The 57,671-nt window shown below is 41.0% G+C and carries 53 protein-coding genes (2 of these 53 running past the window's edge); 31 read left to right on the top strand and 22 right to left on the bottom strand.

The features are described from left to right. Both K7X70_RS06875 and K7X70_RS06880 read left to right on the top strand, forming a co-directional pair. On the top strand, position 1 holds a 1-nt sliver of the coding sequence (locus K7X70_RS06875) for a pirin family protein (protein WP_222536343.1). It extends 872 nt beyond the left edge of the window; only 1 of the gene's 873 nt is visible here; its start codon lies beyond the left edge, outside the window; only part of the stop codon is in view: it crosses the left edge, with 1 base visible at position 1. Between the two features lie 16 nt (positions 2 to 17). After that, positions 18 to 311 carry a GNAT family N-acetyltransferase gene (locus K7X70_RS06880; protein ID WP_222536344.1) on the top strand — a complete coding sequence of 98 codons (294 nt, stop codon included), beginning with the start codon at positions 18 to 20 and terminating at the stop codon, positions 309 to 311. Positions 312 to 413: 102 nt separating this feature from the next. Here K7X70_RS06880 and K7X70_RS06885 read toward each other — a convergent pair whose 3' ends face one another. Then, on the bottom strand, positions 414 to 950 hold the full coding sequence (locus K7X70_RS06885) for a GNAT family N-acetyltransferase (protein WP_222536345.1): 537 nt from the start codon (positions 948 to 950) through the stop codon (positions 414 to 416). A 154-nt stretch (positions 951 to 1,104) separates the two neighbouring features. On the opposite strand from K7X70_RS06885, the gene K7X70_RS06890 reads away from it, so the two are divergent. After that, positions 1,105 to 1,644 carry a GNAT family N-acetyltransferase gene (locus K7X70_RS06890; protein WP_222536346.1) on the top strand — a complete coding sequence of 180 codons (540 nt, stop codon included), beginning with the start codon at positions 1,105 to 1,107 and terminating at the stop codon, positions 1,642 to 1,644. 62 nt (positions 1,645 to 1,706) lie between these two features. Here K7X70_RS06890 and K7X70_RS06895 read toward each other — a convergent pair whose 3' ends face one another. After that, positions 1,707 to 3,233: a choice-of-anchor I family protein gene (locus K7X70_RS06895; protein ID WP_222536347.1), complete on the bottom strand. Its 1,527-nt coding sequence runs from the start codon at positions 3,231 to 3,233 to the stop codon at positions 1,707 to 1,709. Between the two features lie 215 nt (positions 3,234 to 3,448). Between K7X70_RS06895 and K7X70_RS06900 the strand changes: the two genes are divergently transcribed. Further along, on the top strand, positions 3,449 to 5,383 hold the full coding sequence (locus K7X70_RS06900; RefSeq protein WP_222536348.1) for an ATP-binding protein: 1,935 nt from the start codon (positions 3,449 to 3,451) through the stop codon (positions 5,381 to 5,383). 7 nt (positions 5,384 to 5,390) lie between these two features. Here K7X70_RS06900 and K7X70_RS06905 read toward each other — a convergent pair whose 3' ends face one another. Genes K7X70_RS06905 through K7X70_RS06915 form a run of 3 tightly spaced genes read right to left on the bottom strand, consistent with a single transcriptional unit; the run spans position 5,391 to position 8,114 of the window. Continuing rightward, on the bottom strand, positions 5,391 to 5,975 hold the full coding sequence (locus K7X70_RS06905; RefSeq protein WP_222536349.1) for a LutC/YkgG family protein: 585 nt from the start codon (positions 5,973 to 5,975) through the stop codon (positions 5,391 to 5,393). Then, complete coding sequence (locus tag K7X70_RS06910; RefSeq protein WP_222536350.1) at positions 5,968 to 7,344, bottom strand: LutB/LldF family L-lactate oxidation iron-sulfur protein; 1,377 nt, start codon at positions 7,342 to 7,344, stop codon at positions 5,968 to 5,970. The genes K7X70_RS06905 and K7X70_RS06910 overlap by 8 nt, the downstream gene beginning before the upstream one ends. A 29-nt stretch (positions 7,345 to 7,373) precedes the next feature. Further along, positions 7,374 to 8,114, bottom strand: coding sequence for a (Fe-S)-binding protein (locus tag K7X70_RS06915; protein WP_222536351.1), 741 nt, complete (start codon positions 8,112 to 8,114; stop codon positions 7,374 to 7,376). 196 nt (positions 8,115 to 8,310) lie between these two features. Here K7X70_RS06915 and K7X70_RS06920 point away from each other — a divergent pair, with 196 nt between their 5' ends. The 6 genes from K7X70_RS06920 (at position 8,311) to K7X70_RS06945 (ending at position 15,098) form a co-directional block, all read left to right on the top strand. Continuing rightward, entirely contained in the window at positions 8,311 to 9,345 is a 1,035-nt protein-coding gene (locus K7X70_RS06920; RefSeq protein WP_222536352.1) for a LacI family DNA-binding transcriptional regulator, read from the top strand. An 84-nt stretch (positions 9,346 to 9,429) separates the two neighbouring features. Next, a complete protein-coding gene (locus tag K7X70_RS06925; protein WP_222536353.1) occupies positions 9,430 to 10,626 on the top strand; it encodes a glycoside hydrolase family 88 protein in 1,197 nt (398 codons plus the stop codon). Between the two features lie 160 nt (positions 10,627 to 10,786). Continuing rightward, positions 10,787 to 11,629, top strand: coding sequence for a 5-dehydro-4-deoxy-D-glucuronate isomerase (gene kduI / locus K7X70_RS06930; RefSeq protein ID WP_222536354.1), 843 nt, complete (start codon positions 10,787 to 10,789; stop codon positions 11,627 to 11,629). 64 nt (positions 11,630 to 11,693) lie between these two features. Continuing rightward, positions 11,694 to 12,833 (top strand): BT3233 family polysaccharide utilization protein, encoded by a 1,140-nt coding sequence (locus K7X70_RS06935; RefSeq protein WP_222536355.1) that lies wholly within the window; start codon positions 11,694 to 11,696, stop codon positions 12,831 to 12,833. A 26-nt stretch (positions 12,834 to 12,859) separates the two neighbouring features. Then, positions 12,860 to 13,630, top strand: a complete 771-nt coding sequence (locus tag K7X70_RS06940; RefSeq protein WP_222536356.1) for an SDR family NAD(P)-dependent oxidoreductase — start codon at positions 12,860 to 12,862, stop codon at positions 13,628 to 13,630. Position 13,631: 1 nt separating this feature from the next. Continuing rightward, on the top strand, positions 13,632 to 15,098 hold the full coding sequence (locus tag K7X70_RS06945; protein ID WP_222536357.1) for a sulfatase family protein: 1,467 nt from the start codon (positions 13,632 to 13,634) through the stop codon (positions 15,096 to 15,098). An 88-nt stretch (positions 15,099 to 15,186) separates the two neighbouring features. Here the strand turns inward: K7X70_RS06945 and K7X70_RS06950 are convergent, their stop codons facing one another. Both K7X70_RS06950 and K7X70_RS06955 read right to left on the bottom strand, forming a co-directional pair. After that, positions 15,187 to 17,037 carry an alpha-L-fucosidase gene (locus K7X70_RS06950; protein ID WP_222536358.1) on the bottom strand — a complete coding sequence of 617 codons (1,851 nt, stop codon included), beginning with the start codon at positions 17,035 to 17,037 and terminating at the stop codon, positions 15,187 to 15,189. A gap of 124 nt (positions 17,038 to 17,161) precedes the next feature. Continuing rightward, positions 17,162 to 18,031: an AraC family transcriptional regulator gene (locus K7X70_RS06955; RefSeq protein WP_222536359.1), complete on the bottom strand. Its 870-nt coding sequence runs from the start codon at positions 18,029 to 18,031 to the stop codon at positions 17,162 to 17,164. 221 nt (positions 18,032 to 18,252) lie between these two features. On the opposite strand from K7X70_RS06955, the gene K7X70_RS06960 reads away from it, so the two are divergent. From K7X70_RS06960 to K7X70_RS06980, 5 genes are all read left to right on the top strand, one after another. Further along, positions 18,253 to 20,433, top strand: a complete 2,181-nt coding sequence (locus K7X70_RS06960) for a sulfatase-like hydrolase/transferase (protein WP_222536360.1) — start codon at positions 18,253 to 18,255, stop codon at positions 20,431 to 20,433. Between the two features lie 236 nt (positions 20,434 to 20,669). Further along, positions 20,670 to 21,236 (top strand): UbiX family flavin prenyltransferase, encoded by a 567-nt coding sequence (locus K7X70_RS06965; RefSeq protein WP_222536361.1) that lies wholly within the window; start codon positions 20,670 to 20,672, stop codon positions 21,234 to 21,236. A gap of 54 nt (positions 21,237 to 21,290) precedes the next feature. After that, positions 21,291 to 22,610, top strand: a complete 1,320-nt coding sequence (mtaB, locus tag K7X70_RS06970; protein WP_222536362.1) for a tRNA (N(6)-L-threonylcarbamoyladenosine(37)-C(2))-methylthiotransferase MtaB — start codon at positions 21,291 to 21,293, stop codon at positions 22,608 to 22,610. A gap of 32 nt (positions 22,611 to 22,642) precedes the next feature. Further along, a complete protein-coding gene (locus tag K7X70_RS06975) occupies positions 22,643 to 23,797 on the top strand; it encodes a prolipoprotein diacylglyceryl transferase (protein ID WP_222536363.1) in 1,155 nt (384 codons plus the stop codon). A 10-nt stretch (positions 23,798 to 23,807) separates the two neighbouring features. Continuing rightward, positions 23,808 to 24,596 (top strand): inositol monophosphatase family protein, encoded by a 789-nt coding sequence (locus tag K7X70_RS06980; RefSeq protein ID WP_222536364.1) that lies wholly within the window; start codon positions 23,808 to 23,810, stop codon positions 24,594 to 24,596. Between the two features lie 84 nt (positions 24,597 to 24,680). Here the strand turns inward: K7X70_RS06980 and K7X70_RS06985 are convergent, their stop codons facing one another. From K7X70_RS06985 to K7X70_RS07000, 4 genes are all read right to left on the bottom strand, one after another. Beyond that, positions 24,681 to 25,232 (bottom strand): NifU family protein, encoded by a 552-nt coding sequence (locus K7X70_RS06985; protein ID WP_062547486.1) that lies wholly within the window; start codon positions 25,230 to 25,232, stop codon positions 24,681 to 24,683. A gap of 77 nt (positions 25,233 to 25,309) precedes the next feature. Further along, entirely contained in the window at positions 25,310 to 26,656 is a 1,347-nt protein-coding gene (gene purB / locus K7X70_RS06990; RefSeq protein ID WP_222536365.1) for an adenylosuccinate lyase, read from the bottom strand. A 139-nt stretch (positions 26,657 to 26,795) separates the two neighbouring features. Continuing rightward, positions 26,796 to 27,119 (bottom strand): hypothetical protein, encoded by a 324-nt coding sequence (locus tag K7X70_RS06995; RefSeq protein WP_255606953.1) that lies wholly within the window; start codon positions 27,117 to 27,119, stop codon positions 26,796 to 26,798. Positions 27,120 to 27,459: 340 nt separating this feature from the next. Beyond that, entirely contained in the window at positions 27,460 to 27,675 is a 216-nt protein-coding gene (locus tag K7X70_RS07000) for a hypothetical protein (protein WP_062547488.1), read from the bottom strand. Positions 27,676 to 27,885: 210 nt separating this feature from the next. Between K7X70_RS07000 and K7X70_RS07005 the strand changes: the two genes are divergently transcribed. The 4 genes from K7X70_RS07005 (at position 27,886) to K7X70_RS07020 (ending at position 31,340) form a co-directional block, all read left to right on the top strand. After that, positions 27,886 to 28,452 carry an RNA polymerase sigma factor gene (locus K7X70_RS07005; protein WP_222536366.1) on the top strand — a complete coding sequence of 189 codons (567 nt, stop codon included), beginning with the start codon at positions 27,886 to 27,888 and terminating at the stop codon, positions 28,450 to 28,452. Positions 28,453 to 28,459: 7 nt separating this feature from the next. After that, positions 28,460 to 29,548: a S1C family serine protease gene (locus tag K7X70_RS07010; RefSeq protein WP_222536367.1), complete on the top strand. Its 1,089-nt coding sequence runs from the start codon at positions 28,460 to 28,462 to the stop codon at positions 29,546 to 29,548. A 155-nt stretch (positions 29,549 to 29,703) separates the two neighbouring features. Then, complete coding sequence (locus tag K7X70_RS07015; RefSeq protein ID WP_222536368.1) at positions 29,704 to 30,651, top strand: DUF72 domain-containing protein; 948 nt, start codon at positions 29,704 to 29,706, stop codon at positions 30,649 to 30,651. Positions 30,652 to 30,704: 53 nt separating this feature from the next. Beyond that, positions 30,705 to 31,340 carry a peroxiredoxin gene (locus K7X70_RS07020; protein ID WP_222536369.1) on the top strand — a complete coding sequence of 212 codons (636 nt, stop codon included), beginning with the start codon at positions 30,705 to 30,707 and terminating at the stop codon, positions 31,338 to 31,340. Between the two features lie 114 nt (positions 31,341 to 31,454). On the opposite strand, the gene K7X70_RS07025 is transcribed toward K7X70_RS07020, so the two are convergent. The 6 genes from K7X70_RS07025 to K7X70_RS07050 all read right to left on the bottom strand — a co-directional run bounded on the left by K7X70_RS07025 (position 31,455) and on the right by K7X70_RS07050 (position 39,286). Further along, a complete protein-coding gene (locus K7X70_RS07025) occupies positions 31,455 to 34,460 on the bottom strand; it encodes a glycosyltransferase family 117 protein (protein WP_222536370.1) in 3,006 nt (1,001 codons plus the stop codon). Between the two features lie 262 nt (positions 34,461 to 34,722). Continuing rightward, the gene (locus tag K7X70_RS07030) at positions 34,723 to 35,904 is read right to left on the bottom strand and encodes a THUMP-like domain-containing protein (protein ID WP_222536371.1); all 1,182 of its coding nucleotides are present in this window, start codon (positions 35,902 to 35,904) and stop codon (positions 34,723 to 34,725) included. Positions 35,905 to 35,914: 10 nt separating this feature from the next. After that, positions 35,915 to 37,192: an aspartate kinase gene (locus tag K7X70_RS07035; RefSeq protein ID WP_222536372.1), complete on the bottom strand. Its 1,278-nt coding sequence runs from the start codon at positions 37,190 to 37,192 to the stop codon at positions 35,915 to 35,917. Between the two features lie 2 nt (positions 37,193 to 37,194). After that, on the bottom strand, positions 37,195 to 38,010 hold the full coding sequence (locus K7X70_RS07040) for a DUF3298 and DUF4163 domain-containing protein (RefSeq protein ID WP_222536373.1): 816 nt from the start codon (positions 38,008 to 38,010) through the stop codon (positions 37,195 to 37,197). A gap of 119 nt (positions 38,011 to 38,129) precedes the next feature. Further along, on the bottom strand, positions 38,130 to 38,594 hold the full coding sequence (locus K7X70_RS07045) for a GNAT family N-acetyltransferase (RefSeq protein WP_222536374.1): 465 nt from the start codon (positions 38,592 to 38,594) through the stop codon (positions 38,130 to 38,132). After that, on the bottom strand, positions 38,594 to 39,286 hold the full coding sequence (locus K7X70_RS07050) for a YggS family pyridoxal phosphate-dependent enzyme (protein WP_222536375.1): 693 nt from the start codon (positions 39,284 to 39,286) through the stop codon (positions 38,594 to 38,596). The genes K7X70_RS07045 and K7X70_RS07050 overlap by 1 nt, the downstream gene beginning before the upstream one ends. Positions 39,287 to 39,357: 71 nt before the next feature. Here K7X70_RS07050 and K7X70_RS07055 point away from each other — a divergent pair, with 71 nt between their 5' ends. From K7X70_RS07055 to K7X70_RS07075, 5 genes are read left to right on the top strand one after another with little or no spacing between them, the layout of a single operon-like run. Beyond that, positions 39,358 to 39,876, top strand: a complete 519-nt coding sequence (locus tag K7X70_RS07055) for a DUF4296 domain-containing protein (protein WP_222536376.1) — start codon at positions 39,358 to 39,360, stop codon at positions 39,874 to 39,876. 10 nt (positions 39,877 to 39,886) lie between these two features. Further along, a complete protein-coding gene (locus K7X70_RS07060) occupies positions 39,887 to 42,259 on the top strand; it encodes an endonuclease MutS2 (protein ID WP_222536377.1) in 2,373 nt (790 codons plus the stop codon). 48 nt (positions 42,260 to 42,307) lie between these two features. Then, entirely contained in the window at positions 42,308 to 43,405 is a 1,098-nt protein-coding gene (locus tag K7X70_RS07065) for a PQQ-dependent sugar dehydrogenase (RefSeq protein WP_222536378.1), read from the top strand. A gap of 48 nt (positions 43,406 to 43,453) precedes the next feature. Continuing rightward, on the top strand, positions 43,454 to 44,155 hold the full coding sequence (locus tag K7X70_RS07070; protein ID WP_222536379.1) for a CoA transferase subunit A: 702 nt from the start codon (positions 43,454 to 43,456) through the stop codon (positions 44,153 to 44,155). An 8-nt stretch (positions 44,156 to 44,163) separates the two neighbouring features. After that, complete coding sequence (locus K7X70_RS07075; protein ID WP_222536380.1) at positions 44,164 to 44,823, top strand: CoA transferase subunit B; 660 nt, start codon at positions 44,164 to 44,166, stop codon at positions 44,821 to 44,823. 70 nt (positions 44,824 to 44,893) lie between these two features. Here K7X70_RS07075 and K7X70_RS07080 read toward each other — a convergent pair whose 3' ends face one another. Further along, the gene (locus tag K7X70_RS07080) at positions 44,894 to 45,541 is read right to left on the bottom strand and encodes a uridine kinase family protein (protein WP_222536381.1); all 648 of its coding nucleotides are present in this window, start codon (positions 45,539 to 45,541) and stop codon (positions 44,894 to 44,896) included. Next, entirely contained in the window at positions 45,531 to 46,784 is a 1,254-nt protein-coding gene (locus K7X70_RS07085) for a LysM peptidoglycan-binding domain-containing protein (RefSeq protein ID WP_222536382.1), read from the bottom strand. The genes K7X70_RS07080 and K7X70_RS07085 overlap by 11 nt, the downstream gene beginning before the upstream one ends. A gap of 185 nt (positions 46,785 to 46,969) precedes the next feature. On the opposite strand from K7X70_RS07085, the gene K7X70_RS07090 reads away from it, so the two are divergent. Continuing rightward, positions 46,970 to 47,449 carry a Dps family protein gene (locus tag K7X70_RS07090; RefSeq protein ID WP_222536383.1) on the top strand — a complete coding sequence of 160 codons (480 nt, stop codon included), beginning with the start codon at positions 46,970 to 46,972 and terminating at the stop codon, positions 47,447 to 47,449. 60 nt (positions 47,450 to 47,509) lie between these two features. Here the strand turns inward: K7X70_RS07090 and K7X70_RS07095 are convergent, their stop codons facing one another. Next, positions 47,510 to 48,487, bottom strand: a complete 978-nt coding sequence (locus K7X70_RS07095; protein ID WP_222536384.1) for a helix-turn-helix domain-containing protein — start codon at positions 48,485 to 48,487, stop codon at positions 47,510 to 47,512. Between the two features lie 357 nt (positions 48,488 to 48,844). Between K7X70_RS07095 and K7X70_RS07100 the strand changes: the two genes are divergently transcribed. Continuing rightward, on the top strand, positions 48,845 to 50,671 hold the full coding sequence (locus tag K7X70_RS07100; protein WP_222536385.1) for a UbiD family decarboxylase: 1,827 nt from the start codon (positions 48,845 to 48,847) through the stop codon (positions 50,669 to 50,671). Between the two features lie 117 nt (positions 50,672 to 50,788). Here K7X70_RS07100 and K7X70_RS07105 read toward each other — a convergent pair whose 3' ends face one another. Beyond that, entirely contained in the window at positions 50,789 to 52,300 is a 1,512-nt protein-coding gene (locus K7X70_RS07105) for an OmpP1/FadL family transporter (RefSeq protein WP_222536386.1), read from the bottom strand. Positions 52,301 to 52,333: 33 nt separating this feature from the next. After that, positions 52,334 to 53,230: a hypothetical protein gene (locus tag K7X70_RS07110; RefSeq protein WP_222536387.1), complete on the bottom strand. Its 897-nt coding sequence runs from the start codon at positions 53,228 to 53,230 to the stop codon at positions 52,334 to 52,336. Between the two features lie 107 nt (positions 53,231 to 53,337). On the opposite strand from K7X70_RS07110, the gene proS reads away from it, so the two are divergent. The 5 genes in view from proS to K7X70_RS07135 are tightly spaced (at most 53 nt apart) and all read left to right on the top strand, a layout consistent with a single transcriptional unit that may run on beyond the window. Then, on the top strand, positions 53,338 to 54,810 hold the full coding sequence (gene proS / locus K7X70_RS07115) for a proline--tRNA ligase (RefSeq protein WP_062547510.1): 1,473 nt from the start codon (positions 53,338 to 53,340) through the stop codon (positions 54,808 to 54,810). Positions 54,811 to 54,851: 41 nt separating this feature from the next. Next, entirely contained in the window at positions 54,852 to 55,547 is a 696-nt protein-coding gene (locus K7X70_RS07120) for a hypothetical protein (protein WP_222536388.1), read from the top strand. Continuing rightward, positions 55,544 to 56,683: a cystathionine gamma-synthase gene (locus K7X70_RS07125; RefSeq protein ID WP_222536389.1), complete on the top strand. Its 1,140-nt coding sequence runs from the start codon at positions 55,544 to 55,546 to the stop codon at positions 56,681 to 56,683. Before K7X70_RS07120 ends, K7X70_RS07125 begins: the two co-directional genes overlap by 4 nt. 16 nt (positions 56,684 to 56,699) lie before the next feature. Beyond that, positions 56,700 to 57,572 (top strand): TIGR02757 family protein, encoded by an 873-nt coding sequence (locus K7X70_RS07130; protein WP_222536390.1) that lies wholly within the window; start codon positions 56,700 to 56,702, stop codon positions 57,570 to 57,572. Positions 57,573 to 57,625: 53 nt separating this feature from the next. Further along, positions 57,626 to 57,671: the 5' end (the start) of a YdeI/OmpD-associated family protein gene (locus tag K7X70_RS07135; RefSeq protein ID WP_222536391.1), read on the top strand. The gene runs 467 nt beyond the window's last position; the window shows 46 of its 513 coding nt (coding positions 1–46); its start codon is at positions 57,626 to 57,628; its stop codon lies beyond the right edge, outside the window.

The raw sequence follows: 57,671 nt of genomic DNA on the forward strand, positions 1-57,671 counted from the left end.
ATCAAAATTTTAAGGTTATGAATGAGGAATATGTAAGTCTTCCCCTGGTTAAAAACCCGGAAGCAAACCGTTTTGAACTGAAAGTAGGGGAGTATACTGCATTTATCGAGTATAAAGAACGCGATAAGAAGATCTGGTTAATCCATACAGAATCCCCTGAAGCGCTACAGGGTAAAGGCGCTGCTACAGCAATAATTGAAAAGACTTTGGCTTATATAGAAGACCATGGTTATAAATTGATCCCGCTGTGTCTGATGGTTGCCGCCTATCTCAAACGGCATCCGGAATGGAATAGGGTGGTAGTTGCTTAATATATTCCTAAAATATGAATCATAAAGCAGCCCGGCAATCAAAATTGCCGGGCTGCTTTTTTTGTATCAATTTTTTTTATTAAGGATAAGTCTGTGAATTACTTATTGGCTTAACCAATCGGCTTTACTGATTTCAAACCAGTCACATTTTATTCCTTCATGGTCGAAATGACCAGTGATTTTTAATCCTGATTTTTGTAAAGCATGGCGCGATCCTGCATTCTCAGCATGTGCCATTGCATAGACCGTTTCCAGATTCATTTCTTCAAATGCGTATTTTAAGGATGCTTTAGCTGATTCGGTTGCATAACCCTTGCCCCAGTGTTCCTTTAAAAAGCGGTAGCCCACCTCATAAAAATGGTTGCGGTCATTTATCGGACTGGTGATCAATTTCAAACCTCCCCAACCTACAAATTCCTTACTTTCCTTGTCAACAACTGCCCACCGGCCAATGCCATTGGTTACATATTGTTCCCTGATGAAACGAATATTGTCTTCCGACTCACTGATGTCTTTAAAAGGTTTATTGCCCAGATACTTGTGCACTTCCGGATCGGAATCCATCTTGAACATCAAAGGCGCATCTGCCAGGGTAAGTGTTCTTAAAATAATACGGTCGGTTTCTACAAAAATCTTCATGTTGATATAAAATAATATCCTTTACCTAAAGCTTAGGTCTCAGCGTTTCCAAAATTGCTCAATACTTTAGAATTATAAAAGCTTTGAATTTATTTATAAATAATTGTTAAGAGTATAGTTTAAAGACTAAAATATTCTTATTATTGGTCTTTGTATGATCATGAAATCAAAAAAGATAACTACGCAACGTCTTTATTTACTTCCGTTTACACTTCAAATGGCCAGAGAGATCATGGATGGTCAATTTACTTCCTTATTGTCTCTTGGGATAAAACCTGGAGCAGGCTGGCCGGATGAAGAGCTGTTGGAATGTTTACCAAGAATCATCGAAAATCTGGAAAAAGTATCGGAACCTTCTGGTTTTGAATCCTGGATGATTATTGATAAAAGCAGTAAATCGTTGATTGGTGATGCTGGATTTAAAGGACTTCCGAATGCGGATGGAATCGTAGACCTTGGTTACGCCATTGTAGCTGCTGAAAGGCGTAAAGGCTATGCTGCTGAAGCTGCCGAAGCACTGATCAAATGGGCTTTTAAACAACCTGAAGTAAAAATGATTACTGCGTTATGCAAGCACGTCAATGAAGGCTCTACAAAAACACTGACCAATCTGGGATTCTACCAGAAGTTTGTCAAAGAGGAGATGATCCACTGGTTTTTACTTCGTGAGCCCAATAAAAAAGTATTAGGGTAAAAAAAACGGGATAGTCATCTGTAAATTGATCCACTACCCCGTCGAGAATTAGCATTAGGAAATTATAAAGTTTTAGGGGAATATACTTTGATTTGTCCATCGCCTTCACTGCTCAGCAGCAACAGGCTTTTTTTGGTCGGGCTATTTTTAGCGGCAATGAAAAGTACACCTTCAGGTGCATCCCCGGTTTTTAGCAGTTGAAGAAAGACAGGTTTTGAAGGACTGCTCACATCATATACTGCCACTGCATCCGCTCTTTCCATCCCCACAAATGCGATTTTCTTGCTGCCCACACTGCCAATTGCAATGCCTTCCGGCTCCACACTTTTATCGTCACTTCTGGTTTCGTCATAAAAACCTGCTGCAATGGTTTTTACGTCCAGTTCATTTTTACTGTCGTACACCTGCACTCCGCTGTTACCATTCCATGCGCTGAAAGATCTGGCGCCAAAAGAATACAGTTCGTCATAATCGCCATCCCCATCGGTATCGCCTAAGGTGGTCGTGATATTTAACCTGCCTAGCTGCTCATCTTTTTTCAGCAAACTGGCGTTAGGAAAGGCTGTCGGATCTAAAACAATGCTTTTGTCTTTGATTCGCTGTATCTCAGAAAAGCCGCCATACTCTCTGGCATCGCCTTCATTAGCGGTAAACAGGTAAGGTATTCCTCCAGATTCTACGAGGCCAATGGCATCAGGAAGGTACATGCCTTTCACTTTCCATTTTCCCAAAACGGTAGCATTGTCTTTATCGCTGGGATCAATTTCATTACCATCCAGGTTATAATCTTTAAAACCTAAAGGGAAAATATCGGTAATCGTCTTGCTGTCAATATTGATTTTGGCAATGGCATTATTTTCCTGTAAGGTCACCCAGGCTGTTTTTGAATCTTCAGAAACGGTGATGTATTCCGGTTCAATCCCTTTCAGGAAATCATTCCCAGGTCCAAATACGCGGAAACCTTTACTCATTAATGCGGCCTTCTGACCGGTAAATGCAGAGAAGTCAATGGTGTTTACGGCATAATTATTAGCCACTGAGATGATCGAAACTGTACCTGCCGGGTCGATGGTATAGGCATCATTAGGTTCTCCTTCATTGGCAGTTAAAATGTATTTGCCATCGGGTGTGAAGGTCACCATATCTGGTAAAGCACCAACGCTGACCACCTTAATCTCTGTATAGTCGCTGGTTTTGAAAACGACAACTTTCCCATTTTCCTGTTTATTGGTAGATTCTATCGCTGCGGCAAGCTTTCCGTCATGCACACTCACACTGTTTACCAATCCGCCATAAGCGGCCACAGGAATGCTACCAATGCTTTTCATGGCAGTAGGATCTTTAAAATCGATGACTTCAATTCTATTGTTGCCCTCAGTATTGTTCACTACAAACAAGCGATTGGTGCTCGGATCGAAAGCCGTAATTTCTGCCGCTCCTGCTCCTCCGACAGTATAACTACCGATTTCGGCAAAAGTACCGGCATCTTCATTAACGATCAGTTCGGGTATTTCTTCTGTTGCGGTATCCGCTTTTTTACAGCCCAGGGCTGCAACTAACAATAAACCAAATAGTAATTTTTTATTCATATCAAGCGTTCGTTGGTGATAGATTTCCTCAAAGGTATCCGCTGGATATAAGCAGGCTTTATATTTTACGTTATGATATTGTTAACCGTTTCATCTTGTAATACTCTGTTTTTGAGTGTAATTTTTAAAACTTAATCTCCGGGTTTTACGTTATCAAAATAATTTAAAAGCTTTATGTTCATTAATGGTAAATCCTTGATTAAATTTAGATAGATATGAACAATGCGCTTACTATTGATTCTGGCGATTGTTTCTACACAGGGACAGATTTTCAAAACTTCTTTAAAGTATCTTCACAGTCGGTGGTTTTCAAAGCAAACGCTCCTGATTTTACCATTTTAGCGGTAAGCGATCAATTTGTAGACCTTGTTTTAAAACCCCGTAAAGCCTTATTAGGTCAAAAATTCTTTGATGTTTTTCCGGCGAAGGCAAAAAATAATCACAGCAGAGTACTTGCTTTTAAAGCGTTGGAAGAGATGTTGCTGATCAAGAAAAGAGTAGATCTTCCAATTTATATATATGATGTGTATTCCAGTGAAACCGGTAAAATGGAGCCTTTATATTGGTCGAATTCCAATCAGCCAGTACTGGATGGGGATGGCAATGTAGCTTACATCATCAATACAACGGCCAATGTAACGGCACAGGTCATGCTGAAAGAAATGGCCAGCAACTCCGCAGAAAAACTGCTGGAAGAACAGCGGGAGCGTTTACATAAGATGTTTATGAAAGCGCCGATTGGTATGGCACTTTATACGAAAGATCATTTTGTGATAGAATATGCCAATGAGGCAATTTGTAAGATGTGGGGGAAAGGAGGGCCTTTAGAAGTGATGGGGCAGTCTATTTTTGAGTTGCTGCCTTCTATGCTGGATTTCGGTTACCAGGAAATTTTTGAACGTGTCATTTCCAGTGCTGAGTCTTACCAGGTCAGGGAATCGCCAGTTAAATTTGAGCGTGATGGCGTATTGGAGATTTTCTATTTTGACCTGAACCTGGAACCGGTTTTTGGGAAAGGACAGGAAGTCACCGGTTTGTTATCCGTGGTTAATAATGTGACAGGAAAGGTACTCGCCAGGAAAACAATTGAAAATGCGGAAGAGCGACTTCGCCTGGCTTCAGAAGCTACAGGGATTGCGAGCTGGGACCTGGATCTCCAAACTAAAGAGATCATTTATTCTCCGAGTCTGGCAGATTTATTCGGGATGCCAGGGAAAACCGATCTTAGTTTTACTGAGCTTCGGGCAATCATTCATCCTGAGGATAAAATGATCGTGGAGCAGGCTTTTGAAAATGCATTGCTTTCCGGAAAATATAATTATCAGGCCAGAATAGCCAGGCCAGATCACATTATTTATTGGATCAAAGTGATCGGGAAGGTGATTTTTAATGACCAGGGCATACCGGTGAGGATGCTAGGGACGGTGATGGACATCACAGAAAGCAAACAGGAAGAACTGCAGAAAAACGACTTTATTGCCATTGCCAGCCATGAGCTCAAAACACCTTTAACCTCTTTAAAAGCTTACGCACAATTGTTGAAATCCAGTAAGGCTGCTACCGACCCCGGATTTGTAAAAAGTGTAGGTGTGAGAATTGAAGGGCAGATCAATAAAATGACTAAACTGATCTATAGCTTCCTGGACTTATCAAAGATTGAAACCAATAAGACCGAGCTGACAAAAGAATTGTTCGATGTCAATGAACTGATTAAAGAAGTGATCAACGATTACTTATTTCAGGAAAAAAACCATCCTATTGTATTTGATGCAATAACATTGCCCATGATTTATGCCGATAAACATAAAATAACACAGGTGATTGATAATCTGGTAAGCAATGCCATTAAATATTCGCCGAAAGGAGGGGAGGTCATCGTAACTGCGTTACTGCAAAATGAAGAAGTATTGGTTTCCGTGGAAGACCATGGTATTGGAATCGATAATAATCACCTGCATAAAATCTTTGACCGATTCTATAGAATTGATGATTTCCAAGTGAAAAATGCCTCAGGTTTTGGGATCGGATTGTACCTCTGCGCTGATATTATCGCACGCCATAATGGAGAAATCGGACTGGAAAGTGAGCCTGGCAAAGGAAGTAGGTTCTTTTTCACCCTGCCAGTTGATGCTCCTTCAAAAATCCAATAGGAATAGGTTATGCCATAACAAATACGGTCATGTTTTTTGGACCATGGGCACCAAGTACCAATGACTGCTCAATATCGGCGGTTTTTGAAGGACCGGCGATGAAAGCACCAAAGCCATAATGGGCATTTGAAATTTGCTGATAAGCTTCCTGCATATTGGATAAAATATCTTTTTTGTGAACCACTACAACGAGCTGCTGGCAAATAAAAGGGATCACCCGTTGTCCCATAAGCGATTCTGTTACCCAAAGTGCTGCATTTTCTGCTACCCCAAAATGGGCTTTAATAATGGCCACATCTACGTCCTCATAACTGTGAGGAGGAAGGTCCTGCCAGTTTTTTTCAGTCAGTTCAGCCAACTCAGGAATAGTGGATATTACTCTTGGTAGGCCGCTAAACTGTGTTTTAATCAAGCCAATCAGTTCCTCATAGTCTTGAACAGGATACATCATCCCACCAATTCCATCTAATACGCTGCCAAACATGGCCAGAGGATCGGGGTACTGAACTAAACCCGTTAAATCTGGAGGTAAAACGGTTAAAGCAGGCTGGCTTTCTTTAACGCGTGCAAGGATCTGTGCTCTGCTACTCATTGTTGTTCTTTTTATACCATTCACGAAAAGACTGTTGGGGCGGTGCCGGCATATCACGCTGCGTATACCAGGCATTTAACTTATTATTCACTAAAAAAGGCATGTTTTTCATCACCCAACGACCCGATTTTCCAGCATTTCTATACACGGATGGATGGGAAAGGGTAAATTCCATCGCCTTCATGGCCATGGTCTTTTTAGGAGCTGCATAGCCTTCCTTTACGATGACTTGCCTCCATTTGTAAAGCTGTTCATGAATGTTGATTTTCACCGGACATACATTGGTGCAGGAGCCGCACAAGGTAGAGGCAAAAGGTAAATCTGCATACTGTTTCATGTTCAGGTTAGGCGCTAAAATCGCACCTATTGGGCCAGCAATAGCCGTATGATAACTATGGCCGCCACTTCTGCGGTACACCGGACAAGTATTCATACAGGCACCACAGCGGATACACTTTAGAGAGTTGCGAAAATCTGCTCTTCCCAGCTGCTGGGTACGCCCGTTATCTACCAGAATCAGGTGCATTTCCTGTCCTTTTCTAGGTGTTCGGAAATGACTGGAATAGGTGGTAATCGGCTGGCCGGTAGCACTTCTGGCTAAAAGCCTTAAAAAGACGCTCAGATTTGCCCTTTTTGGGATGATCTTTTCAATCCCCATACAGGCAATATGGACTTCAGAAAGGTGTGCGCCCATATCGGCATTGCCTTCATTGGTACAGACTACAAATTCGCCGGTTTCCGCAATGGCGAAATTGACACCGGTGATGGCCGCTCTTCTGGTAAGGAACTTCTCCCGAAGGTGTACCCTGGCCGCTGCGGTCAGTAATTGCGGGTCGGAAGCGCCTTTAGGAGTTCCTAAATGTTCATGGAACAATTCCCCGATTTCTTCTTTTTTCTTGTGGATACAAGGCAATACAATATGGCTTGGCGGTTCTTCGGCCAGCTGGACAATGCGCTCGCCAAGGTCGGTATCAATCACCTCCACTCCGTTTTGATGTAAATATTCATTCAGATGGCATTCTTCAGTCAGCATAGACTTACTTTTTACCATTCTGCTGATTTCTTTTGCTTTTAATATAGAAAGGACAATTTGATTGTGCTCCGCCGCATCGGCAGCCCAATGCACGATCACACCGTTCTTTTGTGCGTTACTTTCAAATTCGGAAAGGTAATCGTGGAGGTTAGACAATACATTGTCCTTAATCTGAGACGCGTTCTCTCTCAGCGCTTCCCATTCAGAAAGGGTATTTGCTGCTTTATCACGCTTCGCACGTACAAACCATAAGGTCTCATCATGCCAGTCTACACGGGCTTCATCCTGATTGAAAATATCAGCTAATGCGGCGTGGTCCTTGTTTCCTTTAATCATTTCTTAAATCTGCGTTAAAATTTACCGGATTATACTTCTTCTGCATTTAGGATTTCTGCAATGTGCAGCACTTTTACCTGGCTGTTCTGGCGGCGTAAAATACCTTCCATATGCATCAAACAAGACATGTCTGCTGCCGTGATGTACTGGGCACCATGGTTGAGGTGGTCTGCTACACGGTCTTTGCCCATTTTGACAGATACAGCTTCCTCTGCTACGCAGAAAGTTCCGCCAAATCCACAGCATTCGTCTGGACGGCTCAATTCTACCAGTTCCAGGTCTTTCACCATGTTTAGCAATTGTCGGGGTTTCGAAAATGGAGGAGCAACTAATTCTGTCATTTGTGACATCATCAAGCCCCTTTGTCCATGGCAGCTTTGATGCATACCTACTTTGTGCGGGAAACGTGCGGTTAGCTTTTCTACTTTTAGGATATCAGTCAGGAATTCCGTGAGCTCATATACTTTTTTACGAACACTGCTTGCCTTTTCCGCCTGTCCATCGCTATGTAAATGGTCTTTTATATGTAAAACGCAGCTTCCGGAAGGAGAAACGATATAGTCGAACGCTGCAAAGTTATCAATGAAAAGTTCGTTGCAGCCAGTTGTCAGGTGTTCAAATCCTGAATTTGCCATCGGCTGTCCACAGCAGGTTTGCTGCAAAGGATAGCTGACTTTAACACCTAACTTTTGAAGGAGTTTTAAAGTGGCAATTGCTGCATTTGGATAAAACTGGTCAATGTAGCAGGGAATGAAAAGGCCAACGGTCATAACAGAGAATTTAAGCTAAGAAAGCCGGAAGTTATCGCTTTTGATGGAATTTAGGGTGCTATCGGTAATTACGCTTAATATATTGCCAAAATCACGGAGGAGAACCACTTTCTGTAATTTTATGAAAACGTTTTCATTTTATAGAAGAAATGACTAGCTTGCCTAAGTTTAATTTACTGAAAATTCAGTTTTATAGATGAATAAGGATAAAAAACCGCAGCAAAATACCATTCTTGACATCGCGGAAGCGTTGAAACTTTCTCCGGCAACGATTTCAAGGGCGCTGAATAATCACCCCCATGTAAAGGAGAAAACGAAAAGCGATGTATTGAAAATGGCCGCGCAGCTGGGCTATAGAAGGAACCAGATGGCTTCGGGATTGAGGAGTAATAAAACGCATACCGTTGGACTCATTGTACCCCGAATTTCCATGTTTTTTCATGCCGAAGTGATCACTACCATTCAAAACGCATTGCATAAACACGGCTATAACCTGATCATTTGCCAGTCTAACGACTTGCTGAGCATGGAAGAAGAACTTGCAGATATCCTGTATGCCTCCAGAGTGGATGCAATGATCGTTGCCTGTACCTTACAAGCGACAGATTTCACTCATTTTGATAAACTGGTGAACAGTGGGATTCCCGTGATTTTCTACGATCGCGTGCCTCTCAATTCCTATCCGGCAACCTATATTAAAGGAGATGATTTTCGCGGGGGATACCTGGCCACTTCTCATTTGATAGAAACCGGAAGTGAGCGTATTGCTCATATTTCCGGAAAATTAATTTCTAATCTTTACCAGGATCGTACCGCAGGTTTCCTCAAAGCAATGGAACAACATCAGCTGCCAGTGCGTGAAGAATGGGTTTTTCATCAGGAACTTACCCATGAGAACGCTAAAGAAGCGATGGCCAAACTATTTTCAGGAGCGGTAGTTCCAGATGCTTTATTTACTGCAAATGACGTAACAGCGATTGCAGCGTTGGAATATGCGAAGGAAAATGGAATTCGCGTACCCCAGGACCTGAAGATTATCGGGTATTCAAATGATCCTAGAACCTCGATCATTACTCCAGCTTTATCTACGATAGAACAGTATCCTGCGAAGGTTGGACAAAAAATAGTAGAGGTATTAATTGATCAATTGAAAAATGGAGATCAGCGATTAGAGCTGGAGAAAAAGCCTTATGTGATTCCTGTGGATTTGATCAGAAGGATGTCTTCTTAGTAAAGAACCGATAAATAACAGTAGTACGGCCAATAAAAGCAACCTAATATATTAAATATAAATTTTGAACTAAACCAGTAGATTATGCGGAAGCTCGTAGTTTTTTTAAGTCTTTTAATGATAAACAGTATGGCGCTGTTCGCTCAGAATGCTCCGGCAAAAGAGGGAATGCGCCAGTTAATTGATGATCAGTTTAAATTTGCCGATCAGCAGTATAAAGTGCTCAGCAAAAATGTTCCGGCAGAGGTAATGCCTCAAACTTACAATGCCGAAAAAAACAAGGTACAAACCAGTGATACCAAATGGTGGTGCAGTGGCTTTTATCCAGGTACCTTATTTTATATCTATGAGTATACCAAAGATCCTGAAATCCTTGCTGAAGCTACTGCCAGACTAGGTATCCTGGAAAAAGAAAAGCACTACACCGGAAACCATGACCTTGGTTTTATGATGTATTGCAGCTTTGGTAATGCTTACCGCATCACTAAAAACCCTAGTTACAAAGCAACGATAGACACTTCAGCGGCTTCCCTGACTACGAGATATCACCCTGAGGCAAAAGTAATTCAGTCCTGGAATTCCAGCAAAAAATGGGGCGGGCCAGTAATTATCGACAACATGATGAACCTGGAATTGTTAAGCTGGGTATCAGACCATGGTGGGGATAAAAAATTTAAAGAAGTGGCGATTGCACATGCGAATACCACTTTAAAAAACCATTTCCGTCCGGATTTCAGCTCTTACCATGTGATAGATTATGACATGAAAACAGGTAAAGTGATGCACAAGCAAACGGCACAAGGCGCCGCAGATTCTTCTGCATGGAGCAGAGGCCAGAGCTGGGGACTGTACGGATACACCATGATGTACCGCTTTACTAAAGATAAACGTTACCTGGATCAAGCGAGGAACATTGCTAAATTCACTCTAAACCACCCTAATATGCCGAAAGACCTGGTTCCTTACTGGGATTTTGATGCACCAGGTATCCCAAATACTTATCGTGATGCTTCTGCAGCAGCTGTAAATGCTTCGGCATTATTAGAGCTGGCACAGTATGTCAATAAAAAAGAACGCAAAACTTATGTGGATGCCGCAGAAAAAATGATCCGTTCCCTGGCTTCTGATACTTATCGCGCCAAATTGGGAGAAAATGGTGGTTTTCTTTTGATGCATAGTGTAGGTTCTATTCCGCATAAAACGGAAATCGATGTGCCTTTAACGTATGCAGATTATTACTTCCTGGAAGCGCTGCACCGTTATAAAAACTGGTATTTATAAGCCATATCGCTTATAAATAAGCTTGATGATCAATAGGAAAGGGGCTTGACTCTATTTTTTAACTGACCATGATCATTTGGAATAGGAAAACAAAGAAATACTATAAAACCTGTCTGAAATTGAAGCAGGCAATATCAAACTGATTATTAAAAAGAATACAATGAAAACATATTTTGACAGTAGGTTCGCACTGAGCCCAAATGAAGGAAAACAATTAGATACTCAAGGATTACGTGATCATTTCCTGATGGAAAAGCTTTTTGAAGCAGATGCCATTCACTTGACCTTATCTCATTTCGACAGGTACATTGCCGGTGGTGTAATGCCCGTAAAAGAAACGGTGCTTTTGTCCAACCCAGAAAATCTAAAAGCCAATTATTTCCTGGAAAGAAGAGAGCTGGGCATCATCAACGTGGGTGGTAAGGGCAGTATCGTTGCCGATGGCATTACTTACGAATTGGCATATAAAGAAGCTTTATACCTGGGAAAAGGCACAAAAGAAGTGAGTTTCTCTTCTGCGGATGCGAATGCACCAGCTAAATTTTACATCAATTCTGCACCAGCACACCATACTTACCCTTCAAAGAAAGTTTCTAAAGCGGAAGCAGAAGTGGTAGAATTGGGTTCTCCGGCAACAGCCAACCACAGGGTGATCAATAAACTGATTGTAAACAGTGTATTGCCTACTTGTCAGCTGCAAATGGGCATGACAGAATTGAAAAGTGGTAGTGTTTGGAATACGATGCCAGCACATACCCACGACCGCAGGATGGAAGTTTACTTCTATTTTGAAGTGCCGGAAGGACAAAGTGTATGTCATTTCATGGGCCAGCCTCAGGAAACCAGACATATATGGATGCAGAATGAACAAGCCGTTATTTCACCAAACTGGTCAGTGCATTCCGGAGCGGGAACCAGCAATTATACCTTCATCTGGGGAATGGCAGGTGAAAACCTGGATTATGGCGATATGGACCATTGCGCTATTACTGAATTGAGATAAAAGAAAAACCAAAAGAACAGGCTGTGCTTAAATCCACAGCCTGTTTCTATAAACTGTATGAAACATGAAAAAGATTCTCCTGGCTTTATGGGTATGCGCCAGCTTACCCGCTGCGCTTAACGCGCAAACGAAGCATTTGAAGGCTACCATCAGCATTCAGAACACTTCCACGCAGAAAAGAACCGCTGCAGTGACCGCCATACCCTGGCAAAATGTACTTTCCAAATTTCCTGCAATAGATACGGCAAACTTTAAGGTGCTGAATGCAGCGCAAAAAGAAGTTCCTTTTCAATTGGAATATAAAGGATTAACCAGCCCGCAAAACCTACTGGTACAATTAGATGTGCCGGCAAATGGAACGGTTAAATTGACGATTGTTCCAGGAAAAGCAAAGAAACCAGTACAAAAAACTTTCGGTAGGTACATTCCTGAGCGTAAAGATGATTTTGCCTGGGAAAATGATAAAGTAGCTTTCCGTATGTACGGAAAAGCACTGGAAAGTACTCCTAAAGAAAATGCCTATGGCATCGATGTATGGGGAAAAAGAGTGACCAGAATGGTGTTGAACGAACGTTATAAAAGAGGTAAATACCATGAAGATCTTGGTGATGGCAACGATTATTACCATGTAGGCCTGACTTTAGGTGGTGGTGACATTGCCCCGATCTCCGGTGATAAAATCTATTATCCTTTAAATTACCGTACCTGGAAAATATTGGATCAAGGCGCATTGCGTTTCAGTTTTCAATTGAGTTATGAAAACTGGGATGTCGCTGGGAAATTAGTGAAAGTAACGAAAACGATCTCTCTGGATGCAGGTTCTCATTTGAATAGGGTAGCCGCAAACTATGAATATCCGGGCGGTGGTGATTTACCAGTGGTAGTCGGGATCATCAAAAGAGCAGAACCTGGTGCTTTATTGTTAAACGAGCGAAATGGCGTAATGGGCTATTGGGAGCCTAAACATGGCGAAGATGGCACGATGGGCATCGGTGTGATTTTATCAGATCCTAAACTGCAGATGAGGGTGACCAAGGAGCAGTTACTAGCAGAAACGACCGCTAAAAATGGGGAACCTGTAGTATACTACAATGGTGCAGCATGGGATAAAGCAGGAGAAATTACGACTGCAGAGGCCTGGTTTGCCTACCTGAACAATTTTAAACAATCATTAGAACAGCCTTTAAAGGTAACCGTTCAATAAGTCTTATTTTATAAAAACATCGTCAAATGTCGGTACTGAATTTATTTAATTTAAAAGGTAAAATAGCCCTGGTTACAGGCTGTAAACGTGGAATTGGAAAAGCAATGGCAGAAGCATTAGCAGAAGCAGGAGCAGATATCATTGGCGTATCCGCCAGTTTGGAATTGGAAAACTCCGCAGTGGAGCAATCGGTAAAAGCATTGGGCCGTAATTTCAGCGCCTACCAATGTGATTTTAATGACCGCAGTTCACTGAAAGCATTTATTGAAAAAGTGAAAGCAGCACACCCTGTTATTGATATTTTAGTGAATAATGCAGGAACAATTTTGAGAAAACCAATCGCCGAGCATCCAGATGAATATTGGGATGAAGTGATTGCAGTGAATCAAACTGCACCATTTATCCTGACCCGTGAGATCGGAAAAGAAATGATTTTGAGAGGATCAGGAAAAGTAATCTTTACCGCTTCTTTATTGACTTTCCAGGGTGGGATTACGGTTCCAGGTTATGCGGCCAGCAAAGGTGCCGTTGGACAGTTAACGAAAGCTTTTGCGAATGAATGGGCCAGCAAAGGGGTCAATGTGAATGCAATTGCACCGGGTTATATTTCCACAGACAATACCACTGCTTTAAGGGCAGATCAAGATAGAAGCCGCTCAATTATGGAACGTATTCCTGCAGGAAGATGGGGGGAAGCGGAAGACTTTAAAGGGCCAACCGTATTCCTGGCTTCCGAAGCGTCTAACTATATGCACGGTACAGTGATGACTGTTGATGGTGGATGGATGGGGAGGTAAAATGAAAAAATCTAATCTATTCCGGCTGCTCCTTTGGGGCAGCCCATTTTTATTGATCATCTCGCTGAATGCGAATGCCCAGCAAAAGAAAAATGACCGCCCAAATGTGATCATTATTAATATGGATGATATGGGTTATGGAGATACGGAACCTTATGGGATGACCGGTATTCCAACACCAAATTTCAATAGGGCAGCTTCCGAAGGGATGCGCCTCACACATTTCAATGCCGCACAAGCGGTATGCAGCCCCTCCAGGGCAGCACTCCTTACCGGATGTTACCCAAACAGGTTAAGCCTGGCCCATGCTTTAAGTCCGGAAGCAAAAATCGCATTAAATACATCTGAAGAAACCATTGCTTCCATCTTGAAAAAAGCAGGATACAAAACTGCGATGCTCGGAAAATGGCACCTAGGCTCAAAAGCACCATTTTTGCCTACCTATTTTGGCTTTGATAGTTTTTATGGCCTCCCTTATTCGCATGATATGTGGCCTGTTGGTTACGATGGAAAACCATTAGATTCCTCAAGCTACAGAGGGAAATACCCGAGACTGCCGATTTTAGACGGTGAAAAGGTGGTTGCTTATAATGATAACCTGGAAGATCAAGGGAAGTTAACCGGTACTTTCACTAAGAAAGCAGTCGAGTTTATTACGGACCATCAGAAAGATCCTTTCTTTTTATACCTGGCACAGCCGATGCCTCATGTGCCTTTAGCAGCTTCAAAAGCTTTCAGAGGAAAGAGTGAACTGGGCATTTTTGGCGATGTGATCATGGAGCTAGATTGGTCAATTGGAGAAATTATGAAAACACTGGACCGTTATAAATTATCGGAAAACACGATTTTGATCATTACCAGCGACAATGGGCCATGGCTCAATTTTGGCGACAATGCAGGTTCTTCCGGAGGCTTCCGCGAAGGAAAAGGAACCGCTTGGGATGGCGGAACGCGCGTTCCTTGTCTGATCAGGTGGCCTGGAAGCATTCCCGCAGGAAGCCTAAGCTCTCAATTGATGGTCAACATAGATCTTTTGCCTACGATTGCTGCCCTCACAAAAGCGAAATTGCCAGCGTTTAAAATTGATGGGATGGACTTTTCCGATGTGCTGACAGGTAAATCAAATAAAGGTCCGAGGGAAGTTTTTTACTACTATTATGATGTCAATAACCTGAAAGCAGTGCGGTATAAAAACTGGAAATTAGTGTTTCCACATAGTTCCAGGGCTTATTCTGGTAGTTTACCTGGGAAAGGCGGTTATCCTGGCCCGGCACCAGATGTAAAGGTGAAAATGGCTTTATATAACCTTTCTCATGACCCTGGGGAGCAATATGATGTTCAGGAGAATTATCCCGAAATTGTTAAGCAAATACAGATTTATGCAGAAGAAGCAAGGGTGGATCTTGGTGATGAGCTGACAAACAGAAAAGGCGCGAACAGAAGGCCTTCAGGAAAGGTATCTCCCTAAAAAATAACTGCTTTTAAAAGGTGACCATTCTGCTTTAAAAGTCCCCTGCACCAGGAAAAATATTTCGATGCAGGGGGCCTTTATTATTTTACAGGTTACTTTCTATGGCACCTACTTTTTCGCGGTATAAGTCTACTGGACCGTCTAACAACACGGCAATTACAGTTAGATTTTTATCCAGTCGGTCTTCAGGAACAGGAATGTAAACAATTCCAGGAACTGAACTCCAATATAATTTATTGTAGATTTCTGGTTCCATCATGGTTCCTTCTCCCACAATTCTGATTCTGCTGATCTTATTTTTGATGCCTTTTAAAGCAATCGGGCCTGTTGGTTTACCCTCTACAAATAGGAATAAGGTTTGCCTATCGGCAGATAAAGCACTCTTTCCCTGATAATGTCCTTCAGGAAGTCCTTTGGTGGTTTTGTACAAGCTTTCTGAATTTTTAGTGATCCAGTTGTAAAGGGCAGGAGATAAGGTTTTCTTTTCTGCTTCCATTCCCAATCCATCTACGGTTAGTTTTGTAGTTAAGAAAGGGTTATTCCCATCATGAATGGCACTGGCAATTTGTGAAATCTGTTCCTGATCATTGCTGTTTTTTTGAGGAGCTATTGCAGTAATTACCGCAGTTTTTTCTGCCAATCTGATCGGTTCATTGAATTGAATCGCAATCACAGTGACATCTTGATCTGCTGCGTTTTCAGGGATTTTTAAGGTCAGGTTATTGCCGTCTTTTTTATAGCTCAACAATTCAGTACTGCCCACAATTTTCGCCGACTTCACTTTGGAAAGTACCCCGTTTAAGTTGAATATTCCATCATTAGGTACCCAATCCGCATACAGATATAGGGTTTTCCTGTCTTTAGAAAGACTGGTTTTTCCATTGAAATGTTCCGCAGGAATTCCTGAGCGTGTACCGTAGATCGCTTCTCCATGTTTGCTGGTCCATCTGGCAAGACCTTTTAATACGGCTACTTGCTGCTGCGGAATTGTTCCATCAGCTTTAGGACCGATATCCAGCAGCAAATTTCCACCCATACTGATACAATCTACTAAGGTGCGTATGATCATGTTTGGTGATTTATACTTGTTGTCGTAAGGCTGATAACCCCAGGAATCATTAATCGTATAGCACAATTCCCAGTAATCTCCCGCTGGTTTTACCACTGGAATACCCTGTTCCGGGGTTTCATAATCACCATGGTGGTTCAGGCGTGAATTGATGATAATGTCTGAATTGTAACTGCGTAGGTTTTTAAGCACTTTTTGCGCCTGCCATTCTTCGCCATTGTGTTCCCAATCCCCATCAAACCAAATCAAATCCGGTTTGAAGTTCGCAGAAAGCTCATTGAGCTGCTGCTGGTAGTAGTTAAGAAAAGTATTCCATCTTTTAGGTGCTTCTTTCAATTGATACCTTTTATGTTCTCTGGTAAACACATCATAGTCGTTGTAACTCCAGTCCGGTAAAGAGAAATAAAGGCCGGTTTTTAATCCAGAAGCTTTTAATGCCTTCACAAAGGGACTAATCAAGTCTTTTTTTGCGGCGCTATGTTTAATAGTAGTGGTGGCATTTGGTGCTTTCGTGTCCCATAAAGAAACGCCGTCATGGTGTTTTGTGGTGATGACCGAATATTTGGCACCACTTTCTTTAATCAGCTTTACCCATTCTTCAGGTTGATATTTGGAGGCATTAAAGCCATCCAATTGTTTCATATAATTATCGTGGTTGATGTAGTTGTTGAAAAATGCCCAGGATTCTGAAATCCCATTTACCGAATAAACACCCCAATGGATAAATATTCCAAGTTTGGCATCGGTAAACCATTCCATTTTTTTGGTGTTGGCAGCAGTTTTTTCTTTTGATCTGTTCTCCTGTGCATTGCTGGCTGTTAAAGACAGACCAAGAAATAAGGCAGACAGTAAGGTCTTTTTGTTCATAGAATTGATTGGTTTCTTTTGTTTTTGCGTGTTAAGCGTGTGATAATTTGTGGTTGTTTAATGTATTACTGGTGCTGTTTTTTACCTTTTTAATCTTCAGCTGTGACTGATGCAGATCAGAGTTTTATTTCTGCAGATAAGATTTCTGATAATTTAACGGACTCTTTCCGGTAATGATTTTAAAGTGTTTGTGAAAGCTGGCAAAGTTGTGAAATCCACTTTCATAGCAGATCTGCTTTACATTCATGCTGTCCTCAATCAGCAATTTGCAAGCATGACCCACTCTGATTTCAGAGATAAACTGGGTGTAAGTTTTTCGCGTTCTTGACTTAAAGTACCGGCAAAATGAATTCGGACTGATGTTGGCCACAGCAGCCATTTCTTCCATCTGGATTTTTCTTTTGAAGTTTGCCAGTGAATAATTGTAAATCGCGTTGATGCGGTCGTTTTCAATCTCCTCGAAATCATGTCGGAAGCCAATCGAAGATAGTAATTCATGCTGCGAGCAGTTTTCAATGGCCAGCAATGCCTCCATTAAAAGAATAATCCGCTTGGATCCTTCAGAGAGTAAAATGGATTCAATGATCTCCCCGATTACTTTTTTCGCTTTGTCTGAAATTTGAATTCCTCGCTGTGCTTTCTCGAGAATTAGCTTTAAGGCCTTGTTTTCCGGTAGGTTTAAGAAATGATTTCCCCAGAAGTTTTCACAGAAATGAACCACAACAACGTCTGCATTTTCCTGTTCATCTGCTAAGAAATAGCTGTCGTCGAATCTCCAGTAATGGGGGAGGTGTGCACCGATCAATACCACGTCTCCAGATCTGAAACGCTTGATACTGTCGCCAATAAATTGGGTGCCATTTCCTTTCTTAAAATAGATCAATTCCACTTCTGCATGGTAATGCCAGCGGTTGTTGATGTAAGGGACTTTGTCTCTCCTTGCACTAAATGAATTCACAAGGTTGTTTGAAACTTTGAGTAATTGTGGCTTCATAAAATTTGGTTAGGTCAGGCTAAATTTATAAAAATCTTTCATAAATACCTTGTAATATCAACAATACACAAATTAACGCCAATATTGCTGAATGGCCTGAGCTGATAAAGCAGGGTCAAACATCAGGTATAACGAACTCAGGATAATTAGTTTAGAATAAACCATATTTCATAAAAACTGATAACTTTGGTTTTAAACACACAACAACAACCTGAACCAACATGATGAAAAGAACCTGGAGGACCACAATAATGGTCTTTATGCTTCCTATTGCAGTTATTCCAACAAGCGTTAAAGCTCAGAATCAACAAAAAAAAGAAAAACAGTTAAACCTAGCAATGCGTGGCAACCCGCAAAGAAGAGTAGCTTCACAAAAGGTTGAGCCTTCAAAAAAGTCTGCTGCGCCAAATATCATTTTTATTTTAACGGACGACATGGGTTACGGAGATCTTGGTGTTTTCTTTCAAAACCAACGTAAAGATCATAAAAACCTGCCTTACCAATTGACGCCTAATCTGGACCAGATGGCTGCTTCCGGAGCGAAATTCACAAACCAATATAGCAATGCCCCCGTATGTGCACCTTCTCGTGCCTCTTTTATGACGGGCATGAATCAGGGAAATGCGAGTGTCAGAGACAATCAGTTTGATAAGCAAATTGAAAATAACCATACTATAGCCAATATGCTGAAAAGTGCAGGATATGCCACCGCTGCAATAGGTAAATGGGGCTTGCAAGGAGAAACAAAAGAGGAGCCGAACTGGCCTGCTCATCCTTCAAAACGAGGATTCGATCAGTTCTTTGGTTATATGAGACATGCAGACGGACACGAGCATTATCCTTTTGAAGGCCTTTACAGAGGTAAAAAAGAAGTGTATGACAACTATACCAATGTGGCTGCCGACCTAAGTAAAAGCTATACGACAGATTTATGGACCGCTTATGCGAAGAAATGGATCGTAGCACATGAGCAGGGTAAATCAGCAAAACAACCCTTTTTTATGTTTCTGGCCTATGATGCGCCACATGCGGTTTTAGAATTGCCAACTCAGGCTTACCCTGCAGGTGCTGGATTAAAAGGAGGTGTACAGTGGACAGGGAAAAAGGGGGCGATGATCAACACTGCCTCTGGTGAAATTGATACCTATGTGCATCCCGATTATGCAAACGCGACTTATGATGATGATCAAAACCTGAATACTCCTGAAAAGCCCTGGCCAGATACATATAAGCGTTATGCTACTGCCAACCGAAGAATTGATGATGCGATCGGCGATGTGATACAACTTTTAAAAGACCTGAAGATCGATGAAAATACACTGGTGGTTTTCAGTTCTGATAATGGTCCTTCTATAGAATCTTACCTACCAAAAGGGTATGTACCCAACAGCCCTGAGTTTTTTGGAAGTTTCGGTCCTTTTGATGGAATCAAAAGAGACGTTTGGGAAGGTGGATTGAGAATGCCTGTATTGGCGCGCTGGCCTTCAAAGATTAATCCCGGGCAAACCATTGCCTTACCTAGTATGCTATCTGACTGGATGCCTACTTTTGCCGAAGCTGCCAATATCCCTGCGCCAGCAAGGTTAGATGGCATTTCGTTGCTGCCAACCTTAATAGGGAAGGGCAAACAGGAGCAAGGACAGGTATATATAGAATATACAGAAGGAGGAAATACGCCGGATTTCAAAGAATTTGAAGCCAGCAGAAGGGGCAGGAAACGCAACCAGATGCAAATGATCCGTATTGGAGATCTGGCCGGCGTACGCTATAACATCAAATCTGCTGATGATGATTTCGAAATCTATGATGTGGTCAAAGACCCAAAAGAAAAGACTAATCTAGGTGGAGATGTGGCTTATCGCAGTCTGCAGGAAAAAATGAAGGCGAAAGTTTTACAAGGCAGAAAGGTAGATGCCGAAGCCCCTCGTCCTTATGATACAGCGTTGATTCCAGGCTTAAATCCAATAGGAAATCTAACGGCAGGCATCAACTGGAAGTTCTTTAAAGGCGATTTCTCATGGGTGGTTACTGAAAAAGGAAGAATTCCATTGCAAAAAGGAACGACTACAAGCCTGGAAAATCATAAAACCCCTAAACTTTCTGGGATGATGTTGTATGAAGCTTGGTTTAAAGCGCCGAGAGACGGTGAGTATAGCTTCTCCTTAGCAAGTAATGGAAAAGCTTATCTGCGTTTGCATGAAGCGGAATTGCTGGATGCCGATTATGACTATTCGCCGAGAAAAGAAATCAGCACTACTGTAAAACTTAAAGCTGGATATCACCCAATCAAAATCTACGCTAAGCAAGAACAGGGAAAGGCAATATCGTTGCGCTTAAAGCAAAAAGAAGCTGGAGCTAACTGGCAGGATATGAGTGATAAAGATCTTTTTATCGTAAAATAACTGGCTTCAATCATTTCTAAAGAAGATTATGCCATAAAAAAGTGAGTTTAAACTTTCATTTAACCAAAAAGTTAATTACATTTGAGCTTACCCTTTCGAGGGTATGTTTTTCATAGGTAGATGTAGGGTCGGAAATTTATTTCCGATCCTTTTTTTTTACGTCGGTTTTTGGTTGTTTTTCCATCTACACTCATTCCATACATCGTATTTGTTTTAACTTTATCTTTGCAGCTGCTATGGATAAGAAGAAAATCATTGTTGCCATTACCGGAGCCAGCGGCTCCATCTACGCGAAACTACTGCTTGATAATTTAATGTCCCTTTCTGATCAGATCGAGACGGTCGCTGTAGTGATGTCCGACAATGCGAAGGAAGTATGGCGCTTTGAACTCGGCAACGAAGACTACGATCGCTACCCTTACAAATTCTATCCGAAAATGGACTTCAATGCGCCTTTCGCTTCGGGTTCCGCAAAATTTGACACTATGATTATCATTCCATGTTCGATGGGAACCCTTGGCAGAATCGCTCATGGCATCTCCAACGACCTCATCAGCAGAGCAGCCGATGTAGTCTTAAAAGAACGCAGGAAATTGATCGCTGTAGTGCGTGATACGCCTTTCAGCCTCATTCACATCAATAATCTGAAAATTGTAACCGAAGCTGGCGGCATCATTTGTCCGGCAAGCCCCTCGTTTTATTCCCTGCCAAAAACCATCGAAGAGGTCGCACAAACGGTCGTTAGCCGGGTCATCGACCTTGCCGGTCTTCGTCAGGATAGTTACCGCTGGAATGAGGAATAATCTCAGCTAAAACCTTATCTTTGCGCATTCTCAAAGAAATTTTATAAGGGCTAAATGAAGAAGGTTGCATTTTATACACTAGGTTGTAAGTTAAATTTTTCAGAAACTTCAACAATAGGAAGGTTATTTACCGATGCCGGATACGCGGTGGTGGATTTTACAGCTGGGGCGGATGTATATGTAATCAATACCTGCTCTGTAACGGAGCATGCGGATAAGAAATGCCGCAAGGTAGTTAAAGAGGCCCTGAAATATGCTCCGAATGCTTATGTGACGATTGTAGGATGTTATGCACAGCTGAAACCAGTAGAAATTGCCGAAATTGAAGGCGTGGATATGGTATTGGGTGCTGCAGAGAAATTCCGTATTGTAGAATATATCTCTGATCTGACGAAACTACCAAAGGCCGTTATTCATCAGCAAAACATAGAAAAAGTAAACCATAATTTTATTGCGGCTTATTCGATAGGGGACAGAACGCGTACTTTCCTGAAAGTTCAGGACGGCTGTGATTATCCTTGTACTTATTGTACCATTCCTTTGGCACGTGGCGGCAGTCGGAGTGATACCATCGAAAACGTAGTCAACAGAGCCACACAAATCGCGGAAAGCGGTGTGAAAGAAATCGTGCTTACCGGTGTAAACCTGGGCGATTTCGGGATCAGAGATGGCCAGAGAGAAGATAAATTCTTCGACCTGGTAAAAGCCCTGGATGAAGTAGAGGGAATCGAAAGAATCCGCATCTCTTCCATCGAACCCAACCTGCTCAGCAATGAGATCATTGAATTTGTAGCTACTTCAAAAAGATTTGTACCCCATTTCCATATTCCATTACAATCTGGTTCTAACAAGATCCTGGGGTTAATGAAAAGACGTTACCAAAGAGAACTATATACTGAACGCGTAGCCAAAATTAAAGCATTAATTCCAAATTGCTGTATCGGTGTAGATGTGATTGTAGGTTTTCCTGGAGAAACGCATGAAGATTTTCTGGATACCTATCAGTTCCTGAATGAATTGGATGTTTCTTACTTACACGTATTTACTTATTCTGAACGCGAGCAAACTGCTGCGGCAGAAATGAAAGGGGTGGTAGCGGGAAGTACCAGAGCCGACCGCAGTAAAATGCTCCACATCTTATCGGATAAAAAACGCAGAGCTTTCTATCAATCACAGATTGGTACCGTAGGCGAAGTGCTTTTTGAAGACGATCAGAAAGATGGTTTCATGCATGGTTTCACTAAAAACTATGTGAAAGTAAAAGCAAAATACGACCCGGTGATGGTGAATGAGATTAAAAGAGTGAAATTGCTTGAACTTACTGCTGATGGTGAGGTAGAAGTTGCAGAAAGCGAAGAAGTTTTAGCTCATTAATCTTATATTCGCATAAAAACCTTTCTAAAAGTATGTTTCCAACTGTATCCCATTTTATAGAATATCTTTTCGGTGTTCAGATACCCCTTCCTTTCAATACCTTCGGTGTTTTTGTAGCTTTAGCTTTCATTGCAGGTTACTGGGCATTTACAGAAGAATTTAAACGTAAAGAAGCCTTGGGGATCATCCATCCGATCAAGAAATACATTACTGTAGGAAAACCTGCTACTACCTTAGAACTATTCTATAACGGTGTTTTTGGCTTCCTGATTGGATATAAACTGGTTTACGCATTATTGAATTATAAGCTGTTTGTGAGCGATGCCCAAACGGTATTGCTATCTACAAAAGGCAGTATTTTAGGCGGTCTGTTCTTTGCAGGCCTATTCGCCTACTGGGATCATAAAGAGAAAAACAGGGTTAAATTACCGGCACCAAAAACGGTAGAAGTGATCCAGCATCCTTATGAGCTGATGGGCAATATGATTGTCTGGGCAGCCGTATGGGGATTCCTTGGCGCGAAAATATTTGATAACCTGGAGCATTGGGATACGTTTGTACAAGACCCAATTGGTGGATTGCTATCTTTCAGTGGATTGACCTTTTATGGCGGCTTGATTTGCGGTGGTGCTGCGGTATTATATATTGCTAAAAAGAACAATATTAAGGTCTTGCACATGCTTGACATTGGTGGTCCGGGAATGATGCTGGCTTATGCAGTTGGTCGTATCGGCTGCCAGATGTCGGGAGATGGAGATTGGGGAATTGACAACCTGAATCCTAAACCAGTAAGCTGGCTGCCAGATTGGTTATGGGCCTATACTTATCCTAATAACGTGGCAAATGAAGGGATTCCAATCCCTGGCTGTGTGGGTAAATTCTGCCATGAACTGGCCAATCCGGTATATCCAACCCCAATTTATGAGGTGATCGTTTGCTTTATCTTATTCTTAATCCTTTGGAAAGTCCGCACCAGAATTAAAGTTCCTGGTATGATGTTTGGAATTTACCTGATGTTGAATGGCCTGGAAAGATTTTTTGTCGAATTGATCCGTGTCAATACCAAATACGATGTAGCTGGCATCCGCTTTACTCAGGCAGAATTGATTTCCAGCATATTATTTCTATCCGGTTTACTGCTGGTTCTGTATTCTGTGAAGAATAAAGAAAAGCTTGCGAACTATTAAAATTTAAGATTTGAATTACGAATTACTTTGTTCTAAAGTTGTAGCTATAGCCCGTTTAACCGGCAATTTTATCCGCAAGGAGTCTATGAATTTTGACGCGAATGCGGTAGAAATTAAAGGTTTGAACGACCTGGTCTCTTATGTCGATAAAAATGCCGAAAAGCAATTGGTTAGGAATCTGGTAAAATTGATTCCAGAGGCGGGCTTTATCACAGAGGAGGAGACCATGAATACTACTGGTTCAGTTTTCAACTGGATTATCGACCCTTTAGACGGGACCACAAACTTTATCCATGGCTTGCCAACGTATGCGATCAGCATTGCGCTTTATGAGGATGGACAGCCGGTAATTGGTGTCGTTTATGAAATCAATAGGGGAGAGATGTTTTCTACTTACAAAGGCGGGGCTGCTTACCTGAACAACAAGGAAATATCGGTATCTAGACGTACTGCTTTAAGCGAAACGCTGATAGGAACCGGTTTTCCATACTATCAGTTCGACAAACAGGAGGCCTATATGCAATTGTTATCAGAAATGATGCGCAGCTGTCATGGTTTAAGAAGGATTGGTTCAGCGGCTACTGATTTAGCTTATGTGGCTTGCGGTAGGTTTGATGGCTTTTTTGAATACAACCTGAATTCCTGGGATGTTGCTGCAGGTGCTTACCTGGTGCAGCAGGCAGGAGGGAATATCCTTAATTTCTCTGGCGGTACCGAGTATATTCAGCAGCGTGAGATCCTGGCAACGAATGGCCATATTGATGGAGAGTTGCTGGCGATTATGGACCGATACTTCTAACACAGGATCATTTTAAAAATACTTATATAGAAAAAGGCCTTGATTTTATCAATCAAGGCCTTTTCTCGTATATGCTTTTAGGGCTTATAAAGCTTCAGATACTACTTCTTTCACTTCAGGAACCATACGCTGTAATAAATTCTGGATACCAGATTTTAACGTAATGGTAGAAGATGGACATCCACTGCATGAACCTCTAAGCTCTACAGTAACCACACCTTCGTCAAATGATTTATAGCTGATTGCACCACCATCCTGCTCTACTGCCGGACGAACGTAGTCGTGCAGGATTTGCTGGATTTTGATTTCGATATCCGTTCCAGTGAATGCTGGAGCAGCTTCGTCAGTTTCTTCTTTGATTTTATATTCTGATTCTACTGCACCTTTTACGAATTCTTTCAGGATTGGCTCAATATCAGCCCATTCTGCATCTTCCGTCTTGGTAATGGTGACAAAGTTACTCGCAAAAAAAACGCCGTTTACAAAGTTGAACTTGAACAGTTCCTTTGCAAAAGGAGATAGCTCAGCACTCTCTTTAGTCGCAAAATCTTCACTGCCGTTGATCAATAATTTATTGACCATGAATTTCATGGTGGCAGGGTTAGGGGTTTGTTCTGTATATACGTTGATCGTCATTGTCTTTTTTTCTTACAAAAATAAATAATTCAAAGCTGCAAATTACGGTATCGATGTCTGTTTTAGGTCATTAATTCCTAGAAGACACCTGTGTAGTTAAATGGGGTAATTTTCTTTAATTCTGCTTTTATCGTGTCGTTTACCGCTAAACCATCAATAAAGGTGGCCATCGTGTCTGCTGTGATCTTTTGATTGGTGCGTGTCAGGTCTTTTAAAGCCTCGTAAGGGTTCGGGTAAGCCTCTCTTCTCAACACGGTTTGAATCGCTTCTGCAACCACTGCCCAGTTGTTTTCCAGGTCAGCTGCAATCGCATCATTGTTCAGGATGATTTTGTTTAAACCTTTAAGCGTAGAAACCATGGCAATTACGGTATGTGCCATAGGAACACCTACATTTCTCAATACTGTAGAATCGGTCAAGTCTCTTTGTAAACGGGAGATGGGTAATTTTGCAGCTAAGAATTCGAATAAAGCATTTGCCAATCCTGCATTTCCTTCTGCATTTTCAAAATCAATCGGGTTTACTTTATGCGGCATGGCCGATGAACCTACTTCTCCTTCTTTAATTCTTTGTTTGAAGTAGTTTTTAGAGATGTATGCCCAGATGTCACGATCAAGATCGATAATGATGTTATTGATGCGTTTCAAAGCATCACATTGTGCTGCAAACTGATCGTAATGTTCAATCTGTGTAGTATGCTGTGCACGTGTTAATCCCAATACTTCGTTCACGAAGTGGTTAGAAAAATCTACCCAGTTTACATTTGGATAAGCAATGTGGTGTGCGTTGAAATTACCTGTAGCACCGCCAAATTTTGCGCTGTTAGGGATGTTTTTTAAGTTGTTTAACTGAATTTCTAAACGTTCTGCAAATACCAGGAATTCTTTACCCAATTTAGTAGGTGAAGCAGGTTGTCCATGCGTAAATGCCAATAATGGAACATCTTTCCACTCTGTGGCCAGTTCTTTAATCTTGCTGATTAAATTGCTGATATTAGGATAATATACTTCGTTTAAGGCCAGCTTAAAGGTGTAAGGAATTGCAGTGTTGTTGATGTCCTGAGAAGTCAATCCAAAATGGATGAATTCTTTGTAATCCTGGAAGCCTAAATCGTCAAATTGTTTTTTGATGAAATACTCAACCGCCTTCACATCATGGTTGGTTACTTTCTCCGTGTCTTTAATTTCCTGCGCATGTACATCTGAGAATTGCTCATGAATCAGACGCAGTTTACTATAATTGGATTTATCAAATTTCGCTAATCCAGGTAGTCCGATTTCACATAGTGAAATGAAATACTCTACTTCCACATATACCCTGTATTTAATTAAGGCAGATTCAGAAAAGTACTTAGACAGGCTTTCAGTTGTATTTCTATAACGGCCATCTATTGGAGATATAGCTTGTAATGGTGATAAATTCATGGATATTAAGATTGTTTATAGCCGCGAAGTTACGTATTATTAGCCGTTTTTGGGAATGGAAGGCGCGCTAATTGAAGTTCAGGGCACAAAAAAAGGCTTTGGAATAGTCCAAAGCCTTTTTTTGTGGAGTTAATTAAAACTAGTGAGCAGCTGGTTTAGCAACTTCAGTAGTAGTTTTAACAACTGTATCTTTTACTGTAGAATCAACAACGTTAGTATCAACTGTAGTTACAACAGCACCTGAGTCAGTTAATGTAGTGTCAGTTGATTCACCTTTTTTCTCTGATGAACAAGCTGCTACTGATAAAGTGATTGCTAATGCTGCGAAACCTAATTTAAATGCGTTTTTCATTATATTTTGTTTAAATGTTAAATAATCAATTTTGTAGATTAATACCCTATATCCGAAAAGGTAACCCAGGTAATCCAATTTATTTTTATTTTTTTCAAATTTATTTTTCAAGGCCTGGAATCAGGGAGAAAGTGGGCATTTATTGGTTTCGGATGCAGAAAAGGAAAGCTCGGGAAGAGACCTGAATTTTTATAGGGGCTGGGAGAGGTTCGGATAGGGGCTGGGTAGCAGAGACTAACCTAACCCTAGTGAACCCTAACCGACCCCCTTCCGATAGCTATTATAAGGCCCTTCTCTTCCCGAACCCTTCCCGAACACTACCTGGTCTTTTTATCCTGAAAATGAATGGAGGGTTTGGGGATTTCTGCGGAATATAGCGGCAGTAAAAATATAAATGCAACAAAAAAGGTGCTGGATTTCTCCAGCACCTTTTTTGATTAGCCTTTTGAGCTTATTTTTTAGTTACAGTGTCAGTAGCAACAGTAGTAGTTTTTACAGTAGTATCTTTTACTGTAGAATCAACAACGTTAGTATCAACTGTAGTAACAACAGCACCTGAATCAGTTAATGTAGTATCAGTTGATTCACCTTTTTTTTCTGATGAACAAGCTGCTACTGATAAAGTGATTGCTAAAGCTGCAAAGCCTAATTTAAATGCGTTTTTCATTATAAGTCTATTTTAAATAATTAATTAATTTTGCAGATTAATACCTGAAAGATTAAAAGGTAACCCGCTCAATCCAAAAAAAAATAAAATATTTTTATTTGACGAATTTGGATCTTCAGACGTTATGTTAAGGTATTAGGGAAAGATCAGAAAAAAGTATTTTTTTTTGGTTAACATTGGGTTACCATTCACGTATAAATGTATTAATTGGTGAGTAATAAGTTAAGCAGTTCAGTTCCAACAGATAGAGAGGTAGTTTTAGGGATACTAAATGACTCGGAAGATACGCTAAATAAACTGTACACCGGATATTTTCCGATGGTATTGCAGTTTATCCTGAATAATAACGGTGATGAGGATGATGCAAAAGACGTGTATCAGGAAGGAATCATCGTATTATACAATAAAATAAAAGGCGGAAATTTTGAATTGAGCAGTAAGCTAAAGACCTATATATACTCAGTTTGCAGAAGGATTTGGTTGAAGAAACTTTCCCAGGAAAGCCGGAAAACCAATAACATCTCGGATTTTGAGGATATCATGGCAGTAGAGGTAGATTTGGAGCATCATGAAGAAAAAGATCAGCAGTTTGATAAAATGAACGATGCGCTTCTTCATCTTGGTGAACCCTGCAAAACCATTATTCAGGATTTTTACATCAACGGTCTGTCTATGCAGGAAATTTGTGAGAAATTTGGCTATACCAATACGGATAATGCCAAGACTCAAAAATATAAATGCTTACAACGGCTGAAGAAATTGTTTTTTCAAGTTTAAAGGTGATATGAGAAACGAGATTGAGTTAGAGGGTATAATTGAAGATTATTTAAATGGCAAACTTTCTGAGACAGAAAGAGTAGCTTTTGAGCAGCTTCGCAAGAATGATCCAACGGTGGATCATAAAGTAGTTGCGCATAAGGTTTTTCTGGATTCTTTAGGAGAGTATGCAAATAAGATGGATTTAAAAGCGAAAATGGATCGCGCCCATGCAGAAATTGACGTGGAGCGCTTAACAGAAACGTTAAGACCTCATCCTTCCCGTATCATTAACTTATGGAGAAAAAATAAAGCAGCGATCGCCGTTGCCGCTTCTTTCATCCTGTTAACGATTGTAACCGTTTACTCTATCCAGCAAAACACCAAACAAATTGGTAGCGTAGAGCTGGTGAGCAGGGAATTGACGAAGATTAAAAATTCTCAAAGCAGCCTGATCAGAATTATCAATTCTAAAAATACACCTAAAAATGTGAAACCTGCCAATTTTGGAGGAACAGGCTTTGCATTAACTGCCAACGGTTATTTGCTAACCAATCTGCATGTGGTAGATGGCGCTGATTCTGTATATGTTCAGGACAGTAAAGGGGATTCATATAAAGCTAAAGTAGTCAGAACAGATTCTCAATATGACCTGGCCATTTTAAAAATTACAGATCGCTCCTTCAGCCCGCTTTCTAACCTTCCTTACCGATTGAAACAAAGTGGAATAGGCATGGGAGATGTGGTATATACTTTGGGTTTCCCTAAAGATGATGCCGTATTTGGCGAAGGTTACGTGAGCTCAAAAACAGGTTATAATGGCGATACCACACAATATCAGGTGGCTATTCCTGTAAATCCGGGGAATAGTGGTGGTCCTTTATTAGACCATCAGGGTAACATCATCGGAGTCATCTCAGCGAAAGAAAAACAAGTAGATGGGGCTACGTTTGCCATTAAATCAAAATATATTCAAGAGGCTTTAAACTCTATTCCTAATGATTCTTTAGGTAAAAAAGTCGCTTTTAATAAAAGAAATTCTTTGCAAGGCCTGAGCAGAAACAAGCAGGTGCAGAAAATACAGGATTATGTGTTCATGATCAAAGTATACAAATAGAAATTTTCTTTATCAATCATTGGAAAGACCCTATCGCTGATCTCGCTATAGGGTCTTCTTTTTTTAAGTCATTTTTTCTGAGTTCTTTCTTAAAAATTCCTAGTTTTATACTTAAAGCGGAATTAATTTAAGAACGAAGGCCTAATTAGGAAAACATGGATTTTGGAAAGGTTGCAGCGGATGAACTTCAAACGATAGATTTTACATTGCCGGCGGATGGCCAGCAAACTGCGCTGACTTTGCCCGGTAAACCGGCCTTAAAAACACCAGCTTTTTATGTGGGCTGTGCAAAATGGGGTAGAAAAGAATGGTTGAATATGATTTATCCAGCCAAAACTAAAGAAGCCAATTTCCTGGATGAATATGTGAAGCATTTTAATGCAATAGAACTGAATGCTGTTTTCTATAGTTTGCCGAAACCTGAACAAATCCGGAAATGGAAAGAAAAGGCCGCTTTGAATGCTAAGCATGGTTTTCTTTTTTGTCCGAAGTTTTCTCAATCGATCAGCCATTTAAAAAGGCTAAAAGGGGCAGAGGCGGCTACGGATATTTTCCTCTCTGGTATCTCAGAATTTGGGGAATACCTCGGACCTTGCTTTCTTCAGATGGGAGATAATTTTGGACCGAAAAATAAAGAAGTCTTACAAGCCTATCTCGAATCGCTGCCCGCAGATTTATCCATGTTCGTAGAGCTTAGAAATCCAGAATGGTTTTCAATTGAAAGTAACCGAAAACCGCTTTTTGAAATGCTGGCCAGCTTAAATAAGGGAGCTGCAATTACCGATGCCAGCGGCAGAAGGGACGTGATCCACATGGAACTGACGATCCCAGAAGTGTTCATTCGATTTGTAGGGAATGGCGCAGATTTTAAAGCCTCAGATGAAGCCAGAATTGATGAATGGGTCAAGCGTCTTAAAGTATGGCTAGGTGAGGGGCTAGAAAATGTTTACTTCTTTTTGCATCAGCACGATGAAAAAGATACACCAATTCTTGCCAATTATACCATCAAAGCATTTAACAAGCATTTAGGCAGTGACCTTCCGGAAATTAATTTCTTAGGCGGGAAAAATGGAGAAATTACAAAAGACCCACAATTATTCTAAAAAGTATACTAAATTTGTAGATATTATAATTTATACCCTAAAACCACACAATTATGAGTTTAAGAATAGGGGACGTAGCGCCCAACTTTAAAGCAGAAACTTCCATCGGGAACATCGATTTTTATGAATTCTTAGGAGATAGCTGGGGTGTTTTATTCTCTCATCCGGCGGATTATACTCCGGTATGTACCACTGAACTTGGTCGTACCGCTTCTCTAAAAGGTGAATTCGAAAAAAGAAATGTAAAAGTACTGGCCTTAAGCGTAGATTCAGCAGAATCACATAAAGGATGGATCAAGGATATCAATGAAACACAAAATACCAATGTAGAGTTCCCAATCATTGCGGATGAAGATAAAAAGATCGCAGATCTTTATGATATGATCCACCCAAATGCTTCGGAAACTTTAACTGTGCGTTCTTTATTTGTGATTTCGCCAGATAAAAAAGTGAAATTGATGCTGACTTACCCAGCTTCTACCGGAAGGAACTTTGATGAAGTATTGAGAGTCATTGATTCTTTACAGCTCACCGCTAAATACAGTGTTGCTACGCCAGCAGATTGGAAAGATGGTGATGATGTAGTAGTCATGAACAGCATCAAAACTGAAGATATTCCTGCAAAATTCCCAAAAGGATATAAAGAAATTAAGCCTTATTTACGAATGACACCTCAGCCAAATAAATAGCTGTTCGTTAATTCCTATTGGGTTATTTTAGGAAAACGCCCCAAAAATCGTCTGGATTTTTGGGGCGTTTTCTATTTTAATCGTATGGATTTGTTTTAGAAACCTGGGGAGCAATTAGCCAATAGAGCTCGTAAATAGGCTTTCATAATGATGGTATTTTGTTTTGAGTTCCTTGCTGAGCTCCAGCTGCTGGTGGTCCCTGCTCATCTCTTCCAATCCATTGATGATAGATAAGCCCAGCTGTATGTCTCTTAAGCGCCTTCTTTGTTGTTCTGGTTCCAGTGAAGCGATATATTGCAGTTCCAGATCTAAAAAGGAAAGCGTTTGTTTAGCCATTAGACTAGCCTGCTGTACATCTTTAAGCTCATAAAAAATCCTGATGCTGTTGAACCTGTTAATGGTATCCTGGATAGAATAGGTTTTCAAAGGCAGTTCTTTAGTAGTTTTTTTCATGACCGCCATCGCCCGTTCAGGTTTACCCGCCAAGATCAGGTTAGTAGCCAATGTATTATGAAAAGTCCATGTAGTTTCTGCAATGGATCTGCTTTCAATATCCAGGTATTTTGCAGTTTTAAAGCCAGAAAAGCTCATTTTATTCATCACATTGTCGTACATCACTGTTGTATTGGTCACCTGTGATTTATCACGTTCATCTTTAGGATCTGTTTTTAATGGCAATAAACGGTAAGCATAACCTTCTAAATACAGGTATTTTTCTAAGCCAATATAGGTATCCGGAGATACGGAAGTGGCGAAATATATCGGTCTTTCCCAGTTATTGTGTACCAGGATATCATACATCGCCAGATCCGCTTTACCGATAAAGCTCTTATCAACTTTCCATTCCATGCGGGCAGCAGCTTTGTCTTTATCTGCTGCTTTAATGGTATTTGTTTTGACCAGCTGATCAGCATCAATACTCATTTTAAGTTGCTTAGTCGGCAGAATATTTTCAAAAGATCCATCACTCATCTGTAATTTATCCTCCTTATTGTCGGAAGTCAGTACGGTTAACAGTTCTTTTAATTCCACACTATCGGTGATGCCGTAATCCACATAAGGAATATAATCACGTACACCTTGCTGGTATTTCTCAGGAGCCATCGTAATAGGCAGTGCGGCGGATTTGTTCTGCGCTCTTTTCAATTGATTGATGAAATCGCCATCGCTTAAGAATTGGATGCAAATCACGCGGACATCAGTTCTGATGCCTTCGACCTCCTGTGCATACCATAATGGATAAGTATCATTATCTGCATTGGTAAATAAAATCGCGTTTGGCGCACAGGAATTCAGGTAGTTTGCCGCCCAGTCTCTTGCTGTGGTTTTGCCGGAACGGTCATGATCATCCCAGCCTTGTGTCGCCATTAAAGTAGGCGCAATGAGTAATCCGGTTAGCGCGGCAGCCATCAGACTCATTTTTTGAGGCATAAAGCGCGACAGCAATTCTTTGATGGCCAATATGCCGAAGCCAATAAAGATGCAGAAGGCATAAAAAGAGCCGACATACGCATAATCGCGTTCTCTTGGCTGCAGCGGGTCCTGATTTAAATAGAGAATGATGGCCAGGCCGGTGAAAAAGAATAAAGTCCCAATGACTAAAGTTGCCTGTTTGTCTTTTCTATAGAGAAAGATCAATCCAGCCATTCCCAACAGGAAAGGTAAGCCAAAGAGCAGATTGTGACCTTTATTTTCTTGTATAGATGGAGGTAGTTTTGCTTGTGAACCCAGTCTGATGGCATCTAAAGGCTTAATCCCTGATAACCAGTTGCCATCTTCCAGATTACCATGCCCCTGAATGTCATTTTGACGGCCAACAAAGTTCCAGAAGAAATAACGCAGATACATGAAACCTACCTGATAAGAACTGAAAAAGCTGAGGTTGTCGGCCATGGTTGGCGATTGCCCTTTTTCCATTCCCATCCATTGCTGGTAGAAATTTTCATGATTGGGTTTCCCACTGTACATCCTTGGGAAAAGCATGTTTTTGTCGTATTCAACTTTAAAGGATTTTCCCGATTCCTCATATTTAGCGCTGCCTTTACGGTATTGTGTACCGGTTTCTTTAAAGTCGGTTTGCTTGGCATCAAAGGTTTTTCCATACAGTAATGGGGTTTCACCATAATTGGTTCGGCCGAGGTAACTGTATAGGGAAAATGGGTTGTCGGGATTTGACAGGTTGATACTTGGCTTGGCATTCGCCCGGATTAAGATGACGAAATAGGAACTGAAGCCGAAAATAATAAAGGCCAGACAAATTAAGCTCAGGTTTAAATTCGGTTTACGATGTTGGATGGAGTAATAAATGCCATAACTGATCGAACCGATCAATAGTAAAATAAAGGCTATAACGCCATAACCGAAATTAAATCCTAGCGTGTTGACAAAGAAAAGATCGAATTTAGCAGCGATCAGGACCAGGTATTGTACGATCACAATTTGGACAAAGCCTACAATCAGACAGGCAATAGCAAAGGCTTTTAAAGTGCCGAACCAGCTGACTTTTTTTGTGGTCTTGAAATAATAAACCAATACAATGGCAGGAATGGTGAGTAAACTTAATAGGTGTGCACCGATGGATAAGCCCACAAGAAAAGAAATGAAAACCAGCCAGCGGTTGTCCATACTTTTTTCCCATTTCAATATCGCCCAGAATACTATGGCTGTGAAGAGGGTAGATAAGGCATATACCTCTGATTCTACCGCTGAAAACCAAAAAGTATCGGAAAAAGTATAGGCTAAAGCGCCTACAGCACCTGCAGCAATTACGCCGAGCATTTCCAGTTTGGTTTTTTCTTTGGAATATAGTTTGGAGGCCATCGCAGTGATGGTCCAGTAAAGGAACATAATGGTGGCTCCACTAAATAGTACCGAGCTGAAATTTACCCAATAAGCGATTTTCGCAGTATTGCCCATGGCGAGTAAGGAGAATAATTTGCCGATCATTAAGAACAATGGGGCTCCCGGTTGGTGACCTACCTGAATTTTAGCACTGGCGGCAATGAACTCTCCACAATCCCAGAAACTGACGGTCGGTTCCATCGTCAGCCAATACACAAAGCTGGCAATTCCAAAAAGGAGAAAGCCTACCAGGTTGTTGATGCGGCAATAATTTTTCATGATGTGAGGTTTAATTTATGGTTAATCAAAAATAACCAAATCATTAAAGGATAGTTAGTTAGAATTGTTAAAGTATGTTAAAGAATGTTAAATTTTGTCGGATGATGTGGAGCAAGGAACAGGTGATATACAGCAAGGGATACGTGATATTGAGCAAGAAACAGATGATGTGGAGAAAGAAATAAATACGGTGGAGGAAGAAATGGGGAATGTTAAGAAAAGAAATAGGTGTGTATTAAGAAATGGGAGGGAGGGCGTGCCTTTAGTAATGTTCCTCAATATGGGCATCAATCACCAGGTACCCTTGTTTTTTACTCTGCGTAAAGATTAAAAAGCGATGTTGATCAGGTTTGATCTTGTACTTTTTGACCAGCTGTTCTGCTTTATCACGGTAATTTCTGGCAATCACATTCCCTCTCAGGTCTTTTTCTTTTTTAAGATCCGCAGGGGTCAAAAGGCCATTGATTTTGAATCTTCTTCCAGGAAAATCGCTGATCACCTTTGAAGAGGTATAGAGCTGTGTTTGTGAATGCAGTTTCTGCAGGCCATATCTGCTGGCAATCAGGTTGAATGCGCCGCCTTTTAACAGTGCGGTATCTGGCTCGTATAGGTATTCCTGTAAATCAAGTTCTGGAATTTCGGCTTCTGTATCCTCTTCTCCTTTGAAAAAGCTAAAGTTTTTTTCTTGCTCATTTAGTGTTGTACAAACGATTTTCACTTGTTCAGGAGGTTGATTTTCTAGGACCCAAAGCAACTCTTTACATTCGTTTTTCACACTGACTACATGGATTTCGCTCACGTTTTTCAGTTCCTTTAATCCGGCACTGAGGTCGAGTAAAGGAGCAGTTTTAATGATGATTCTTCTTGATTTCGACAGTAAAAGATCTAGGTGTTCCACCACATTTGGTGTACAGTCTTTGAGCATAAACACTTTGCCTATACTGCTTCTTCTGGCTGGATCGATGTAAATATTGTCGAATGCGACTTGATTTTCCTGAAGGTAGGCAATGCCATCCAATGCTAAAAACGTCATGTTAGACTGTTTTAGCACCTGCGCATTGTATGCTGCAATTTCAGAAAGCTCCGGATAGAGCTCACAATGCGTAACTGATTTCAATTTCCTTGAAAAGAAAAGACTGTCGACGCCAAAACCGCCAGTCAGGTCAATCAGGCTTTCTCCAATCGTTAAACGGGATTTATAGGCGGCGGTACTCTCCGAAGAACATTGCTCAATGGACAGTAAAGCTGGATAATAAATCAGTTCCTGCTGATACCAGGTAGGGAGTTTTTTGACGCTTTTCTGTTTCGCGGCAATCTGGTTGGCCAGTTCTTTCGAACTGACCTCCGGAAATGGACTTTTAGCCATAGCAATGGTAAATACATCCCCATTTAAATGGTTATTGATATATTCCTGTACTGCTGGGGCTAAAATATTTTTATTCAATGGAATGGATTTAAGAACTAGGGTTACGGTCTTTCATTACAATCTGACAAGTGTGTCTGCTTTTAACTTCCAGCAAAATGCTTTTGTTAACGGTTACACGATCAATTGTTTCCTGGTTGTAATACCTGATGGTGACCAGCTCTAAACCCGTGTTGTATTTTACTTTGTACTGAACGGAAAGCTCCTCAATTAGTTTTTTTAATTTCTCTGGATCCTCATCAATACTCACAGAAAAACTGATGGCTGAGTTGAGCATCGTATTGATTTTCACTTTGTGCTTATGGAATAGGCTGAAAATATCACTCAGGTTTTCTTCGATAATGAAAGAGAAATCTTTAGGGAAAATAGAGATCAGCACCTGCTTTACCTTGAAGATAAAAGAAGGAACTGGCAATTGGTTTTCTGCATTCGTAATGTCCGTTCCTTCTGCTTCCGGATGAAGGAAAGAGCGTACAAAAAGTGGAATGTTTTTATTCTGGATGGGTTTAATGGTTTTCGGGTGGATCACTGTTGCTCCATAATAAGCCAGCTCTATGGCGTCATGATAGGAGAGTTGAGGGATACGTTCCGTTTCGTCAAACCATTTTGGATCTGCGTTTAACACGCCTGGAACATCTTTCCAGATGGTTAAAGAATCCGCATTCAGGCAGGAAGAGAAAATTGCTGCCGAATAATCAGAGCCTTCACGACCTAAGGTAGTGGTGAAATTTTCACTGGTCCCACCAATAAATCCTTGCGTTACGCCAATGAAGTGATCCAGCACAGGCAAGAGTTCCTGCTGTACTGCTGCCTCTGTTTTTTCCCAGTTTACATTTCCTTCCCGGTAATTATTATCGGTTTGGATAAAATTACGGGCATCCAGCCATTTGGCTTTTAGACCGGTTTCTGCCAAATACGCAGCAACAATTTTAGTAGAAATGACTTCTCCGATCGACACGATCTGATCGTAGATATAATCCGGACTATCTGTGATTTCTTCTTCAATTAACCAGTCGATCTCCACAAAAGTATTGGCTACATCATTGTAAATCGGGTGCTGGTGATTCGGAAAAAGATCGCCTATAATGTTAAAATGATAAGCTTTTACAGCTTCAAAAATTTCATGAACCTTTTCTTCTTCCCCGTTTAGGTAAGCTTTATAAAGGTCTTCCAGTTTGTTGGTCATCTTGCCCATGGCAGAAATGACGATCAATAATTTTTCTTTAGGGTAGCGGCGAACAATTTGCGCAAGGTTGATGACGCCAGCTGCATCTTTCACAGAGGCGCCTCCAAATTTGAATACGAGCATAGTTATTTTGTCGGACTTAGTAAAGTATTTGGCCTGGCAATGGTTTTTAAGTCGCTGAAAGGAATGATCAATTCAGTGCTGCCATAAGCGTAGGCCTTAATTTCGTATGGGTTGTAAAGGAATTTTAATCCTTCTTTAGTAATCGTAAAATTGCGGTTCAGGTCGAACTTGTCATTTTCAAAGAAATAATTGTCTTTAAGGCTTGCTGTTGGACTTAATTTCTCGTTTTTTCTGAAAATCTTTTCCCCAATGGCCACCAGCTGAGGCATACTGCCTTCATTGATGAGTGATTCCAGGGTGATTTCCTGTAAGGTTTTCGGGTTGATGTTCCAGTATACCATGGCGCTATTTGGATGGGCACCACCTGCATAATTGACCAGGCTATGTTCCAATCCTAAATAATCCGGCTGGTCCGTTAACACCTTGGTTTCGGCATCTATGAACCAGGCTGCTGCAGTACCTTCTGTATCCCTCAGATTTTCATAGTTTTTCACAAAAGCATCCGCTACCTGCTGGTAAGTCTGGTCTTTTTTATCGTCAGGATTGATCATGGCCTCCACCGTTTTTTGTTCCAGCAGCTGGTTGAGCTTCGGATTTGAAAAAACAGGATAAACCAGACGAACATAAGTGGTATCGGTGCTTTTTGTCTTCGCCGAAGGATTGGGCTTGCTGAAAACTTTAAGGCTGTCGTATTTAAAACTCAGTCCATCATTAGCAGACATTTCCACAAGTGTGGAATCTTCCTGATCACTTGCTTTTTTCTCACTTTGGCAAGCTGCAAAGCTTAAGGCCACTAGTAATATTGCTAATTTTTTCATCTGCTATTGATTTAAAGGTTTTCTATTGTTGATTTAAAAGGCTTTTTATCCCCGATTTAGGCCATAACTATGGACTTAAAACGTTGTCGCTACTGATTTCAAAAGCTATGCCGACTCTTTTATTTTTCAAGCTGTTCCTTTGAAAAAGAACCATTCAGCCATTCCGGATCCAGCTGCGCTTCATATTTTTTATAAAAGTTGATGGCTGGTTCATTCCAGTCCAGCACCTGCCAGTTCATGCCATTAAAATTCTTGTCTTTAGCCTCTTTCATCACTCTTTCGAAAAGCAGTTTTCCGATGCCTTTGCCTCTGTAGCTTTCGGTAACGATGAAATCTTCCAGGTATAATCTGCAGCCCTTCCAGGTTGAATATCTGGTGTAATATAACGCAAAGCCGATAATCAGCTGGTCGTTTTCTACTACGAAAGCATTCCATACCGGATTCGAGCCAAAACCAGCATCTTCAAATTCTGCTAAAGTTACGGTTACTTCTTCCGGTGCTTTTTCATATAAGGCCAGTTCTTGAATCAATTCTAATAAGCGCGGACAATCCTGCTGTGTGGCCACTCTGATGTTTATATTCATTATGCTTCCTCTTTCCAGTGTTTAATTTTTCTTTTTCCAAAGATATTGCTGCCCACGCGAACCATGGTGCTGCCTGCTTCAATAGCCAGTTTATAATCTCCAGACATGCCCATCGAAAGCTCTTTAAAGCTGTCGTCTTTTCTAAAGAAACTTACTTTGATGCCATCAAAAAGTACTTTCAGCTCTGTGAATTCATCCAATGTCTGTTTCTCCTGCGCATTATTGCTGGCGATGCCCATTAAACCGACAATGCGAACGTTTTTCATCGCTGCAAACTCTTCTGAACGCAGTAAATCAATTGCTTCATCATAGCCTAAACCGAATTTAGTATCCTCGTCGGCAATATAAATCTGTAGCAAACAATCGATCACTCTTTTGTTTTTTGCTGCTTGTTTATTGATCTCGATTAATAATTTCAGGCTGTCTACCGATTGAATCAAGCTGATAAAAGGGGCAATGTATTTTACCTTATTGGTTTGTAAATGGCCGATTAGGTGCCATTCAATGTCTTTTGGAAGTTCGGCTTGTTTTTCTACCAGTTCCTGCACAATGTTTTCTCCAAACACCCTTTGTCCGGCGTGATAAGCCTCCAAAACTGCTGAGGCGTCCTGGTATTTTGAAACGGCGATCAATTGTACCGTAACTTCATCCAATTCGTTTTTATATTTTAATAAGTTATCTGCTATACTCATTTATCAGTATTTTTGGTAAAATTAAGAACCTTAGCGAACTTTGGCTAAGAAATAATGATGTTTTAAGCATAATGAGAAACTTTTTATATATACTATCCTTTTTTTTACTGTTTTCTGCCTGTAAACCGGGGATTCCTAAAGACATCATCCAACCGGACATAATGCCGGACGTATTGAGCGATATCCATGTGGTAGATGGCTATGTGTCTGCAATTCCGGTCCTGGACTCAGCAAAAAAGGTGGCCAGTTCATTCTACAAAGGGATTTATACGAAATATGGGATTGACTCTGCGGTTTTAGCGAAGAGCATGACCTATTATAACAATAATCCTCAGCTGCTGGCCGACATCTATACCAAGGTGGTAGATGATTTAAGCAAACAAAAGGATGTCATTACGAAAGCAGACTCACTGAAAAACGAGAAAAATAAATTAGAATTACAATTAAAACTGTCGGCTGATTCCATCGCCAAGAAATCACCGGATTATAAGATCCGCTTCTTGCTGAAGGATACGACGAGCCTGCAGGATACCACGAAAAAGGCTATGGAATTCATCCAGCCGAAGATGGTTTTTAAGTACCCAAATTAGAATTATAAGTATGTTATATCCGGAGAATTGTTTAGAGCGTTTGGGTTTCAGTGAGGTCCGACAACTTATACATAAGCACTGTTTGAGTCCGATGGGACAGCAAATGGTGGATAAAATGCAGGTCATGACGAAGTATGACCAGATCAATAAATTTTTGCGTCAAACTCATGAATTTAAAAGCATCCTGGAAAATCAGGAACCATTGCAGATCAGTACATTTTTTGACATTAAATCTTTAGCTGATAAAATTAAAGTAGAAGGTACTTACCTGGTAGAGGAAGAACTGCATCAGATGTATGCTTCCCTGGTTACGGTATTTTCAGTACTTCGTTTTTTTGAAGAAAGAAAAGAAGTATATCCGAATCTGGAAGCTTTATTGGAACACCTTCCGGTAGAGAAAAATATCCTGAAAAGAATTGAAATGGTGCTGGATCCGAAAGGGAAAATCAAGCCCAATGCTTCCAGTACACTGCAACAGATCATTGGTGATATCGCCAAGGCGGAGCAGGATGTCAGAAAGCGGATGGATTCCATTTATAAAACCGCAGTTGGCAACAATTGGGTAGCAGATGGCAGCTTAACCATTAGAGATGGCAGGATGTGTATTCCTATTCTCGCTGAGAATAAAAGAAAACTCAAAGGTTTCATTCATGATGAGTCTGCTTCCGGGCAAACGGTTTATATGGAGCCGGAAGAGGTGTTTACACTGAACAATAAACTGAGAGACCTGGAATTTGATAAGCGCAGAGAGATCATTAAGATCCTGATCGCGCTGACTACAGATTTAAGACCTTATACGCCTTTATTATTGTCGTACCATGGTTTCTTGACCAAGTTAGACTTTGTGCGGGCTAAGGCTTTGTTTTCAATTGATATAGAGGCGGATATGCCGGTATTGGTGAAAGAAGCCAGACTGAAACTGATCAATGCGAGGCATCCGCTGTTGTATCTTTCTTTTAAAGAAGATAAAAAGACAGTAGTTCCTTTAAATGTGCACATGACCGATGAGCTGAGGATTGTCTTAGTTTCCGGTCCGAATGCAGGTGGAAAGTCGGTTTGTATGAAAACGGTTGGCTTATTACAGCTGATGGTGCAATCAGGTTTACTCATTCCTGTTCATGAGTCCAGTGAAGTTGGAATTTTTGAAAACATCTTCGCCGATATTGGTGATGACCAGTCGATTGAAAGTGATTTGAGTACTTACAGTGCGCATTTAACCAAAATGAGACATTTTGTAGCGCATGCAACGCCGAAAACAATGGTGCTGATTGATGAGTTTGGTACAGGTACCGATCCGCAGTTTGGTGGGCCAATGGCAGAAGCAGTATTGGAAGTATTAAACAACAAGAAAGTGAGGGGAGTGATCACGACCCACTATTCAAACCTGAAACTTTTTGCCGGTAATACTCCGGGCTTAGAAAATGCTTCTATGCTGTTTGATAATGACCGTATGAAGCCAATGTATGTTTTAGAACTGGGTAAACCAGGAAGTTCTTATGCTTTTGAAATTGCTCAGAATATCGGTCTGCAGAAAGAAGTACTGGAACTGGCGAGGGCAAAAACCGGAACCAATCAGAACCGGATTGACAGCTTACTGGTAGATTTGGAAAGAGAGAAAAAGCAGATTTATGATACGAAACTGCATTTGTCTAATCAGCAGAATAAGGTAAAAAATCTGGTTGCGGAAAATGAAAAGCTGAAACTGTTTTTAGATGAAAACAAAAAGGTGCTGATTAAAGAAGCGAAACTGGAAGCACAGGCGATCATCAAAAACGCCAATAAACTGGTGGAAAATACCATTGCAGAGATTAAAGACAAGCAGGCTGATAAAATCGTTACGAAACAGCTGCGTCAAAACCTGCAAAAGGTATTGGTTCAAAATCAGGTGAAAGAAGAAAAGAAACCTGAGGTTGCAGTGGCTTTAAATACACCAATCCAAGTTGGAGATTGGGTGCAGCTGAACAATAGTGAAACTACCGGACAGGTGCTGGAAATCAACAGAGACAACCTGGTGGTGGCCTTAGGAGATTTACGTTCTGTTTTGAAGAAAAACAGAGTGTATAAAATCAGTAATAAACAAGCTAAAAAGGCAGTTCAAAACAACTCTTATACCGGCAGCATTTCGGAGGCAATTGGCAATTTTACTGCTGAACTGGATCTTCGTGGAATGCGTGGCGAGAATGCTTTGCATGAAGTTGAGAAATACCTGGACAAGTCCATCATGCTTGGTTTTCCATTCATCAAAATCATTCATGGAAAAGGGGACGGTATCCTGAGGAAACTGATTCGTGAATACCTGAGGAAATACAGTCAGGTGAACCGCGTAGAAGATGAACATGCCGATCGAGGCGGGGATGGAATTACTTACGTGTATTTCAATTAGTTAAACATATTCAGGACATTGCTTGTTATCATCATAAAGCAATGTCCTATGAAAATATTGATGATCAGTGCTTTGGCGGTTTTGCTGAGCATTGCTGCCTGTAAAAAAAGCAAATCTACGAGCGTTGATACGCCACTTCCTGATGCCGCATTGAAAACAAAAGTGCTGACTGCCGGTTTAGCCTTTCCATGGGAAATTATCTATGGCCCTGATCAGCAATTGTGGATCACAGAAAGGGGAGGGAAGATCAGCAGGGTTAATCCTCAAACGGGGGCAGTTACCCTTTTACACAACATTTCTGAAGTAGTTTCTAATGGAGAAGGCGGTTTGCTGGGCATGGTGCTCGACCCTAATTTTGCCGCAAATCCTTATGTGTATGTGGTCTATGATTATGGTTCAGGGAGCAACTATCTGGAAAAAGTAGTCCGTTTTACTTATAGTAATGGCGGATTGGCTTCGCCATTCACGATTATAGATCAAATCCCTGCCTCCAGCATCCATAACGGCTCCAGGCTAATGATTAGCAAGGATCATAAATTATTCATTACGACAGGTGACGCCAGCAACGCTGCCAATGCACAGAATAAAAACTCCTTATCTGGAAAAATCCTTCGGTTGAATCTGGATGGCAGCATTCCTGCTGATAATCCCATTGCAAATAATCCTTTATGGAGTTTTGGCCACCGCAATCCTCAGGGATTGATCCAGGTAGGCGATAAAATTTATGCCTCAGAACATGGGCCCAATAATGATGATGAGGTCAACCTGATCCTCAAAGGTCGTAATTATGGCTGGCCAAATGTGGAAGGTTTTTGTAACCTGCCTGCCGAGCAAAGTTTTTGCGCGGCAAACGATGTGGTCGAGCCTTTGTTTGCCTGGACACCTACCATCGCCACTTCCAGTCTTTCTTATTACAATTCTGATTATATCCCGCAATGGAAAAACTCGTTATTGCTGCTGAGTTTGAAAGGAACCAAGCTTACACAGCTGAGTTTAAATGCTGCTGGCGACAAGATTGAGGGGACTAAAGATTTTTTAGTCAACCAGTTTGGACGCCTCCGTGCCATTTGTCAATCTCCGGAAGGAAAGCTCTATCTGACCACCAGCAATGGCGGGGATGATAAAATTATAGAAATCGCCAAATAAATTGTTCGAAGACGATTTATACTATAATTTAGTAGCAAAACCATATATATGATCAACAAAGTAGTTTCGGGTGCTGATGAAGCCATCAGCGATATAGAGAATGGGAATACCCTGATGCTCGGCGGTTTTGGGCTTTGCGGGATTCCTGAGAATTGCATTACCGCACTGGTAAAAAAGGGCGTTAAGGATTTAACATGTATATCTAATAATGCTGGCGTAGATGATTTTGGCATCGGCTTGATGTTGCAAAAGCGCCAGGTAAAAAAAATGATTTCTTCTTATGTAGGCGAGAACGCGGAATTTGAGCGTCAATTGCTGAGCGGCGAGCTGGAAGTTGAACTGATTCCACAGGGCACACTGGCCACAAGATGCATGGCTGCCGGATACGGAATGCCTGCAATTTTTACCCCTGCGGGAGTAGGCACTGAGGTAGCCGAAGGCAAGGAGGTTAGAAACTTTAATGGCAAAGATTACCTGATGGAATATGCTTTTGATGCAGATTTTGCCATTGTAAAAGCATGGAAAGGAGATACTGCCGGTAATTTGATCTTTAGATCGACGAGCAGGAACTTTAATCCGGTTATGGCCATGGCCGGAAAAATCACCATTGCAGAAGTGGAAGAGCTGGTAGAAGCAGGGGAGCTGGATCCAGATCAGATTCATACGCCAGGTGTATTCGTTCACCGCATTTTTCAAGGCGCCAATTATGAAAAAAGAATTGAGCAGCGTACAGTTAGAACAAAAAAATAATCATTTATATGTTGGATAAAGACGGAATTGCGAAACGTATCGCAAGAGAAATTAAAGATGGTTTTTATGTGAATTTAGGGATTGGTATTCCTACACTAGTGGCCAATTATATCCCGGAAGGCATCAATGTGGTGCTGCAGTCGGAGAATGGATTGCTGGGAATGGGCCCTTTTCCTTTTGAAGGAGAAGAGGATGCTGACCTGATCAATGCAGGAAAGCAAACGATCACCACCTTGCCAGGTTCTTCTATATTTGATTCGGCCCTAAGTTTCGGCATGATCAGGAGTCAGAAGATTGACCTGACGATTTTAGGCGCTATGGAAGTTTCAGAGAATGGGGATATCGCCAACTGGAAGATTCCTGGGAAAATGGTAAAAGGAATGGGCGGTGCGATGGATTTGGTGGCTTCTGCAAAGAACATCATTGTGGCCATGCAGCACGTCAATAAAGCCGGAGAAAGTAAGTTATTGCCAAATTGCACTTTACCGCTGACCGGGGTAAAGTGTATCAAGAAAATCGTCACAGAACTGGCGGTGCTGGATGTATTGCCTGGAGGTGGGTTTAAACTGATCGAAAGAGCACCAGGGGTCAGTGTGGATTACATCAGACAAGCTACAAAGGGTAAGTTATTTGCAGATGATGACGTGCCAGAGATGATTTTAAGCTAAGACTAAAACGAAGATATCAAGTCAGGATATCTTATCCTAAAAAAAGGGACGCTTCTGGCGTCCCTTTTTTTTACTCTGCTTTGTGTTTGCAGTATTTTACTTTTAAATCTGCAGAGATTTCCTCTGTGATTTTGATGATGTCATCAGGAGTATTGAAATTATTGGTGACCAATTGATCACAAGCCTCTCTGTAAGGAAATAAGAACTCTTTATAAGCAGGAACCACGTGGTTGTGCCATTTATAAGCGACATCATCTTCCGGATATCCTCTTTCCATACCATCGCGTTTAATGCGGCGAGCTAAAGCAACAGATTCTTCTGCTTCTACAAAGATGCGGTGGTCTAATAAGGCTGCAATTTCTTTGAAATGGAGAATGAAAAGTCCCTCTACAATAATGATTGGAGCAGGATTGATTTCCAGAATTTTAGTGATGGCCAAAGGATTGTTAAAATTGTACTCCTTTTTATAAATCACTTCTCCTTTGATCAATTTCTTGATGTCCAAGAGGAACTGCTGATCATCAATGGTTGATGGCAGGTCGAAATTGTAAAGTTTGTTTTCTTCCTGGCTCAATTCGCCCACAGGAATGTAATAGTCATCCTGAGAAACCAGGGTTACTTCATCGTTCTTAAAATGATGTAAGAAACAATTTAAAAAAAAGGTTTTACCGGAACCACTTCCCCCCGCAATACCAATGATAAATGGCTTATTGTTCATTATCTTGTCCACCGTACGTTAAATTACAAAAAAATCTTTTATCTATAGCACCCAACGCGTCCGCTACTGCTTTAGTCATCACAATGATCACATCTTTAGTAGATTCATTTTCGGTGAATTTACCCACTACCTTTGCAAAGGTAGACCTATTGCTCATCGGGTTGGTAATTTTCATAACCGTTCCAATTGGTGCACTGCGATGTAATACTAACATTTTTGAGGGATCAAGATCCGGATCTGCAATCCATATTCCTGTTCCTTTTTCGTCCATTTGGTTTAAGCCGTATCTGCTGGCCGGCAATCTTAATGACGGATTTTTTATAGAGTTCAAAGTATCCACTGGATTCTCCGGCTGGTGGTTTGCCGATGGAGCTGGTTTTTGTGGGTATTGTCCTTTAATCAGTAGTTTCTGACCTACTCTTAAAGAGTAACCAGTCAGGTTATTTTTAGCTTTTACCTGGTCCATTGATAACTTGTAACGGGTCGCAATGGAGTAAAGCGTTTCATTAGAGGCTACAGTATGCTCGATAAAGTCTGCTGAACTATCGTCAGGAACATGGACTGCTGCGGGTTGATTTTGAACTGCTGCAGCCGGGTTCGGTTGTTTTTTTGGGAAAATAGGAATCAGAATTTCTTCTTTCTTCTTCGTATCTGCGGGAACTGTTTTTTCTATTTTAACTGGCTGCTGAGCAACAACTGCTGGGGCAACGGTAGCTGGTGTTGTGGTTTGCTCAGTTTCTGCACCTTCATTTGCCGGCATTTTTAATACTTGTCCGATAGACAGGTTGATGGTTTTGAGGTTGTTGATTTTTTTGATCTCCTCCACTGTGGTGTTGTATTTCTTCGCCAGCATACCCAGGTTTTCTTTTTTCTGAACAATATGTTCTATGAAGATGCCATCAGGATCTGTGTTTTCATTCTTTTTCGGAATGACATTTTTATGGGCGGCATTTAGTGGGTTTTTCTCTGCTGCAGGCCCTGTAAAAGGGATATTTGTAGGTACTTTAATGATGACACCAATCTGTAGGAATTTGTTATCGTTGAAAGTCATGATGTCTTTCGGTGTCACATTATATCTTCTGCCGATGGCATAATAAGTGTCTTTAGCAGCTACCTCATGGATAATTAACTTTTTACCATTCCGGTTTTCTACTCCTATAGAATCCCTTGTATTGGTATTGGCATTGGCAGTGGGTAATTTTAAAAGCACTGCAAATAACGATACTATATAATATTTATACATTAATGTCCCTGTTAAATTTAATGAGCAATTATACGAATAATAAAAGAAAGCGGAAATTTTGAATATTTAACGTCGATTCTAAAGGGGTATTGTCCGTCAAAATAACATTTTTCAAAACCATTTAATTTTCGTGTTGTTGTATAGGCAATACCCTATAATCGGACAAAAATAAAACAATATATACTATGGACGCAAAAGAAATCAGTTTAAATGAGAAAGAAGTGAGACCTGTAGTGGATATGCTTAACGACTATCTAGCTAATTATCACGTACATTACCAGAAATTAAGAGGTTGTCACTGGAATGTAAAAGGTCAGAACTTCTTCACTTTACATATTAAATTTGAAGAGTTATATACCAATGCACAGTTAACCATTGACGAAATCGCCGAGCGTGTCCTTACGCTAGGTAAACCACCGCATAGCCGTTTCGCGGATTATATAAAAGAGTCTACACTTAAAGAAGTGGATACCATTGGCATGAAAGACATGGATATGGTAGAAGAGATTTTAGCCGATATGGCGAAGTTAATTCAGATGGAGCGCGATTTATTAGAGGCGACAGATAAAGCAGGCGATGATGGTACGAACGACATGGTGAATAGATTCATGCAGTTTAAGGAAAAAAATACCTGGATGTTACGCTCTTTCTGCGGTAAAAAATAATTGATCATTCCCCCTAATGGTCTAACAGCCACTTCCAGGATATTCAGGGAGTGGCTTTTTTTATTTAAGCTCAGGACTGCTGCATTGCTGCAAGTAATTGTGTGGAGTAGTTCCTTTTTGTTTTTTAAACTCGTAAAAGAAAGAGCTGCGGGAAGAAAATCCGGCTTCAGAACCTAAACCATCCAGACTGTATTGCTTGTGTCCTTTACTTTGGAGCTGTGCTAAAATGTAGCTGACGCGATAAGTATTGATAAAATGACTGAAATTTTGCTGGAAGTATAAATTGAGTAAGTGTGATAAGGTATGCGAACTCACTTTTAGCATTTGTGCCAATTGTGCCAGTGTCAATTTTTTCTGGCGGTAGGGATGGTGTTCTTCCAGGTAAGCAATGATACTATCTTTCGACAGTTGTGCTTCATCTCCTTTTTTATGATAAGCACTCGCGATTTTCTTTAGGGTGGTGATTTTTATGTTGAGGTAAGAAGCCACGAGTTCCATGGGGATGCGTGTGGCATGATGCGGGTAGTTATTTAAGAAATCTGCATATTTATCTGATGCAGTGCCGATCCGGAAAAATACAGACCTGTGGTGTGCAATCTTATAATAAAGCTCCATCACTTTCCTCATCACAATGTGCATTTCAGGGAAATCTGTTGTTAGCTTTTCCAGATCATCCACATGTATACCGAGCAGTAAAGCATCTTCTGCTGCCTTAATGTCTTCTGTAGCAGGAACAATACCGTAAATTCCTTCGATGGCAGATACAAATTCTCCCTGGACACAAATAAAACTGGTGATCACTTGTTTTCCGGATGTGGCCTCTCCCGTTAGAATGCCTTCAATAATAAAGTATACGAAATAACTGTAATCCCCTTTTCTCAATAAGTATTCATTCTTTTTTACACTAATTTCATAACAGGTTTCAGCGAGCTGTGCTTTCGCAGCCGAAGGAAGTTGGAAAAAATAATCTAAACGTTCAAATACAGAAGCTAAATGTTTTTGATCCGGCTTTTTTTGATGGGGAAGAGGTGTTAACATGAAAGAGGTTAGAGTTTGCGTCTGCAAAATAGTTAAAACTGGGTGTAAGATTATAATGTTGTACTCTTTAGACCTAAAATTTTACTAATTCATAATGTTTCACTCTTACTTTTGTCAAAAATGTAAACGTATTGTCTCTCATTAATCGTTGTTGTATTTATTGTGAAATATTTTATAACAATTTTTTTTAGAGATCCTATTATAGTTATTCAAGGTTATGGAACGCTCCATTCGTAATTGCTTCGCCTGCTACCCTAGCAGCGGAGCTTTTATTTTTTATAAAAGGAATGTAATTTACGGCTTTTCTACCGCATGGTTTTAGGCCAGCTAACAATAGTTTAATACCTTTGGTAGGTAATGGGATATAAAAGTTTAGCAGAATGTGTTGCCGATTTAGAAAAACACGGCCATTTAATCAGGATTAAAGAAGAAGTTGACCCATATCTGGAAATGGCGGCCATCCATTTGCGCGTTTACGAGCAGCAAGGACCCGCTTTATTCTTTGAAAAGGTGAAAGGAAGTCCTTTTCCAGCGGTATCCAACTTATTCGGTACGCTGGAGCGTTCAAAATTTATGTTCAGGGATAGCCTGGATAAAGTGGAGCAGTTGGTAGGATTGAAGTTTGATCCTATGAGTGCAATAAAGAAGCCGCTTCAGATTCCCGGAATTGCCCTGACTGCGCTTACCGCTTTACCCCTTAAGCAAACTTTTAAATCAACATTTAGTAAGACCACCATTAGTGCTTTGCCGCAGATTGTGAACTGGCCTATGGATGGCGGTCCTTTTGTGACCATGCCACAGGTTTATACAGAAGACATAGACAAACCGGGTATTATGAATGCAAACCTGGGCATGTACCGGATTCAGCTTGCCGGTAATGATTATATCCAGGATAAAGAAATAGGATTACATTACCAGATACATAGGGGAATTGGTGTACACCAGTCGAAAGCCAATGCCAAGGGCCAGCCTTTAAAGGTCAGTATCTTTGTAGGCGGGCCGCCGGCACATCCATTGGCAGCAGTAATGCCTTTGCCGGAAGGTCTTTCAGAGATGACTTTTGCTGGTGCCTTGGGCAACCGAAGGTTCAGGTATTTTTATGATGAAGAAGGGTTCTGCATTTCTGCAGATGCTGATTTTGTGATCACTGGTACAGTCTATCCACAGGAAAATAAACCTGAGGGGCCGTTTGGGGATCATTTGGGCTATTATAGCTTAACTCATCCATTTCCTTTAATGAAGGTGCACAATGTGTACCACCGTAAGGATGCGATCTGGTCTTTTACTGTAGTGGGCAGACCACCGCAGGAGGATACCAGTTTTGGTGCCTTGATTCATGAGATAGCCGGATCGGCCCTGCCGAAAGAGATCCATGGTTTAAAAGAATTGAACGCAGTAGATGCAGCAGGGGTTCACCCTTTATTGTTCGCGATAGGAAGTGAACGTTATACGCCATTTCTTAATGAGCGCAGACCTCAGGAAATACTGACGATTGCCAATCATATTTTAGGCAAGAACCAGCTGAGTCTGGCTAAATACCTGTTCATTGCCGCCAGAGAAGATGAGGAGACTTTAGATGCGCATGATCTTTCCCGTTTTATGCAGCACGTGTTGTCCAGAATGGATTTTAAAACGGATTTACACTTCCATACCAATACCACGATTGATACGCTAGATTACAGTGGTGATGGCTTAAATAGTGGTTCTAAAGTAGTATTTGCAGCTGCTGGATCAGTACGCAGAAGATTGTCGGAAGTAGTTCCTGCAGGCTTTACCTTGCCAGAAGGCTTCCATACTCCTCAACTGGCGATTCCTGGGGTACTTGCAGTTCAGGCTGCTGCTTATGGGAGTCATGCTGCTGCAATAGAAGAGATCGCTGTTTTGAATGCAGCATTGAAAGATCAGGATCTTGAAGAAATTGCCTTGATGGTTTTATGCGATGACAGCGTCTTTACTGCCGAAAACATCAACAATCTGGTATGGATTACCTTTACAAGAAGTAATCCTGCGGTAGATATTCATGGGATCGGAGCTTTTACCGCAAACAAACATTGGGGCTGTACAGGTCCTGTTATTATTGATGCGCGTAAGAAGCCTCATCATGCACCGGAATTGATTAAGGACGCTCAGGTAGAAAAGAACATTGAAAGATTTTCGGGCCTTTTTAAGGCAACTGGGTTTTAATCTTATTCAAATGAGATAGATTTATTGAATTCTAAATTTGAGGTATAAAAAAAGGGAAGCTGATCAGCTTCCCTTTTTTTATACCTATTATATTATATAGTATCGTTTTTGTGGAGATTAGAACCTCACACCAAACGTTAAAAATACATTGTCTCTGCTGGTTTTGATGTTAGCAACAGGCTCCTGGAAATTATTTAAGATGTAGCTGTCTAAGTCTACATTACCTTCTATACGTTGGTAAGCAAGGTCTAAAGAATAATTACCTACACGGTATCCAAGACCACCTGAATATACATTAGTTGCAAAGTATGACTTCGTATCATTTTTTGAGTAGCTGCCATTGTTGGCATAACCAGCTCTTAAGCTGATGGCATTGTCCACTTTATATTCTGCACCAAATCTATAATTAACAGTGCTTTGGTAATTGTCTTTGATGCTTTGGTTTGCTGACATGATTGCGCCCTGGTTGTTATCCTGATCAAGTGAATACTTGATGGTAGAATAATCGATGTAATCAACATCTGCAGAAATTAAAGCTCTTCCAGCGATCACATAACTCGCACCAAACGATCCTTTTAATGGGGTACGCAATTGGTAAGTCAGGCCTGATACACCTGGGGTATTGCTGAAAATACCTGGCTTTCCGCCAGCAGCATAATTAGTCGTTAAAGTGTGCGCCTGAACATCGTCGAAATACATCCAGGTTGGTGTTTGGAAAGTTGCACCAACACGCAGGTTTGCATCTGGTCTAACGATAATACCTAAACGTGCATTGAAACCTGAACCTTTAACATCAGAGTTCAGCTGATAAGTTGAAGTGTAGTTACTGTTGATTTCCGGGTTGTTATTGTATCCCGATTCCGTAAATAAACGCTCGCTTACGTATCTCGTGCTCACAAAATTCAAACTACCACCAATATATACCTTATTAGAAATGTTCAGCGCACCAGCTACGTTCATTTCTGAGGTAGATCCGGTTCTGATTTCTGATTGGCTCTGACGGTATGGACCAGTAGTTGTCGGAGTGTAATAATCACTTTGCGTACCAGAAGCAGGTACATAGCTGATTAAATAGTTATCATAAGCCATTTTCTCTATGCTGTAGTTATCCAAAGTTGTTGGATCCCCAGGAGCATAACGGTTGGCTTCTTCTGCAAAATAATTGTTAATGGAACTCTGGTTATTGGTACCATTAAATTTGAAGTTTGCAGTAAAGTCATTGTTACGGCTATAGCCTACTCCAAATACAGTACTCACTACGCCTTTACTTGGATCTGTTCCTTTAGGTTTGAACGTTGGGTTAAAAAACACTGCACCAACATTGTTCAGGTTCAGCCTGTTTTTAGAAGAATTGGTTTGTTCTCCAAGAAATTCTGCTTTTCCTTTCATCATATTGAATTCGGGTGTAAAGCTAAATTCTGATTTAGTGAATAAACCAAGACCTGCAGGGTTGCCGCCTAATGAACTCATGTCGCCGCCTACACCAATCTGCGCACCACCCATACTTTTAAACCTGGCGGTACTGCCATAATTGGTTTGAGAGAATCTCAGGGCATCAGGGGCGTATTGAGCATATAAAGAACCTGTAGTGGTTACTATAACCACTAAGGAGGATAGAATTTTTTTCATGTTTGTTTTCTGAATGATAATTATTGAACCTGATTAGCCTCTTCCACCTCTAGAAGATCTACCGCCACCACCACCGACGCTGCCGCCGCCAGAAGATCTGCCACCTGCATCTCCACCACGTGATGGGGTATAAGTAGGCACATTTTGCTGTGGTCTATAGCTTTCTCTTGCAGGTCTGACCTGTTGATCAGTTGACTGTACACGTCCTGGTCTGATAGAACCTGGTGCTTGTCCAACGCCCTGTGTTCTATTAGGAAGGTAAGAATCGGCTCTGCTTCCACGTGAAATCACGTTTCCGTTTCTGTCGCTTCTCATATTTCCAGAACCTCTTGAAGAACTGCCATTGGCATAATTTCTGTCGTTCATGGTTCTTGATGGTCTTGGGGCATTGTTATACCTGTTGCCACCACCAATGATGATGCCGCCACCCCATCCTGGATAGAAACCGCCGCCCCATCCTGGATAGAAGCCACCGCCCCAACCTGGATAAAAACCGCTGCCCCATCCTGGGTACCATGGGTTGTAACCGAAGCCACCGCCCCATCCATAATATGGATTGCCCCATGCAGAGCCAAAGCTAAGCCCTAAAGAAAGTCCGCCGCCATAACCATATCCGCCGTAACCGAAGCCACCGTCAAAATAAGGATCGTAGTATGATCTCCATGGACTTGCGTAAGAAAACCTATTGATACGGGAAGAGTAATCCATGTCATAATAAGGATCACTTGTACCGTAATATTCATCATTTGAATCGTAATACTCTTGTTGTGCCACTACTTTTGGTTGTGGGGTATAAATCTGTGCTTTAACATTAGAGTTGTACACATCATCCGCTTGGGCACCTTGCTGCGCATACCTTGGCGCAGAGCAGGAAGCAACAACTATGGTTGTCACAGCCAGCATACTGGTGAATAAATGTCTAGGTTTCATAACTATATGTGTTGTTTGTGTGTCACACGCTTTTTTGTCGGCTATAAATTTATAAATTTGTAGTCTACATTTCAAGCAAAGTTACACAAAAAACATTCCAAATAGTTATGAGCAAAGGTATTACAAGTAAAAATGAAGATTATTCGCAGTGGTATAACGACATTGTTATGAAAGCCGATCTGGCAGAGCACTCCTCTGTTAAAGGATGTATGGTGATTAAACCCTACGGATACTCCATTTGGGAGAAAATACAGGCGGTTTTAGACAAAAAGTTTAAAGATACAGGACATAGTAACGCTTATTTTCCTTTATTCATTCCTAAGTCATATTTTTCTAAGGAAGCGTCACACGTGGAAGGTTTTGCCACTGAATGTGCCGTAGTCACACATTATCGCCTTAAAAATGACGGAAATGGAAACATTATCGTGGATGAAACGGCGAAACTGGAAGAAGAATTAATTGTAAGACCAACTTCTGAAACGATCATTTGGAATACTTACAGAGGCTGGATTCAATCCTACCGTGATCTGCCTTTGCTGATCAACCAATGGGCAAATGTGGTGCGCTGGGAAATGCGTACGCGTCTGTTCCTGCGTACTACTGAATTTTTATGGCAGGAAGGGCATACTGCACACGCTACTGCACAGGAAGCGGTAGAAGAAACAGAGAAAATGCTGGATGTATATGCTGATTTCGCGGAAACCTGGATGGCTATGCCAGTGGTGAAAGGAATGAAAACGCCAAATGAGCGTTTTGCAGGCGCCTTAGAAACTTATTGTATTGAGGCATTAATGCAGGATGGTAAAGCTTTACAAGCAGGTACTTCACACTTCCTCGGACAAAATTTCGCGAAAGCATTTGATGTGAAATTCACGAATAAAGAAGGTAAAATCGAACACGTATGGGCGAGCTCATGGGGGGTTTCGACGCGTCTAATGGGTGCTTTGATCATGGCACATAGTGATGATGCGGGTTTGGTATTGCCTCCTAAATTAGCACCAATTCAAGTGGTGATCATTCCGATTCATAAAAATGAAGAAGACCTGAAAAACATCACCAGCTTCGTAGATGAATTATCTGCTAAACTGAAAAGTTTAGGCGTATCAGTGAAATATGACGATCGTGAAGCACAGCGTCCAGGATTCAAATTCGCAGAATATGAATTGAAAGGCGTACCGATCCGCTTAGCAATTGGTGGACGGGATTTAGAAAATGGCACCGTTGAACTGGCGCGTAGAGACACTAGAGAGAAACAAACTGTAGCTCAGGAAGGTCTTGATATTTTCATCGTTCAGTTATTGGATGAAATCCAGGCAAATATCTACAATAAAGCATTCCAGTACCGTGAAGAACATACTACTGAAGCGAATTCTTATGATGAGCTGAAAGAACTGTTAGATGGTAAAGCAGGATTCGTATCTGCGCACTGGGATGGTACTCCGGAAACAGAACAAAAAATTAAGGAGGAGACAAAAGCAACCATCAGGTGTATTCCTTTAAACAATAAGCAGGAAGATGGTGTTTGTATCTATTCAGGTAAACCATCTAAACAAAGGGTATTATTTGCTCGCGCCTACTAATCATCAGGTATTTGCGCTTTAGGGGAAATAAAATTTAAACCATGGATACAGAAAACTACGCGAAAATACTGACTGAATTTGAGAATAAAGCCTCTTTAAAACAGGCCATTTACAGAAATACAACGGAAGTCTTTGAGCTGCTCAAGAAGCAGCTCATGAAGACGGCCAGCAAATTGAAAAGCGATTATCAATCCAAAGATCCTTCGGTAGAGATCGATTATAAAGAAAACAATAAGTTTGAAGTACAACTGAAGTTTTCCGGAGATATGATGGTGGTATCGATGCACAGCAATGTGTTTAACTTTGGCACTGGTCATTCGGTTTTTCAAACAAATTATGTAAAAGAAGATCCTTCAAGAAGTTATTGCGGCACTATTTATATCCATAATTTCCTGGCAGATTCTATTAAGTATAATCGTCTGGCAGATGAAGGCTCGCTCATTGCAAGGCTGATCATCAATAAAGAGAAACATTTTTTAGTAGAAGGAGAAGGGGCTTTGGATTTCCTGTACCAGGATTTTTCCGCTAACCTGGTGACTGAAGAAGCGCTGACAGATATCATTGAAAGGTCAATTTTGTTCTGTCTGTCTTCGGATTTGATTATTCCACCTTATGCGCAAATAAAAGAAGTAACTTTAAATCAGAAACAATCCATGTTGGCCGCAAGCGGTTACCCGACAGGAAAACACCTGGGGTATCAGTTTAAGGCTGAAACAGAACAAAATAATAACCTATGAAGTTCGCAACAAAAGCTATACATGCAGGTCAGGAACCTGACCCGTCTACAGGAGCAGTAATGACTCCAATTTATCAAACTTCTACCTATTGGCAAAAATCTCCTGGTGACCATCAGGGTTTTGAATATTCAAGAGGTACCAATCCAACACGTAAGGCTTTAGAAGATTGTCTTGCTGCTTTGGAAAATGCTAAATATGGTTTGGCTTTTTCAAGTGGAATGGGTGCTACGGATACAGTTTTAAGACTGTTGCAGCCGGGTGATGAGGTGATCACCGGAAACGACCTTTATGGTGGTTCTTACCGGATCTTCACTAAAGTGTATGCGAAATATGGCATTAAATTCCATTTCCTGGACTTGTCCAAGCCAGAAAATATGCTGCCATATATCAATGATAAAACGAAATTGGTATGGATTGAAACGCCGACAAACCCGACGATGCAGATCATCGACATTGAAGGTGTTGCCAAAATCACTAAAGCGAAAAACCTGATTTTAACGGTAGACAATACTTTTGCTTCTCCTTATCTTCAGAATCCCATTGATCTGGGTGCCGACATTGTGATGCATTCGGTAACTAAATACATCGGAGGTCACTCTGATGTAGTTATGGGTGCTTTATTAGTGAATGATGAGCAATTGTACAAAGACCTTTGGTTTATTTACAATGCTTGTGGTGCTACACCAGGACCTCAGGATGCGTTTTTAGTATTGAGAGGAATTAAGACCCTTCATTTACGTATGAAAGCACATTGTGAGAATGGTGAAAAAGTAGCACGTTTCCTTAAAACCCATCCTAAAGTAGATAAAATCTATTGGCCAGGTTTTGAAGATCATCCTAACCATGACGTCGCGAAAAAACAAATGCGCGGTTTTGGCGGTATGGTGTCGATCACTTTAAAAGGTGCTGACCTTCAGGAAACCTTTAGAATCGCTTCTTCTTTCAAAGTATTTACCCTTGCAGAATCACTAGGTGGTGTAGAATCCTTGATCAACCACCCGGTAAGCATGACGCATGGTTCTATTCCGAAAGAAGAACGTGAAAAAGTGGGTGTAACTGATAACCTTTTGCGCCTAAGTGTAGGAGTAGAAGATATCGACGATTTAATCGCCGATTTAGAACAAGCATTGAGTTAATTTAACACAAGAAATATTGGAATTCCTGGAACTGAAAGACTTTTTGGACTATAAAGTGGAGCAATACAATAAGCCAAACTTTATTACCAATGATCCGATTTGCATTCCGCACCGTTTTTCTAAAAAACAAGATGTTGAAATTGCCGCATTTTTTGCGGCAATTTTAGCTTGGGGGCAACGCAAAACGATCATCAATAAATGTACAGAGTTGTTTGAACGCATGGACAATGCGCCTTACGACTTCATGCTGCAGCACAGTGATGATGACCTTAAAGGATTGCTGGGCTTTAAGCACCGTACCTTTAACGATACCGATCTGCTCTATTTCATATCCTTCTTTAAGTTCCATTATGAACAATCCGATAGCTTGGAAACGGCATTTCTGGTACCATCTAAACCTGTTTTCAGGGAAGAATACCTGGAAGAAATTCCGGTTGCTGCTGCGGGTAAAGGCTCGAAAAGATATGCTTCCGCTGCCTGTATGCTGCCGGATTTAGATCGTACACCGCAAACAGAACAAGCATTAAACTACTTCAGGTCCTACTTTTTTAGTCTGCCGGATTTTCCAAGAAGAACGATTAAACATGTTTCTTCACCACTTCAGAAATCTACCTGTAAACGCCTCAATATGTTTTTACGATGGATGGTGAGAAAGGACAATAAAGGCGTTGATTTTGGACTTTGGAACACCGTACAGCCAGCAGATTTAATCTGTCCATGTGATGTTCATGTGGATCGGGTGGCGCGCAAATTAGGAATGATCAGCAGAAAACAAACGGATTGGCAGACTGCAGTGGAATTGACTAAAAAGCTTGCTGAATTCGACCCTGCAGATCCTGTAAAATACGATTTTGCCTTATTTGGGTTAGGTGTTGAAGAAAAGTTTTAAAGGATTTACGTTTCAGCTTTTTATAAGTAGAAAGGCTTTCTTAATTTTAAGGTATGGTAACTTTTAAAGCAGAGATTGAACGTTTTGCCGAAATGGGAG

It is taken from the genome of Pedobacter polysacchareus, assembly GCF_019802255.1.
In the GTDB taxonomy this organism is placed as follows: Bacteria; Bacteroidota; Bacteroidia; order Sphingobacteriales; family Sphingobacteriaceae; genus Pedobacter; species Pedobacter polysacchareus.

Excerpts from the sequence above, each read along its gene's own strand:
- K7X70_RS06985 (WP_062547486.1), bottom strand. The coding sequence starts at position 25,232 with ATGACGATCAACGTATATACAGAACAAACCCCTAACCCTGCCACCATG.
- K7X70_RS07035 (WP_222536372.1), bottom strand. The coding sequence starts at position 37,192 with ATGCTCGTATTCAAATTTGGAGGCGCCTCTGTGAAAGATGCAGCTGGC.
- kduI (WP_222536354.1), top strand. The coding sequence starts at position 10,787 with ATGAAAACATATTTTGACAGTAGGTTCGCACTGAGCCCAAATGAAGGA.
- K7X70_RS06895 (WP_222536347.1), bottom strand. The coding sequence starts at position 3,233 with ATGAATAAAAAATTACTATTTGGTTTATTGTTAGTTGCAGCCCTGGGC.
- K7X70_RS06940 (WP_222536356.1), top strand. The coding sequence starts at position 12,860 with ATGTCGGTACTGAATTTATTTAATTTAAAAGGTAAAATAGCCCTGGTT.
- K7X70_RS07065 (WP_222536378.1), top strand. The coding sequence starts at position 42,308 with ATGAAAATATTGATGATCAGTGCTTTGGCGGTTTTGCTGAGCATTGCT.
- K7X70_RS07070 (WP_222536379.1), top strand. The coding sequence starts at position 43,454 with ATGATCAACAAAGTAGTTTCGGGTGCTGATGAAGCCATCAGCGATATA.
- K7X70_RS07025 (WP_222536370.1), bottom strand. The coding sequence starts at position 34,460 with ATGAAAAATTATTGCCGCATCAACAACCTGGTAGGCTTTCTCCTTTTT.
- K7X70_RS07075 (WP_222536380.1), top strand. The coding sequence starts at position 44,164 with ATGTTGGATAAAGACGGAATTGCGAAACGTATCGCAAGAGAAATTAAA.
- purB (WP_222536365.1), bottom strand. The coding sequence starts at position 26,656 with ATGAATTTATCACCATTACAAGCTATATCTCCAATAGATGGCCGTTAT.
- K7X70_RS06900 (WP_222536348.1), top strand. The coding sequence starts at position 3,449 with ATGAACAATGCGCTTACTATTGATTCTGGCGATTGTTTCTACACAGGG.
- K7X70_RS07015 (WP_222536368.1), top strand. The coding sequence starts at position 29,704 with ATGGATTTTGGAAAGGTTGCAGCGGATGAACTTCAAACGATAGATTTT.
- K7X70_RS07060 (WP_222536377.1), top strand. The coding sequence starts at position 39,887 with ATGTTATATCCGGAGAATTGTTTAGAGCGTTTGGGTTTCAGTGAGGTC.
- K7X70_RS06920 (WP_222536352.1), top strand. The coding sequence starts at position 8,311 with ATGAATAAGGATAAAAAACCGCAGCAAAATACCATTCTTGACATCGCG.
- K7X70_RS07040 (WP_222536373.1), bottom strand. The coding sequence starts at position 38,010 with ATGAAAAAATTAGCAATATTACTAGTGGCCTTAAGCTTTGCAGCTTGC.
- K7X70_RS07085 (WP_222536382.1), bottom strand. The coding sequence starts at position 46,784 with ATGTATAAATATTATATAGTATCGTTATTTGCAGTGCTTTTAAAATTA.
- K7X70_RS06945 (WP_222536357.1), top strand. The coding sequence starts at position 13,632 with ATGAAAAAATCTAATCTATTCCGGCTGCTCCTTTGGGGCAGCCCATTT.
- mtaB (WP_222536362.1), top strand. The coding sequence starts at position 21,291 with ATGAAGAAGGTTGCATTTTATACACTAGGTTGTAAGTTAAATTTTTCA.
- K7X70_RS07125 (WP_222536389.1), top strand. The coding sequence starts at position 55,544 with ATGAAGTTCGCAACAAAAGCTATACATGCAGGTCAGGAACCTGACCCG.
- K7X70_RS07010 (WP_222536367.1), top strand. The coding sequence starts at position 28,460 with ATGAGAAACGAGATTGAGTTAGAGGGTATAATTGAAGATTATTTAAAT.
- K7X70_RS06910 (WP_222536350.1), bottom strand. The coding sequence starts at position 7,344 with ATGATTAAAGGAAACAAGGACCACGCCGCATTAGCTGATATTTTCAAT.
- K7X70_RS07055 (WP_222536376.1), top strand. The coding sequence starts at position 39,358 with ATGAGAAACTTTTTATATATACTATCCTTTTTTTTACTGTTTTCTGCC.
- K7X70_RS06915 (WP_222536351.1), bottom strand. The coding sequence starts at position 8,114 with ATGACCGTTGGCCTTTTCATTCCCTGCTACATTGACCAGTTTTATCCA.
- K7X70_RS07105 (WP_222536386.1), bottom strand. The coding sequence starts at position 52,300 with ATGAAAAAAATTCTATCCTCCTTAGTGGTTATAGTAACCACTACAGGT.
- proS (WP_062547510.1), top strand. The coding sequence starts at position 53,338 with ATGAGCAAAGGTATTACAAGTAAAAATGAAGATTATTCGCAGTGGTAT.
- K7X70_RS07045 (WP_222536374.1), bottom strand. The coding sequence starts at position 38,594 with ATGAATATAAACATCAGAGTGGCCACACAGCAGGATTGTCCGCGCTTA.
- K7X70_RS06955 (WP_222536359.1), bottom strand. The coding sequence starts at position 18,031 with ATGAAGCCACAATTACTCAAAGTTTCAAACAACCTTGTGAATTCATTT.
- K7X70_RS07095 (WP_222536384.1), bottom strand. The coding sequence starts at position 48,487 with ATGTTAACACCTCTTCCCCATCAAAAAAAGCCGGATCAAAAACATTTA.
- K7X70_RS06965 (WP_222536361.1), top strand. The coding sequence starts at position 20,670 with ATGGATAAGAAGAAAATCATTGTTGCCATTACCGGAGCCAGCGGCTCC.
- K7X70_RS07100 (WP_222536385.1), top strand. The coding sequence starts at position 48,845 with ATGGGATATAAAAGTTTAGCAGAATGTGTTGCCGATTTAGAAAAACAC.
- K7X70_RS07120 (WP_222536388.1), top strand. The coding sequence starts at position 54,852 with ATGGATACAGAAAACTACGCGAAAATACTGACTGAATTTGAGAATAAA.
- K7X70_RS07000 (WP_062547488.1), bottom strand. The coding sequence starts at position 27,675 with ATGAAAAACGCATTTAAATTAGGCTTTGCAGCTTTAGCAATCACTTTA.
- K7X70_RS06925 (WP_222536353.1), top strand. The coding sequence starts at position 9,430 with ATGCGGAAGCTCGTAGTTTTTTTAAGTCTTTTAATGATAAACAGTATG.
- K7X70_RS07050 (WP_222536375.1), bottom strand. The coding sequence starts at position 39,286 with ATGAGTATAGCAGATAACTTATTAAAATATAAAAACGAATTGGATGAA.
- K7X70_RS06975 (WP_222536363.1), top strand. The coding sequence starts at position 22,643 with ATGTTTCCAACTGTATCCCATTTTATAGAATATCTTTTCGGTGTTCAG.
- K7X70_RS06890 (WP_222536346.1), top strand. The coding sequence starts at position 1,105 with ATGATCATGAAATCAAAAAAGATAACTACGCAACGTCTTTATTTACTT.
- K7X70_RS07110 (WP_222536387.1), bottom strand. The coding sequence starts at position 53,230 with ATGAAACCTAGACATTTATTCACCAGTATGCTGGCTGTGACAACCATA.
- K7X70_RS06905 (WP_222536349.1), bottom strand. The coding sequence starts at position 5,975 with ATGAGTAGCAGAGCACAGATCCTTGCACGCGTTAAAGAAAGCCAGCCT.
- K7X70_RS06960 (WP_222536360.1), top strand. The coding sequence starts at position 18,253 with ATGATGAAAAGAACCTGGAGGACCACAATAATGGTCTTTATGCTTCCT.
- K7X70_RS07080 (WP_222536381.1), bottom strand. The coding sequence starts at position 45,541 with ATGAACAATAAGCCATTTATCATTGGTATTGCGGGGGGAAGTGGTTCC.
- K7X70_RS07090 (WP_222536383.1), top strand. The coding sequence starts at position 46,970 with ATGGACGCAAAAGAAATCAGTTTAAATGAGAAAGAAGTGAGACCTGTA.
- K7X70_RS07020 (WP_222536369.1), top strand. The coding sequence starts at position 30,705 with ATGAGTTTAAGAATAGGGGACGTAGCGCCCAACTTTAAAGCAGAAACT.
- K7X70_RS06935 (WP_222536355.1), top strand. The coding sequence starts at position 11,694 with ATGAAAAAGATTCTCCTGGCTTTATGGGTATGCGCCAGCTTACCCGCT.
- K7X70_RS06885 (WP_222536345.1), bottom strand. The coding sequence starts at position 950 with ATGAAGATTTTTGTAGAAACCGACCGTATTATTTTAAGAACACTTACC.
- K7X70_RS06950 (WP_222536358.1), bottom strand. The coding sequence starts at position 17,037 with ATGAACAAAAAGACCTTACTGTCTGCCTTATTTCTTGGTCTGTCTTTA.
- K7X70_RS06880 (WP_222536344.1), top strand. The coding sequence starts at position 18 with ATGAATGAGGAATATGTAAGTCTTCCCCTGGTTAAAAACCCGGAAGCA.